Origin of the sequence: Bacillus sp. 3255 (assembly GCF_031456485.1) — a bacterium.
Taxonomy (GTDB): Bacteria; Bacillota; Bacilli; order Paenibacillales; family NBRC-103111; genus Paenibacillus_E.
On record NZ_JAVDUS010000003.1, the window covers coordinates 115,343 to 173,013 of the forward strand.

55 protein-coding genes and 4 pseudogenes (2 of these 59 running past the window's edge) are annotated in these 57,671 nt (G+C 44.8%); 49 read left to right on the forward strand and 10 right to left on the reverse strand.

The window, feature by feature from the left end:
- The 4 genes from J2X61_RS05340 to J2X61_RS05355 all read left to right on the forward strand — a co-directional run.
- A protein-coding gene (locus tag J2X61_RS05340) for an NPCBM/NEW2 domain-containing protein (protein ID WP_310186424.1) crosses the window boundary here: on the forward strand, window positions 1–1,194 show its 3' end. 2,811 nt of this gene lie to the left of the window's left edge; 1,194 of the gene's 4,005 nt are visible here — the last part of the coding sequence; its start codon lies beyond the left edge, outside the window; it ends in the stop codon at window positions 1,192–1,194.
- 139 nt (window positions 1,195–1,333) lie between these two features.
- Entirely contained in the window at window positions 1,334–1,936 is a 603-nt protein-coding gene (locus J2X61_RS05345; RefSeq protein ID WP_274469030.1) for a histidine phosphatase family protein, read from the forward strand.
- A 449-nt stretch (window positions 1,937–2,385) separates the two neighbouring features.
- Window positions 2,386–3,333: a helix-turn-helix transcriptional regulator gene (locus J2X61_RS05350; protein WP_310186425.1), complete on the forward strand. Its 948-nt coding sequence runs from the start codon at window positions 2,386–2,388 to the stop codon at window positions 3,331–3,333.
- 56 nt (window positions 3,334–3,389) lie between these two features.
- The gene (locus J2X61_RS05355) at window positions 3,390–3,872 is read left to right on the forward strand and encodes a GyrI-like domain-containing protein (protein WP_310186426.1); all 483 of its coding nucleotides are present in this window, start codon (window positions 3,390–3,392) and stop codon (window positions 3,870–3,872) included.
- An 84-nt stretch (window positions 3,873–3,956) separates the two neighbouring features.
- On the opposite strand, the gene J2X61_RS05360 is transcribed toward J2X61_RS05355, so the two are convergent.
- Complete coding sequence (locus J2X61_RS05360) at window positions 3,957–4,703, reverse strand: SDR family NAD(P)-dependent oxidoreductase (RefSeq protein ID WP_274469035.1); 747 nt, start codon at window positions 4,701–4,703, stop codon at window positions 3,957–3,959.
- 120 nt (window positions 4,704–4,823) lie between these two features.
- Between J2X61_RS05360 and J2X61_RS05365 the strand changes: the two genes are divergently transcribed.
- On the forward strand, window positions 4,824–5,714 hold the full coding sequence (locus J2X61_RS05365; protein ID WP_310186429.1) for a LysR family transcriptional regulator: 891 nt from the start codon (window positions 4,824–4,826) through the stop codon (window positions 5,712–5,714).
- Between the two features lie 168 nt (window positions 5,715–5,882).
- On the opposite strand, the gene J2X61_RS05370 is transcribed toward J2X61_RS05365, so the two are convergent.
- Entirely contained in the window at window positions 5,883–6,521 is a 639-nt protein-coding gene (locus tag J2X61_RS05370) for an HD domain-containing protein (protein WP_274469037.1), read from the reverse strand.
- A gap of 41 nt (window positions 6,522–6,562) precedes the next feature.
- On the reverse strand, window positions 6,563–7,210 hold the full coding sequence (locus J2X61_RS05375) for an FMN-dependent NADH-azoreductase (protein WP_274469039.1): 648 nt from the start codon (window positions 7,208–7,210) through the stop codon (window positions 6,563–6,565).
- A gap of 159 nt (window positions 7,211–7,369) precedes the next feature.
- On the opposite strand from J2X61_RS05375, the gene J2X61_RS05380 reads away from it, so the two are divergent.
- The 6 genes from J2X61_RS05380 to J2X61_RS05405 all read left to right on the forward strand — a co-directional run bounded on the left by J2X61_RS05380 (window position 7,370) and on the right by J2X61_RS05405 (window position 13,001).
- Window positions 7,370–7,882: an Rrf2 family transcriptional regulator gene (locus tag J2X61_RS05380; protein WP_274469040.1), complete on the forward strand. Its 513-nt coding sequence runs from the start codon at window positions 7,370–7,372 to the stop codon at window positions 7,880–7,882.
- Window positions 7,883–8,048: 166 nt separating this feature from the next.
- A complete protein-coding gene (locus J2X61_RS05385; protein ID WP_310186435.1) occupies window positions 8,049–8,861 on the forward strand; it encodes an MOSC domain-containing protein in 813 nt (270 codons plus the stop codon).
- Window positions 8,862–9,046: 185 nt separating this feature from the next.
- On the forward strand, window positions 9,047–10,513 hold the full coding sequence (locus J2X61_RS05390) for a spore germination protein (RefSeq protein ID WP_274469042.1): 1,467 nt from the start codon (window positions 9,047–9,049) through the stop codon (window positions 10,511–10,513).
- The gene (locus J2X61_RS05395) at window positions 10,497–11,657 is read left to right on the forward strand and encodes a Ger(x)C family spore germination protein (protein ID WP_310186437.1); all 1,161 of its coding nucleotides are present in this window, start codon (window positions 10,497–10,499) and stop codon (window positions 11,655–11,657) included. The genes J2X61_RS05390 and J2X61_RS05395 overlap by 17 nt, the downstream gene beginning before the upstream one ends.
- A gap of 1 nt (window position 11,658) precedes the next feature.
- Complete coding sequence (locus J2X61_RS05400) at window positions 11,659–11,904, forward strand: hypothetical protein (RefSeq protein WP_274469045.1); 246 nt, start codon at window positions 11,659–11,661, stop codon at window positions 11,902–11,904.
- Window positions 11,904–13,001 (forward strand): GerAB/ArcD/ProY family transporter, encoded by a 1,098-nt coding sequence (locus J2X61_RS05405; RefSeq protein ID WP_310186439.1) that lies wholly within the window; start codon window positions 11,904–11,906, stop codon window positions 12,999–13,001. Before J2X61_RS05400 ends, J2X61_RS05405 begins: the two co-directional genes overlap by 1 nt.
- A gap of 117 nt (window positions 13,002–13,118) precedes the next feature.
- On the opposite strand, the gene J2X61_RS05410 is transcribed toward J2X61_RS05405, so the two are convergent.
- Window positions 13,119–13,964 (reverse strand): MBL fold metallo-hydrolase, encoded by an 846-nt coding sequence (locus J2X61_RS05410; RefSeq protein WP_310186441.1) that lies wholly within the window; start codon window positions 13,962–13,964, stop codon window positions 13,119–13,121.
- 273 nt (window positions 13,965–14,237) lie between these two features.
- Between J2X61_RS05410 and J2X61_RS05415 the strand changes: the two genes are divergently transcribed.
- The gene (locus tag J2X61_RS05415; protein ID WP_274469048.1) at window positions 14,238–14,441 is read left to right on the forward strand and encodes a hypothetical protein; all 204 of its coding nucleotides are present in this window, start codon (window positions 14,238–14,240) and stop codon (window positions 14,439–14,441) included.
- Window positions 14,442–14,672: 231 nt separating this feature from the next.
- On the forward strand, window positions 14,673–15,095 hold the full coding sequence (locus J2X61_RS05420; protein WP_310186444.1) for a GreA/GreB family elongation factor: 423 nt from the start codon (window positions 14,673–14,675) through the stop codon (window positions 15,093–15,095).
- Window positions 15,096–15,201: 106 nt separating this feature from the next.
- Here the strand turns inward: J2X61_RS05420 and J2X61_RS05425 are convergent, their stop codons facing one another.
- From J2X61_RS05425 to J2X61_RS05435, 3 genes are all read right to left on the reverse strand, one after another.
- Complete coding sequence (locus J2X61_RS05425; RefSeq protein WP_310186446.1) at window positions 15,202–16,308, reverse strand: Ger(x)C family spore germination protein; 1,107 nt, start codon at window positions 16,306–16,308, stop codon at window positions 15,202–15,204.
- The gene (locus J2X61_RS05430) at window positions 16,305–17,324 is read right to left on the reverse strand and encodes a hypothetical protein (RefSeq protein ID WP_310186448.1); all 1,020 of its coding nucleotides are present in this window, start codon (window positions 17,322–17,324) and stop codon (window positions 16,305–16,307) included. The genes J2X61_RS05425 and J2X61_RS05430 overlap by 4 nt, the downstream gene beginning before the upstream one ends.
- A 71-nt stretch (window positions 17,325–17,395) precedes the next feature.
- A complete protein-coding gene (locus J2X61_RS05435) occupies window positions 17,396–18,748 on the reverse strand; it encodes a spore germination protein (RefSeq protein ID WP_310186449.1) in 1,353 nt (450 codons plus the stop codon).
- Between the two features lie 217 nt (window positions 18,749–18,965).
- Between J2X61_RS05435 and J2X61_RS05440 the strand changes: the two genes are divergently transcribed.
- The 22 genes and pseudogenes from J2X61_RS05440 to J2X61_RS05540 all read left to right on the forward strand — a co-directional run bounded on the left by J2X61_RS05440 (window position 18,966) and on the right by J2X61_RS05540 (window position 41,840).
- Window positions 18,966–20,306 (forward strand): response regulator, encoded by a 1,341-nt coding sequence (locus tag J2X61_RS05440; protein ID WP_310186451.1) that lies wholly within the window; start codon window positions 18,966–18,968, stop codon window positions 20,304–20,306.
- A complete protein-coding gene (locus J2X61_RS05445) occupies window positions 20,303–21,379 on the forward strand; it encodes a HEAT repeat domain-containing protein (RefSeq protein ID WP_310186455.1) in 1,077 nt (358 codons plus the stop codon). Before J2X61_RS05440 ends, J2X61_RS05445 begins: the two co-directional genes overlap by 4 nt.
- Complete coding sequence (locus tag J2X61_RS05450) at window positions 21,372–22,817, forward strand: glycosyltransferase family 2 protein (RefSeq protein ID WP_396135400.1); 1,446 nt, start codon at window positions 21,372–21,374, stop codon at window positions 22,815–22,817. The genes J2X61_RS05445 and J2X61_RS05450 overlap by 8 nt, the downstream gene beginning before the upstream one ends.
- A 14-nt stretch (window positions 22,818–22,831) precedes the next feature.
- Complete coding sequence (locus J2X61_RS05455) at window positions 22,832–26,173, forward strand: hypothetical protein (RefSeq protein ID WP_310186461.1); 3,342 nt, start codon at window positions 22,832–22,834, stop codon at window positions 26,171–26,173.
- A gap of 138 nt (window positions 26,174–26,311) precedes the next feature.
- Window positions 26,312–26,926 carry a PH domain-containing protein gene (locus tag J2X61_RS05460; protein ID WP_274469058.1) on the forward strand — a complete coding sequence of 205 codons (615 nt, stop codon included), beginning with the start codon at window positions 26,312–26,314 and terminating at the stop codon, window positions 26,924–26,926.
- A gap of 126 nt (window positions 26,927–27,052) precedes the next feature.
- Window positions 27,053–27,496 carry a hypothetical protein gene (locus tag J2X61_RS05465; protein WP_310186464.1) on the forward strand — a complete coding sequence of 148 codons (444 nt, stop codon included), beginning with the start codon at window positions 27,053–27,055 and terminating at the stop codon, window positions 27,494–27,496.
- A gap of 145 nt (window positions 27,497–27,641) precedes the next feature.
- Window positions 27,642–27,860 (forward strand): hypothetical protein, encoded by a 219-nt coding sequence (locus J2X61_RS05470; RefSeq protein WP_310186467.1) that lies wholly within the window; start codon window positions 27,642–27,644, stop codon window positions 27,858–27,860.
- A 178-nt stretch (window positions 27,861–28,038) separates the two neighbouring features.
- Entirely contained in the window at window positions 28,039–28,521 is a 483-nt protein-coding gene (locus tag J2X61_RS05475; RefSeq protein WP_310186470.1) for a DUF2975 domain-containing protein, read from the forward strand.
- 159 nt (window positions 28,522–28,680) lie between these two features.
- Window positions 28,681–29,376, forward strand: coding sequence for an aspartate/glutamate racemase family protein (locus J2X61_RS05480; protein WP_310186757.1), 696 nt, complete (start codon window positions 28,681–28,683; stop codon window positions 29,374–29,376).
- Between the two features lie 30 nt (window positions 29,377–29,406).
- The gene (locus J2X61_RS05485; RefSeq protein WP_310186472.1) at window positions 29,407–30,186 is read left to right on the forward strand and encodes an SDR family oxidoreductase; all 780 of its coding nucleotides are present in this window, start codon (window positions 29,407–29,409) and stop codon (window positions 30,184–30,186) included.
- An 85-nt stretch (window positions 30,187–30,271) separates the two neighbouring features.
- A complete protein-coding gene (locus J2X61_RS05490) occupies window positions 30,272–30,748 on the forward strand; it encodes a DinB family protein (protein ID WP_274469063.1) in 477 nt (158 codons plus the stop codon).
- 220 nt (window positions 30,749–30,968) lie between these two features.
- Window positions 30,969–31,118: a 50S ribosomal protein L33 gene (gene rpmG, locus J2X61_RS05495; RefSeq protein WP_274469064.1), complete on the forward strand. Its 150-nt coding sequence runs from the start codon at window positions 30,969–30,971 to the stop codon at window positions 31,116–31,118.
- Between the two features lie 61 nt (window positions 31,119–31,179).
- Complete coding sequence (locus J2X61_RS05500; protein ID WP_274469065.1) at window positions 31,180–31,653, forward strand: hypothetical protein; 474 nt, start codon at window positions 31,180–31,182, stop codon at window positions 31,651–31,653.
- Complete coding sequence (locus J2X61_RS05505; protein WP_274469066.1) at window positions 31,646–32,521, forward strand: AAA family ATPase; 876 nt, start codon at window positions 31,646–31,648, stop codon at window positions 32,519–32,521. The genes J2X61_RS05500 and J2X61_RS05505 overlap by 8 nt, the downstream gene beginning before the upstream one ends.
- 300 nt (window positions 32,522–32,821) lie before the next feature.
- A pseudogene (locus J2X61_RS36300) lies at window positions 32,822–33,001 on the forward strand (hypothetical protein); the annotation flags it as partial.
- Window positions 32,988–33,521 (forward strand): annotated as a pseudogene (locus tag J2X61_RS05510) (ABC transporter ATP-binding protein). The pseudogenes J2X61_RS36300 and J2X61_RS05510, both read left to right, overlap by 14 nt.
- Window positions 33,522–33,538: 17 nt before the next feature.
- Window positions 33,539–33,865, forward strand: a pseudogene (locus tag J2X61_RS05515) (MFS transporter); the annotation flags it as partial.
- A 72-nt stretch (window positions 33,866–33,937) separates the two neighbouring features.
- Window positions 33,938–34,081: a hypothetical protein gene (locus J2X61_RS05520; protein ID WP_310186477.1), complete on the forward strand. Its 144-nt coding sequence runs from the start codon at window positions 33,938–33,940 to the stop codon at window positions 34,079–34,081.
- A gap of 108 nt (window positions 34,082–34,189) precedes the next feature.
- Window positions 34,190–34,525 carry an HIT domain-containing protein gene (locus J2X61_RS05525; protein WP_310186479.1) on the forward strand — a complete coding sequence of 112 codons (336 nt, stop codon included), beginning with the start codon at window positions 34,190–34,192 and terminating at the stop codon, window positions 34,523–34,525.
- 220 nt (window positions 34,526–34,745) lie between these two features.
- Window positions 34,746–34,937, forward strand: coding sequence for an HAD hydrolase-like protein (locus J2X61_RS05530; RefSeq protein ID WP_310186482.1), 192 nt, complete (start codon window positions 34,746–34,748; stop codon window positions 34,935–34,937).
- A gap of 610 nt (window positions 34,938–35,547) precedes the next feature.
- Window positions 35,548–39,966: an OmpL47-type beta-barrel domain-containing protein gene (locus J2X61_RS05535; RefSeq protein ID WP_310186485.1), complete on the forward strand. Its 4,419-nt coding sequence runs from the start codon at window positions 35,548–35,550 to the stop codon at window positions 39,964–39,966.
- Window positions 39,967–40,223: 257 nt separating this feature from the next.
- Entirely contained in the window at window positions 40,224–41,840 is a 1,617-nt protein-coding gene (locus tag J2X61_RS05540; protein ID WP_310186488.1) for an extracellular solute-binding protein, read from the forward strand.
- A gap of 11 nt (window positions 41,841–41,851) precedes the next feature.
- Here J2X61_RS05540 and J2X61_RS05545 read toward each other — a convergent pair whose 3' ends face one another.
- Window positions 41,852–42,007, reverse strand: coding sequence for a hypothetical protein (locus tag J2X61_RS05545; protein ID WP_310186489.1), 156 nt, complete (start codon window positions 42,005–42,007; stop codon window positions 41,852–41,854).
- On the opposite strand from J2X61_RS05545, the gene J2X61_RS05550 reads away from it, so the two are divergent.
- From J2X61_RS05550 to J2X61_RS05575, 6 genes are all read left to right on the forward strand, one after another.
- Window positions 42,006–42,896, forward strand: a complete 891-nt coding sequence (locus J2X61_RS05550) for an ABC transporter permease (RefSeq protein WP_310186491.1) — start codon at window positions 42,006–42,008, stop codon at window positions 42,894–42,896. The genes J2X61_RS05545 and J2X61_RS05550 overlap by 2 nt on opposite strands.
- Before the next feature lie 72 nt (window positions 42,897–42,968).
- Entirely contained in the window at window positions 42,969–43,793 is an 825-nt protein-coding gene (locus J2X61_RS05555; protein WP_310186759.1) for a carbohydrate ABC transporter permease, read from the forward strand.
- A gap of 76 nt (window positions 43,794–43,869) precedes the next feature.
- Complete coding sequence (locus J2X61_RS05560) at window positions 43,870–46,176, forward strand: helix-turn-helix domain-containing protein (RefSeq protein ID WP_310186494.1); 2,307 nt, start codon at window positions 43,870–43,872, stop codon at window positions 46,174–46,176.
- Window positions 46,177–46,384: 208 nt separating this feature from the next.
- Window positions 46,385–47,890 (forward strand): spore germination protein, encoded by a 1,506-nt coding sequence (locus tag J2X61_RS05565; protein ID WP_310186495.1) that lies wholly within the window; start codon window positions 46,385–46,387, stop codon window positions 47,888–47,890.
- A gap of 42 nt (window positions 47,891–47,932) precedes the next feature.
- The gene (locus J2X61_RS05570) at window positions 47,933–49,105 is read left to right on the forward strand and encodes a Ger(x)C family spore germination protein (RefSeq protein WP_310186497.1); all 1,173 of its coding nucleotides are present in this window, start codon (window positions 47,933–47,935) and stop codon (window positions 49,103–49,105) included.
- Window positions 49,102–49,329: a hypothetical protein gene (locus J2X61_RS05575; RefSeq protein ID WP_310186498.1), complete on the forward strand. Its 228-nt coding sequence runs from the start codon at window positions 49,102–49,104 to the stop codon at window positions 49,327–49,329. The genes J2X61_RS05570 and J2X61_RS05575 overlap by 4 nt, the downstream gene beginning before the upstream one ends.
- On the opposite strand, the gene J2X61_RS05580 is transcribed toward J2X61_RS05575, so the two are convergent.
- Entirely contained in the window at window positions 49,321–50,418 is a 1,098-nt protein-coding gene (locus J2X61_RS05580) for a GerAB/ArcD/ProY family transporter (protein WP_310186499.1), read from the reverse strand. The two genes, J2X61_RS05575 and J2X61_RS05580, sit on opposite strands and share 9 nt — an antisense overlap.
- 213 nt (window positions 50,419–50,631) lie before the next feature.
- Here J2X61_RS05580 and J2X61_RS05585 point away from each other — a divergent pair, with 213 nt between their 5' ends.
- The 3 genes from J2X61_RS05585 to J2X61_RS05595 all read left to right on the forward strand — a co-directional run bounded on the left by J2X61_RS05585 (window position 50,632) and on the right by J2X61_RS05595 (window position 54,104).
- The gene (locus tag J2X61_RS05585) at window positions 50,632–51,288 is read left to right on the forward strand and encodes an HAD family hydrolase (protein ID WP_274469080.1); all 657 of its coding nucleotides are present in this window, start codon (window positions 50,632–50,634) and stop codon (window positions 51,286–51,288) included.
- Window positions 51,289–51,563: 275 nt separating this feature from the next.
- Window positions 51,564–52,436 (forward strand): sugar phosphate isomerase/epimerase family protein, encoded by an 873-nt coding sequence (locus J2X61_RS05590; protein WP_310186500.1) that lies wholly within the window; start codon window positions 51,564–51,566, stop codon window positions 52,434–52,436.
- A gap of 351 nt (window positions 52,437–52,787) precedes the next feature.
- Window positions 52,788–54,104 carry an MFS transporter gene (locus tag J2X61_RS05595; RefSeq protein ID WP_310186502.1) on the forward strand — a complete coding sequence of 439 codons (1,317 nt, stop codon included), beginning with the start codon at window positions 52,788–52,790 and terminating at the stop codon, window positions 54,102–54,104.
- Window positions 54,105–54,176: 72 nt separating this feature from the next.
- Here the strand turns inward: J2X61_RS05595 and J2X61_RS05600 are convergent, their stop codons facing one another.
- A complete protein-coding gene (locus J2X61_RS05600; RefSeq protein WP_274469083.1) occupies window positions 54,177–55,082 on the reverse strand; it encodes a LysR family transcriptional regulator in 906 nt (301 codons plus the stop codon).
- A gap of 178 nt (window positions 55,083–55,260) precedes the next feature.
- Here J2X61_RS05600 and J2X61_RS05605 point away from each other — a divergent pair.
- From J2X61_RS05605 to J2X61_RS05625, 5 genes and pseudogenes are all read left to right on the forward strand, one after another.
- Window positions 55,261–55,543, forward strand: a pseudogene (locus J2X61_RS05605) (thiamine pyrophosphate-dependent enzyme); the annotation flags it as partial.
- Window positions 55,540–56,325, forward strand: a complete 786-nt coding sequence (locus J2X61_RS05610) for a DUF7002 family protein (RefSeq protein ID WP_310186504.1) — start codon at window positions 55,540–55,542, stop codon at window positions 56,323–56,325. The pseudogene J2X61_RS05605 and the gene J2X61_RS05610, both read left to right, overlap by 4 nt.
- Window positions 56,326–56,389: 64 nt before the next feature.
- Entirely contained in the window at window positions 56,390–57,280 is an 891-nt protein-coding gene (locus tag J2X61_RS05615) for a hypothetical protein (RefSeq protein ID WP_310186505.1), read from the forward strand.
- Between the two features lie 28 nt (window positions 57,281–57,308).
- Complete coding sequence (locus J2X61_RS05620) at window positions 57,309–57,515, forward strand: hypothetical protein (RefSeq protein ID WP_274469086.1); 207 nt, start codon at window positions 57,309–57,311, stop codon at window positions 57,513–57,515.
- A gap of 110 nt (window positions 57,516–57,625) precedes the next feature.
- A protein-coding gene (locus J2X61_RS05625) for an SLAC1 anion channel family protein (protein ID WP_274469087.1) crosses the window boundary here: on the forward strand, window positions 57,626–57,671 show its beginning. It continues 938 nt past the right edge of the window; 46 of the gene's 984 nt are visible here — the first part of the coding sequence; the start codon lies at window positions 57,626–57,628; the stop codon falls past the right edge of the window.

Here is a 57,671-nt window from a genome sequence, read left to right on the forward strand (position 1 = left end):
ACGCTGGATGACAGCGAACCGAACCAACACTCCCTGTTGTATACGGGACCGTTTACGCTCCCTGTAAGCACGGCCAAATTGAAAGCCAAGCTTTATGCGAAAGGACAACCGGGCTCCAACACAGTATCGAAAACGCTATATACGCTGGAACATAACGCACCTGTGCCGCCTCTGCCTTCGGTTTACCTGGATGAACTGAATTGGGTAAGCGCGACATCCGGCTGGAACAATGTACCGAAGAAGAAGCTCTCGATTGACGGCAATCCATTGAGAGCAGGCGGTAAAACGTATGAGCGCGGTTTGGGGACACACGCCAATTCCGATATCGTATACACGATTCCTAGTGGGGCCAAAAGATTTGTCGCTATTGCCGCTGGGGATGACGAGGTGAAAGAAGAAGGCGGATATGCAAGCATGCTGTTCAGCGTGTATGTGGATGGGGAGCTTGCTGCCGCTTCGCCGCTCATCGGCAAAGGCATGCTGTGGAACTTCGACGTCCCGCTGCCGGAGGGAGCCAAGCAGATTCTTCTGTCGCTTAACGATGCGGGGGGTAAAAACTTCGACCACGGCGATTGGCTAAACGCCGGTTTCATGACAACAACTTGGACGGCCCGAGAATTGGCGGCGAGCATGAAGCAGATCGCGAATCCTTCGCCAAGCGACACCAGGCTTAAACTGCCAACCGTACCGACGGGATTCCGCATCGCGATTCAAAGTTCCAGCGACCCTAGCATCATTGCGCTGGACGGCACGATTTTAGCGCCTAAAGTGCAAACAACCGTACAAGTGGTTCTGGAGATTACCGACTTGTCGGACGGCAGTAAGGCGTCGACCGAGGCGATTCCCGTTCTCGTCCCGCAGGCAAGCGGATTAGCCCCATATACACTTACGACCACAGGCATTCTCAAGCGCCAAGGCGGCATCGAGGCCCAGGTGAGTGTGCAGCCGACGCCGGATGCGGTCAAAGGTCCGGATGAGCAGGTCATCGTCTTTCAACTGATGAAGGGCAACACGCCTGTAGGGATCGTTGCTGTGCAATCCGACAGAATCGAAACCTCCAAAGCTTTTACCGCTTACTTCAACATGGCGGACTTTGATTCCAGTCTGTACACGGTTAGAGCCATGGTGCTGGACCGCTTCAACAGTGATTTGACGTCTCCCGTCAGTTTGGCGGAGACGGTACAGTTACAATAGGCTGGGATAGTCCAGAGAAACCGTTCTTTCTGTTAAGGAAGAACGGTTTTTTGACCTCTTCAGATCTTGTGAATTTTCTTACATCTCGGTTCAGATTGAATGATAAGATAAAAGTAAAGCCATTTACTTAGGAGGTAGTATGCTAACATATATTTACTTTGTTCGGCACGGAATTGCACCCTTTTCGTTGGAGCTTGAATCGTCAGCAGGTGGAGCTAGTCTCAATGAGCAAGGAAAATTTGACTCAAAAAGAGTAGCTGATTTATTAAGAAACGAAGACATTGATTTAATCGTTTCTAGTTCATTTAACCGGGCGAAAGAGACTGTCATGCCATTAGCAGAGTTATTACAAAAAGAAATTATTCAATTTGATGAGCTTATTGAAAGACCGATCGCGAGTTTAAGCTATCCAGTACCTGAAGAAGAACTCTTATGCGGTATTGAAAAATCTTTTAGCGATATCGATTTTTGCATGCCGGAAGGGGAGACAACAAGACAAGCTCAAGAAAGATCTATACCCATAATAATGAATTTGTTGTCTGCCTATGAGGGCAAAAAAATCGTAATCGGTACACATGGAAACATAATGACGATTATTTTGAATTATTTCGATTCAAGTTACGGGTTTAATTTTTGGAAGCAGACCAGCAAACCGGATATATATAAACTTGAATTTGAAGATAGAAAATTAAAGCATGTGCGGCGATTATGGACCTTAACAAATCAAAGTTTAATGAATTAACTGGCCAAGATTCATATTACCGATAGCATTTGCTTACTTCATAAAATTTCGGACTAGATTTTCGACGACTACATCTCTCATATTATCGTTTTCCTCCTCCAATATGTGAATAAAATACTCTTCATTCGAGTTAGAAGCTCTGAAAATCATATTTTCTTTATCTGTTAGCATGACGTTATGGCCACAATCCCTGAGACATTTCTCATAATCATTCAAAGTTGGCTTTTGATGCTCCTCCAAGAAAATAACCCCTCTTAAAAGGGAACTTTTATCCTGGTGGATTACTTTAAAATGAACTGTGAATTCACTTTTCATAAGTCAAATCATCTCCCTGTTCGCACTTTTGATTGCTACTAAATTCATAATAAATAAGATGATTGCGGGAAGCTGTGATATTTATTACATTATGTAAGAGAAGAGCTTGGAGTCTAGTGAGGTGTGCAATCGTAATGAAAATTGACCGCTTGCTGGCAATAACGGTACTGCTGCTGAATCGCGGGCGTGTCAGTTCCAAAGAATTGGCTGACCGTTTTGAAGTTTCGACGAAGACGATTTATCGGGATATGGAGACCTTGAATCAATCGGGCATTCCGGTTGTGGCCCATCAGGGCATTTCCGGCGGATTTGAAATCATGGAACCTTACACCATGGCTCGGCAATTTTTGTCGCTCAGTGAAATTGAAGCGATTGTCGCGGCGGTAAAGGGGATGCATTCTGCCGTGGATGACCGTATGTTCGGCACTCTTCTGGATAAGGTAAAGGCGATGCTCAGTCGAGTAGATCGACTTCAAATGGAGCAGCAGGGAGCGGGAATTGTCTTCGATTTCAATCCGTGGGGGCAAGGACCTGTTGCGCGGGATAAAGTGAACAGCCTGAGACAGGCAATTGAGCATACAAGCGAGGTTAGCTTCAAGTACTTAAACATGAACGGTACAGAGAGTGAGAGAGTCGTCGAGCCTACTGCTTTAATTTTAAAAGGATACCTCTGGTATTTGCAGGCTTATTGCACGCTCCGAAATGAATTTCGCGTGTTTCGATTATCTCGCATACAGGAGCTGCGGGTGTTGGAGAAATCCTTCTTAAGAAAACAAGCCCCTTCGCTTGAGAACTACGCCTGGGAGTCGGATTGGTCGAATGCGAATCTGCAAGAGATGACATTTCGGTTCCATTCGAAGGTTCAGTACCGCGTTATGGATACCTTCGATCCGCAGCAAGTTACAAGAATGGAGGATGGGTCTTTACAGGTAAAAGGATCCTTCAACGAAGATGAATGGCTGTACGGCATGCTGTTGAGTTATGGTGAACATGTCACAGTAGAAGAACCGGTCGGTGTAGCCGAAGAAATGGTGAATCGGGCACGAAAAATTATGGAGTGTTATAAGAAACTGGACAGATAGGTGTCCACGTTCTCCCTGTATACTGATCATAAATACAAGAAGATGAGGGTGGAACTATGCATACATATATAACGAAGCAACCAGCAATAACCCTAACAGGTGTTCATGTTCGAACGACAAACGCGGAGGAAGCGGGTCCGAATCGGCGGCTGCCGCAGCTGTGGGAAACGTACTTTCAAAGCCAAATGACCTCGCAAATCCCGACAATCAATTCCCATCTGATCTATGCGCTCTATACGGATTATGAAAGTGATGCTGCAGGTGCGTACACCACTCTGATCGGGCACGAAGCAGCCGGCGAGAAATCGCAGGATGAGGACAAGTTCCACACCGTACAAGTACCGGCGGGCAAATATTTGGTATTTACAACAGAAAAGGGCCCTGTCTATGAAGTGGTAGCACAGGCGTGGGGCAACATTTGGGCCTATTTTCAGGAATCAGTGGAAGTAAGGGCATATACGGGGGATTACGAGCTGTATGACGCCAGAAATTTGGATCCCGCGCAGACACAGATTCAGATCTTTATAGCAATTAAGTAGGTAAAAAGGGCGCCTCATGCAGGCGCTTTTCTAATATTTATAACGCGAATTAGGTTCAGATAAATAAGAACAGGTTGCAGCCTCTTACAGAGATTGTCCGCTGTCTACGGTGATGATCTGACCAGTCATTGCATCCTGTTCCAAGGCAGCGCAGACCATGGAAGCAATATTTTCGGGTGTCGATATTCGCTGTAATAATAGGTTGGGAGCAAGCCGGTTCATTTGTTCTTCTCTTCCGGCCCACCATCTTGTCGCGACGGCTCCCGGGACGATGCAGTTGACCCTAATATCTGGAGCTAATGCTCTTGCTAACGATTTGGTTAGACCGTGAACGGCTGCTTTCGATACGGCATAAGGCAGCGAGGAGCCCAACCCTGTTTGTCCGGCGATGCTGCCAAGATTAACAATCGCACCTTGTTGATTTTTCTTCATGAAGGGCGCGACGGCTCGTGCGCAGTAAAACATCCCTTTTACATTCACAGCAAACAACGCATCCCAGCTTTCCTCCGTTACCAGCTCCAGATCCTCCATCGGAATGTGTTGGGTGATACTGGCATTATTCACGAGCAAATCCACCGTTCCGAATCCGAATTGCTGAACAATGGTTTCGATCATGCTCCGGACTTCCTTCTCTTGTGATACATCCGCTTGTACGGCGACTGCCCGCCCACCCTCATAGTTTATCCGTCGCACAGTTTCTTCTGCATCTGTCTGAGAGCGTGAATAATTTACGATCACGATGGCCCCCCGTTTAGCCAGTGCGAGACTGGTTGCTCTGCCAATCCCCGTACCGCCGCCGGTAATTAGGGTCACTTTGTTCTTTAATTCCATAATAATTCCACTCCCTTGGCTTCTTGATGGATTCATTGTAATAGATACAATGACGATTGTATAATTGAACTATTTGAATCATTCATTCAATTTTTTTGAATTGTCACAGGGGGATGGACCGTGGATCTTAAAACGTTAAAAACATTTCAACTGATCGTGAAATACGGAAGCTTTATACGCGCAGCACAAGAAATGAACTATGTGCAATCCACCGTTACGATGCAAATAAAAAAGCTCGAATCCGAATTGGGCGTACTGCTGATAGAGCGCGGCAAAGAGATTGGCCTGACGGAAGCCGGAAGGCTGTTCTACGAACAGAGCCTGCAAATCGTAAAAAGTATGGAGAACCTTCAGTCAAGCTTATCGGATTTGACATCCGGTGAAACAGGACATATACGCATAGGAGTGACAGAGCCGACTGCAAGTTACCGCTTGCCTGGTATCTTGGAGAAATTTATGTCTGCTTATCCGAATATCCGCATTTCCATAGAAATCTCGAACACCCCGGCCCTTACAGAGCGGATACTTAAAGGAGAAATCGATTTCTCGCTTTGTACAGCACCTAGCATCAGCTCCGAATTTTATTTTGAACCTTTATTTCAAGAAGAGTTCGTAGTCTTAATGCCCGAGAATCATCCGCTTTCGCAGAAGGATGTGCTAGAACCGGATGATTTTCGGGGGCATCGTTTACTTATTACATCATCGACTTGTCCATATCGCAGGAAGCTGGAGTTGGTTATGCAGGAAAAAGGAAATGTGACGCTCGATACCATGGAGATCGGGAGTATGACGGCTTTAAAATTTTACGTAGAGAAGGGGATAGGGATCGCACTTGTTCCTAAAATTACAGTGGAACCCGATAAGGGGACTCTTGTTAAGATGATTAGCGGAAGCTTGGTACATATGACTTTTGGGATCTTGTGCAAGGAATCCGCCTATCCGTTCCAATTGGCGAGTCAAAAGCTCTATCAATACATAAAGCGGGAATTAGTAACGCATTCCGAAGGCTAAGCATCCACGGCGAAAGCTGAAAAAGCTGCTCCGGCAGCCAACCGGAAACAGCATTTCGCATAGGTTTATTTCACCTGTCCACCAGAATGGGGGATGGGTTTGTTCACTTTCATTTTAAAATCCACCGATGTGTCGCCACCGAATTCGCACTCTTCTGCTCAAACCTCATTATTCTTCCCATCTGGAATGCAGAACATGGTTGCAGAAATTTGGACGCGTATAGCCCGGGAGAAGCACTTCGCAGATATCGGCGTTAATCGTGCCATACGTCGTTTCCGGTTTATGTTTGAAGCCTTCCAAGAAGGCATGCAGAATGTTGTGTTTAAATTGGTTGCGCGGGAACGCTTTGACAATTTGCTGGCGGGTTTCTTCGGAAATGAGGTCGAAATTTTTCCCCACGACATCGTATCCGACGCCAAAATTCATCAGCGCTGCTTCGGATTCTTTGTATTCGACGATTCCGATCGTTGTATGCAGGGCGACTGCATCCCACACCAGCCTAATCGATTCCTCCGGGACGCCGCGGCTTCGCAGAAAATCGCGAGCAGCATTGGCCCCGTCCACTTCGAAACGCTTGTCCGGACTGCGATATGCGGGCGTTAGGCCCAAATCGTGGAAAAGAGAACTGATATACAGCAATTCCGGATCATACTTTACTTGCTGCTTCTTGCCTTGGATCGACGCGAAAAGAAATACCCTGTTCGAATGGTTCCACAGGAGTTCGTCGCCATGTTCGCGCAATAGCTCGGCCGCTTCGACGGCCAACTTACTATCAGGTATCTTGATATCTGCGATAAATGTGGACATTGCTTACAGCCTCCTAATCTAGGTCGTATCTGGGTCGAATATTAGGCCATCACTTTCTTGGCTAGACGAGCTGCTGCTTCTTTGGCTTCATTGTTTGCTTTGTCCAACACGGCTGCTTTGTCCAGCACGGAAGTACCTTGAGCGCGAATGATTTGGTAATCCTCAACGCCAAGGAAGTTGAACATGGATTTGAGGTACTTGTGCGAGAATTCGTTGTCGGTGTACCAGTCGTTGTTCGTGTACACGGCACCGCTTCCTTGAATCACGAGCAGACTGCGGCCGTCAGTCAGCAGACCTACAGCGCCATTTTCCGTATATTTGAATGTTTCACGCGCAATCATGATGTTATCCATGTAGTCCTTCAGCCGGGAAGGAATGTTGAAGTTATGAAGTGGCATAATAATGACGTACTTTTTGGCTCTTTTGAATTGCTGCAGAATGGTGTTCATGCGGTCCGTAACGCGCCGCTCGTCCTCCGTCAGTTCGCCATTGGAAGCGAATTTACCCCAAGCGTTCAGAACGGTGCTGTTCACTTCCGGAATTTCTTCCGCGTATAAATCGATTTGTTCGATCGTTTCGTTCGGGTTCAGCTTGCGGTAATTCTCAATAAAATGTTTGCCAACTTCAAGGCTGATGGATGCAGGGGAATCTACAGTGGCATGCGCATTAATAACAAGTAATGTTTCCATATATCGTACCTCCAAAATGAGTTTTGAATATCCAATTGGCGACAAATGTTATCGTCGATATTCATTGGTTATAATATACGACTGTGAGCAAAGGAAGTCAAAGCCTTTTTTCTGGTAATCATCCTGAGGCTGTCACTAAGTTGGGAAATGGGGGTTCTTATGCAATATAGCGTCGGCGTTGAATATGCACTGCACTGTCTCGTGTACCTGATTCCGAACGAAACAACGATCGGCATTAAGGAGCTTGCGTTCTTTCAAGGTATTCCGGAGACCTATTTGTCCAAAATATTCACGAAGCTTGCTAAAGCCGGTATCATCACCTCGGTTCCTGGCGTTAAAGGTGGCTTCAAGCTTGCACGAAACCCTGATGAAATTTCCTTCTGGGATGTTGTCGAGGCTGTGGAGGGCAAGAAGCCGATCTTCCAATGCCAGAACATCAAAGATAACGGCTACCTGTACCGCAGGGATGACTGTTCGGCATGCACAGCGTCCACGAGTCCTTGCACGATCAACTTCGTCATGCTCGAAGCCGAAGAGACTATGCAGAATTATTTGCGAAGCAAAAAATTATCTTGGCTGGAGGATGAATTGGATCGCGTTCTCCCCGTGCAAACACGCAAAGATACAAGGGCCTTCTTCGCTAAGCGCGATTTCAAAAATACAATCGAATAGGAAACAGGCAACATTGATTAGGATTTTCTATCGTTTCAATTAAATATTCAATATTGATCTATTATTTTATTAAAAGTATGCTATTAAACAGGAAAACACTTGAAGCATAAGATGTTGATCGTAGGGAAAAATATGTAATGCGCTGTACTTAAAAAGGAGATGTTGTATGAGCTATCCCCGTGTGGTTTCACTTTGGAGATATCCCGTAAAATCGATGATGGGAGAAGAGTTAAATGCAACAGATATTACTGAAAAAGGAGTACTTGGTGATAGAAAGTATGCATTGATAGATACTTCAACAGGCAAACTTGCCAATGCGAAGAATCCCATCAAATGGCCGAATATGTTTGATTATCGTGCTGTATATACGGACCCGTTACAAGATCCAACAAAACTTCCTCCTGTTAGAATCACATTCCCTGATGGTAGTTGGGGAGTCACGACGGATGAAGATATAAGCGAGAGGCTCTCAGGAAAGCTGGGTCGTCCGGTTAAAGTGGCAGCAACTTCGGATCAAGCAGGTGATGTTCAGTTCGAGGGGTATATACCTGATATTGAGGGATTAAATAACAAAAAAACGATTTTCACCCGCAGTTCCCCGGAAGGAACTTTTTATGATATTGCAATGGTTCATCTAGTGACAACAGCCAGTATGAATAAAATGAGGGAACTAATTCCGGAAAGTCGTATTGAAGTCAGACGTTATCGATCGAATATCGTAATTGATGTGCCTAATGAATCAGGGTTTATCGAAAATGATTGGGTTGGTAAAACCGTTCGAATTGGGGATGAAGTGATAGTAGAGGTTACACAGCCTTGCGTTCGCTGTATCATGACAACTTTACCTCAAGGGGATTTACCCAATGATCCAGCTATCCTTCGAGCTTCCGTTAAGCATAATAATGGGGCAATGGGGGTATATGCGAAGGTCATTCGCACTGGACGTATTTATCGTGGAGATAAGATTATAGTCGAATAACAGAAAAGAGGACAAGAACATACATCCTTAAAGATTCGTGCGCTGCGCGAGATGATCTTAAGGGTGTAAGTTCTTGTCTTTTTTGTGCTACATCCTTTTCAAGTAAAGAGGTAGAATAATCTACCCTTTTAAAGCAAATACTTCCATCATTATATCGATATTCATCTACCTTCGGAGGTTAATCCATGAAAGTGAGGCCTAATACGATCGATACCTGTGTTCTCAATGCCTTGGATGGACTATATCGGAGGTTCGCGGACAACGATCTACTCATCGTACGGCATCTCAAAATGGAGGAAGGCCGTCCGGTCGCATCCCTTGCTTATTTAAGTGCCATTGTAGACGAACAATTCCTCAATGGCGAGCTCATCGGCACGTTAAGTGATGACCATCGGGGTACAGCGGAACACAAGGATGCCTCGTATATGGAATTGATGAACCGCTTGGGCAAGGCCAAGCAGCTTATGCGAATGGAGGATGTCGTGCAGTTTATTTCGGATGCCGGCATCGTTCTTTTCCTCGAAGGTCGATTCGAAGCCTATGGCATCACACTGCCAGGTTATGAGACGCGTGCCGTAGAAGAACCGAAATCGGAAGTTAACGTACGCGGGCCGCGGGAAGGATTCACCGAAGATCTTCAGACAAACCTGGGTATGGTGTATCGAAGGCTAAAGACGCCAGAACTGAAATCGGTGGCAATCAAGATCGGGCAGCAGAGTCAAACGAAAGTGACGATCCTGTATTTGAAGAACCAGGTCAACGAATCGGTCTTGGCGGAAGTTAAAAAAAGGCTGAATGCGGTTCGGATGAACGTTCTTATCGATAGCGCACAGTTGGAGGAATTGATTCAGGACAGCACGTACTCGCCATTTTCGCAAATTTTGAATACAGAGCGTCCCGATCGGGTCATCACAGCGTTGAATCGAGGCAAAACAGCGATTATGATCGACGGGACTCCGAATGCATTACTCGCTCCGTCTTCGTTCACCGATTTCCTTCACCCCAGCGAAGATTTATATGAGCGGTTTTATTTTGCCAATTTTTTGCGGATTCTTCGATTAATCACTTTGTTTATTTCTTTGTTTGGACCTTCTTTGTACATCGCCTTAACCACATTTCATTTGGAGATGATTCCTACACCTTTAATGCTCACTTTCCTTTCGACGAAAGCGGGAATTCCCTTTCCCACCTTTATCGAGGCCTTGATCATGGAGGTCGCATTTGAAGTTCTTCGGGAAGCCAGTCTGCGGCTGCCTCGTGTAGTCGGACAATCCGTTAGCATTGTCGGTGCCCTCATTATCGGGGAAACGGCCGTCGATGCAGGGATCGTCTCGCGGCCGATGGTGATCGTGGTGGCCATGACAGGCATCGCATCGTTTACGATACCTCAGTTCAGCACCGCTATTTCGCTCAGGATGCTGCGTTTCCCCCTTATGTTTCTCGCTGCATCTATGGGTGTGTTCGGTCTTGCTCTCGGGATGTTTACGATCACTTTGCATTTGTGCTCGCTGAGATCGTTCGGCAACCACTACTTTGTTTTATTTGACGGCAAAGGGTGGCGGAACGTACTTGAGAGCTACATCCTTTTTCCGATTCAACATCGGAAATTAAAATCTTGGGGAGAGGATCAGCAGAATGATGAAGCTCGCTAGATGGACTTTGTTGCTCGGCTTGATGATATCGCTCTCGGCGGGATGCTCGACAGACATTCGGGAAATCAGCGATGTCGCTTTGGTGATGATTACCGGCATCGATTATGATAAAGAACAAAACAAATATACCTTTACGGCTTACAGTATTTTACCTTCTACCACCAGTATGGAGAACTCAAGCAAACAGAATGAATGGGTGGCAAGCGCACAAGGAATCTCCATTATGGATGCAGCCCGTAATTTGCGAAGCCGTGCGGGTAAAACGTTAGATTGGCAGCATGACAAATTTTTCATCATCGGGGAAGAAGCCGCGACACACGCCTTATATGAAATTATCGATTATATGACCCGATCTCGCGAAATCCGAATATCCAGCTACATCATCGTCAGCGAAGGGAAAGCAGCCGATAAGCTGGCAGTGAGATCGGAGACGAACGATCTGATTGCGAACGATTTTCTAGGGAGAACGACCAACGAGCATTTATGGGGCAAGAGCATCTCCTTGATGGTGAAAGACGTTTCAAATTTGTTTTCGAATCCTTACCGGGGGTTCGTGACTGGCCGACTAAGTTTGGATAAGCCGGTTAACAGTTCGAAGGAAGTGCTTCTCCTCAGCGGCGGCTCCGTATTTAACAAGGGTAAGTTCGTTGACTGGCTGAAAGGGAAGGATACCATAGCGGTTTACCTGCTCTCTAAGAAAAGAGAATGGAGCAAGCTGGAATTCCCGGTAATGGTCCAATTCAACTCCACCAATGTGACGATCCTCATGCAGTTTCCGAAGAAAACATTGCAATTTCGCCAGACGGACGAAGGCATGACGCTGGAAATTGACGTAAGTTTAAAAGCGGCCCTAATGGATATGGATCACCCTCTACAGTTGAGTAGACCGGGAGCCTTGGAGCAATTGGAGAAAGCGGCAAGCGAAGAGGTAGAGCAAATGCTCGCAGGCAGCTTAAATCATTTTCAAAAGGAATTAAAAGTGGACGTACTCGGTTTCTCCGATTATATCCGACAGCATCATCCGAGGGAGTGGAGCCGCATGAAAGCCAATTGGGATGAGCTGTACCCGGCGATTCCCGTGCATATCCATGTAAATGTGCAATTCTCTAGAATCGGGATGAGTCAAGTATTGGAGGGAACTTGAGATGATTGCAACCCTCGTGTGCATCGCCAACTTGTGTTACGGGCTCGGGCAAACGATTCGGATGTGGAGAAGGAGGCAGAAAACCGAGGCGATTGTGCTTCTTTCTTTAACGCTGTTTATCATAGGCTACTTTTTGCCGGCCACCGCGGCTTACTGGCCTACTGTGCAAAAAGTGAACAGCCGTATATTTCAGCCTGTCTCTGATTATGTGCTCCATCTTTTGCAAATTCATGTAGGAGAATTATAATGGCCGCTAATGAGAAAATCAGCAACTTCCAGTTCGGATGTCTTTTCTTTACTTATTTATCGGGGTTCTCGACACTATTTTTGTATGGTGCGAAGACTTTGCAGCAGGATGTGTGGATTTCCAACTTGCTGGCTACTTTTGGGGCTGTTTTTATAGTTTGGCTGATGAAGTATGTGCAGACTCAGCATCCAGCCAAGAATATGACCGAAATATGCGAGCTCTTGCTTGGAAAATGGCTAGGAAAAGCGATTCTCTTCGTTATCCTCTTCAATATCGTCGGACTTGTGGTATTGACGCTTCGGGCGTTGACTTTGTTTTATACGACGGCAATCCTGCCGTACACGTCACCGGAATTGATTATGCTGATGCTGGTGTTAGTTACGTCGTATGCCGTATTTCTCGGGCTTGAAACGACCGTACGTACCGTACAAGTCATTTTGCCGCTGTTTCTTGTCTCAATCATCATCATTTGCTTGCTGATCCTTCGAAACGTAGATACGAATCCATTAATTCCCCAATTTCAAAGCCGCTTCACGGATATCGTCTACGGTACGATGCTTTCATATGCCTTTCCATTCGCAAAATCTTTCGGCCTCGTCTTTGTACTGTTCAGCAAAGTCGCCAATCTGAAGAAGATTATGTCCACCTGCTTCATAAGCTTAATGCTTTCCTGTGTTTATTTATTGATTTCAACTTATTTAGCGATCGGTGCATTAGGCATGAATCTGATGAAGTCGTCTACATTTCCGTTCTTTTCGACAATCCAACTCGTTCGGATCGGCGTTTACTTGGAGAGGATCGAGATCATCATCATCGGAATTTGGACGATATTTACCTTGTACGAGACCATAATAGCCCATTTTTGGTTCATTCAGGTCTTCAGCAGTTTGTTTCGCATACGGGATACGAAGCCATTCATTTTGCCGGCTGGACTGCTATTTTTCTCCGTGGCTTTGAACAGCTTTGCTCGTCCTACTGAACTGGGAATTTATAATACGGCGATTCTTCCCTTTTCGATGTTGTTTCCCACCTTGATCTTGCCGCTCATCCTTGTCATCTTAACTGTATTTAAAAAACAAAAAGGCGATTTGCTTTAGAAAAGCTTGAGAAATCAAGCTTTTCTGCGTAGGGAAATCCGTGTCATAGAAGAATGCCAAATGTACCTAGAACGGGCAGCTTGCTTCCAATATGTGTTAATATATAACCTTAAAAGTTTAACTTGTCAGAAACCACGTAATAGCTTTGGTAAATTCGTTAGGCAGCTCTTCCACTTGGAGGTATTGTTTCATCGCCTCGGTAATTCGCTTTTCATCGCCACCGAATGAATCGACATATCGGGCCAATTGTACATACCGACTAATATCCTCATGGAAATCGCTGGCGCTTACTGGACGTGCATGCGATTCGACGTAGGTCTGAGCCGAATAACCGAGAATGCGTTCCATTAGCTGCAAGAAGATGCCGCTGGAATAGCGGTAAGGTCCGCCATAGATTCTAGGTCCAAGGGCGTCCCCTAAGAATATGGTTTTGTCTTCTCTAACAAAGAGAAGGCAGGAATCCTCCGCATGGTCGCCGCCGATATGCTCCAGCTCACAAACGACGCCACCGAGATCAAGCGTTAACTTGCTGTCAAATAACAAATCAGGCTCCATAATGGTTATGTCCCGGTTGTCACTGTACTCCAGTTGGATGTGGCGGGCAGTAGTTTCATTGATCACTCCTAAATGAATGAGTTCGTTGAGGGACTCATCTGTCCATGAGAGACCGGAAAGCTGGCTCAACCGCGTGGCAGTTCTTCGATTTGCGATCGCAGGAATTTTCCATTCAGACATGCCAAACGTATGGTCCCAATGCCAATGTGTCAATACCATCATCTCGGGCAAAGGGATTTGGTTCTGCTGAAGCTTCGAACGAAATTGGGCGGCGTGAGCAGGGGAATTGCCTGCATCCAGCAGCAGCGTTCTTCTTTCCCCAACAATCGCTGCAAGTAGGGGGCGGTCTGTTTCATGTTCAGCATGCTGTATCCATATATGCTGATTTATACGTTCAATATGGGACATTGTACTACTCCTTCTGTAAGAAATCTCATAGTTGTACTATAGCACTTCCAGGGCTCGATTGGTGAATGACTTCGTGAGGGACAAGTTGGATTGACATCCTTACCCCATAATGATATGTTAAACGAAACAAGACATTCTTCCTTTTGGGGCAGAATGTCTTGTTGTACTTTTATGGTTTTTTTACATTAAATGTATTTAATCTGTTGGGGGGAGATCATTATGCGAATTATATGAAGCTTTTAACTTGTAATTAAAATTCAGGAGGTAAAATGGATGATTCAGGTGAAGGAATTTTTAGACACGGATTCGTCGCACGCAGAGATAAGAGCAAATCAATTTTTGGCTGGTTTAACAGATGAGCAAGTTATTAATGTTTGCTACGGGTCGACGATGAAGTCCGTTTTTAACGGAGCAGAAGTCCAGCGTAGTGCGATCCTCGTTGTTTACAAATCGGGAGAAACAAATCCTAATAAATAAAACGAGGTGTTCTGACAAGGTGGAAACCTTCTTTAAATGGCTCTCGGCCATTTCGGTGTTGTGTATTGCAGCAATCTTTCTTGGCTTATTGCTACAGAAAGTTTGACTGGCGCTTGAAGAATGTTTCGAACCGTCTTTGAAACATAGTTGTTTTATTAAAATCTTAGGAGGTTTTGAAAATGAGGCAAACGTATCGAAATTGGAATTTAATCATATGGGGTGGAATCTACGATGAACCGTAGTCAAACGTCTATTCACCGTAGCCGCCTTGCTAAACAGCTTGTTTATTTGGATGAACAAGTACCATTTTTACTTGATAATTATCCATCTCACCTAAAGATGAGGATGCGAGATAGCATCGCTCAATATGTGAAAAAAATGGTGACATTGCTTGAGCTTGATGATGCTAATCTTGCTAATTCATTAAGTGAAATTACCCTTATAGGGAGCAGCGTGAAGCTCTGCTATGTAGATGAAGGAACTCACGAAGTATTTCAAGTAGTTTTTCCAACAGAAATAGATCCGGATCAAAATATAATATCATTTTTTTCCCCGATCGGGAGTCAATTGTTATTGAGATCTAGAGGTGAAGCTTTCGTTCTACGTACGCCTGAGGCTGAGTACTCTGTTCAGATTATTGAGAGTTCCAATTAGTTCGATTAAGCCAAGAAAATAGTTATTTTCTCATAATAAAAGGACGGCCGTAAGGCTGTCCTTTTTATATATTCCTACGCAGAGCTTCATCAGGAAACTCGCTCATTTATTTTATGACACCTGAACCCAGTATTTTCAGTTGAACATTCACGTTCATGGGGATGGAGGGATAGAGGGCAGTCCATTGCTCCCAATCCTGATCAGAGATATGGCCCATGGCCCTATATCGCAGACCGAATCCAATCGGATCCAAACCATTTTTTTGCATGAGCTGGAGAACCTTTTCTACACGTTCTTTGACTTCCAGTCCGGCAACTTTTTGCAAGCTGCTCCAATCTTCCGTGTAGATAGGACGTCTGGATTCTTCCACCATGCCGTTCAACGTTAAATTCATCTGGATGGCTGGAGTTCCAGCCGAAACACCCGATATGGCATACTTAACTTTTAATTGGTTTACCGCGATATTAAACGAATTATTTTCCTGGATGGTGTGTATATCAATGTTGCTAAAGCCTCTAACCAATTCATTGACTATCCTGGTATGATCCGGTGACAGAAAGACTTTGGCTTTTTGTTTGTCTAACAAAGCAATATGATTGATGTTGTAACTTTGATTTATCGGTTGAATGACAGGAAGATAACCATCTTTCCCCCTCTCCGTCATCCTTCTGTGCAGATCAGATAAATTTTCCGTCATCAAATATGACGAATCTGTACCTTCATTATCAAAACTTAAGAATAGGGAATTGCCAGGCAATCTCTCGGAGATGACCTTAATGCTCAGAACTTCTTTGGCACTTGGATCGCCAATCGCCACGGAAGCGATTTTCTGGATGTCTCTCCGACGCAAGAACCAATCCAGCGGCGTTTGGATATCCTGAGTAGCGAGGGATTTGCCGAAAATAATGACTTTAGCGTGACCGAAATCCAGCTCCTTGTCCACTTTGGACTTCAGTAGACGAACTGCTTCGGTAATTGTACCTGCATCCTGTGATATCATTTGAAAATTATTGGTCTCGCCTGGCTCGATCCGTGGGGAGGCAATCCCGAGCTTAAGCGTTACACGATAAGGCTTCTCGGGATTATCCGAGAGATCGACACCGATGCCCAGAACGAAAAAGCGCTTATCCAAATCTTTAAATCCGCAACTGCTTGTTATCATCAATACGATGAAAAGAGCAACAAGCAGCGCGTTTGAGCCTAAGCGCTTCATCGACTTCGCCTCTTTCCTAACCCGTATACCAGGATAACGAGCAGAATTTCACTTGGTAATCGAAGCTGGAACCAGTCTGACGCTACCTCGATATATTGTTTCTCATTGAAGAAGTAGGCAGAGAGTTCGCTTAAGAACAAAAAGATAAGGACGATTCCCTTGGGCACCCAAGGTTTACGCCATAGTGATAACGATGAGGATGTGGTTGGAAGAATTGATTTGATTAATTCCGCACTAACATGCCAAGTCATCGTAATAAAAAGCAGCGCGATGCAAAAATACAGCAGCAAGAAGATAAATAAAACGCGTTCTACAAATCCAAACTCAACTCTCATAGAATCGACGGTACTTGCCCAAGTATAGTTATAGTCATCGACACCGATTGTGCCATGATATCCGATCGGTACGACAAAGGTCGTAAGTATGACCAAAGCGCCAATAACGGGGATGGTCCACGTATATTTCAACTTATTATCGGCTTGGATGCAGCGGTTAAAGATGGCCCAGTTGACATATCCGGTAAAGATGTAAGTCACCGCTGCAAAGGAATTCCACGAGGGCAGCCCCAACGAATAATGACTCATTACTCGAACGGCACCCCAATCCATGTTCGTATTGGTCAATGCTTTGAATAAAATAAACCCGATTAGCGGGAGATTGACAATGAGGATGATCTCTAGGATATAAAGGACTGTCTGTGAGTTGTTATTTGCCGCCAACGCGCACGCGAGCCCCACAAAGCCAATTAAGATAAATAGATTTAAGTCAGGATTCACAAATCTTTGAACGATTCGGCAGTAGGATACCAGAACCATACCTCCTGCTGAGAACCACATAAAACCCAGGTAGAGTAACAAGATCATGTTGATGCTCTTCGGCAGATGCAATTTAAAAATTTCCGGTAAGCCCATCCGGTGGAAACGCATCATCGATTTCGTAAAGAAAGAGGCAAGAATTGGCCCAATGACGATACTAAGCAGCGCTGCCGGGATAGCACCGGTGAACCGCTCGTTCATAAGGATGCGGGGAATGAAAAGGATCGTATTGGTGAGCATACATAAGATAACCGGGTAATAGTAGTACCGGTTCACATGGGATCACCTTCTTTGATGGAATAGCTTGCTTTTTTCTCGCGCATATAGATTTTCAAATAGGGCTCGCCAAAGCTGCGCAGACTAGCAAGATAATTGACTAATAGAAACATGCCTACTACGATGCCTACAACCCCGAACAATGCAGCAAATACGATGAGTACGAACTTGACAAATCTCATGGCAAAGCTCATAGCGTTAATCGGAATCACGAAGTTTGAGATCGCTACAGCTGATGTAATAATGATCATGATGCTGCTCACAAGCCCAGCTTGCTGCGCGGCTTGCCCCAAGATGAGGCCGCCGACTGTGGTCGCAGTTGAGCCGATGTATTTAGGTAACCTTAAACTGGCTTCAATTAAAGCTTCAATCATAAAGAGCATGATAAAAACTTCAATATAAGACGGATAGGGAACAGCTGCCCTGCTTCCTGCTATAGATAACGTTAGCTGTACCCGCAATATTTCAGGATTATAAGAGACAATAGCTACGTAGAAAGCCGGCAGCGTAACGGTAATGAGCAGCGAAATATAGCGCAATATAACGAGAGACTTCGTAATCCAAAAGGACTGATATAAGTCGTCCATCGCCGACATAAAGTCGAAAAAAACGCATGGAACAGCAAGAGCATAAGCGGTACCTTCCATCAGGATCACGATTTTCCCTTGTGCCAAATTCAAGACGGTCCTGTCCGGCCGCTCCGTAATCATCATTTTGGGAAACAAAGAAATCCGGGAATCGTTCAGCAGTCTTTCCAACTGTCCGGAAGCTTGCACGAGGTCCACGTCGATAGCTAGTAATTTACTTCGAACCTGCTCAAGCAGCTCCGGCTTCGTGTGGGTAGCATCGTACATCAGGATGATTTCTGTTTTACTCCAATGCCCGACCGTAAGGGCCTCACTAGATAAGCTTGCTCGTTTGTATCGGGAGCGTATCAACGCCATATTCGTATGCAAATCCTCCGAGAACGATTTCGAAGGCCCAAGGATCGTGTTTTCTGTCTTGTTCTCGCCTGGCTGATCATTTAATGAACGTTTTGCCGAAATGCTATAGATCTTGTCATAATAGATGATACAAGTATGACCGAGGAGCAAACGCTTTCGAATATCCTCCGTGTCCGCAACGACTTCAGCTCCAAAGGAAAACAGCTGTGCTTCAAAGTAGTCAAACGCATGACTGTTGTTGAACGGAACGGAAACATATTTGTTAATCACGTTGATATCCACAAGGGTTGATAAGTAAAGGATGTCGATTTCAAATGAAAGGTTTCTCAAATGAAGCGTTCGTAAATCAACAAGTGCTGGAAACATGAGTTTGACTCGTTCTACAATTAAGTTGGTTGTCGACATTGGGCATATTTCTCCGATTTATGTATGAACATGATATACAGTCTATCCATTTTGGATTTGACTAAACAGAATTCGCAGAGTGGGGGGCGGAAAATGTAATTTTCTGGATAAATGGAATTTTTATTATGTCCATTTTGTGGTTGTTCAGTTTTTGTATAGAGGATTATGTTATAATTTCTCGGAACCTGTCGAATTCAGTTAAAGGTATATATCTACCTTGAAAATAACAATTTTTTGTAAAGATATGAAGGTGAACAATGGAATGAACGAACTGTTAACGAGAAATCGACCGCTTCTATGTTCGGTAAGTGATGTCCAGATGACAGAATTTATTCAAATGCATCTAGGCATCGATTGCTGTATGCAACCCTTTGAACCAGATCCGGTATCTGAGTTGATTCCTCAGTTTGACAGAATGAATCCAGATTGTGCGGTTGTTCTCCTGAACGAAGCAACAAAGGACAATTTGACTGAGTGGATCGATCTAAGACAATATTGCGATACGAGACACATTCCCTTCGTTATCCTTATGGACAAAGATGACAAAGAACTTAAATGTGCGTTGTTAGCCGATGCGGTATTGTTCCAGCCGGTAGATGTAAAGGAGCTTCAATTGGTTATAAAGAAACTGCTGGAGAGAAGACAGCGGATTCTTGATCAAATTCTCATCGATCCTTTAACAGGAGCGTTCAATTATCGATATTTGCAGCGTGAAGTTCAAACACAGCTCAATGATATGAAACGGTCTCATGAGACATTTTCGATGGTATATCTAGAGGTTGATCCTAAGCCGTCGATAGATGCCAAGTGCAGGCATGCTTTGACCAAAGGGCTTGTGGATTTTATTCAGGGCAGCATACGACCGACGGATTGCATAGGGCATCATGCTGTAGAAGGATTTGTAATGATTCTGCCTAAAACTGTAAAATCTGACGCCTTGAAATTGATGCATCGGCTGACCGCGTTGTTTTCCAAAGTACCTATCGATACGCCGCGGGGGACGCTTTATGGTTCCTTCTCGGCGAAAGTACGGGAATTTGTTGATTCTAATAGGTCGGCGGACGAGTGCTTGAAGATGATGCCGTTCTCGAATGAGACGGACCCTACTGAGCGCTCGGGATTGGTGTTGGATGGCACGATGAACGATAATGAAACCAAGACCCGCAAGCTGATGCTGGCTATTATCGACGATGACCGATTGATCCGCGAGATGTTAAAGCATCAGTTCTCGGATATCGGAGAAAGCCTATATGACGTCGAAATTAAGGAGTTTGCCGATGGAGAGCAATTTTTCAACGATCCATGGCATCGGCAAAATGAACGCTATATCGTAATTATCGATCGGATTATGCCTAAGATGGATGGACTGGAAGTCCTGCATAAAATTCGTACCGGGTATGACAGACGCAGATATGTATGCATCATGCTCAGCAGCAAAGGGTCGGAAACCGATATCGCCATGGCGATCCAAAGGGGCGCCAACGATTATATGGTTAAGCCTTTCAGCTTGAAGGAGCTTCGCGTGAGAATTAAGCGGCTTGTAGGTGGTTTGCGATGACGCAAGTTTTAGTTTTTCTATTAACCGTCATCTCGCTTGGATTACTTCTGACGATCTACTTGTATTTGCTTTGCCGGAAATGGTTGAATCAGCGGCGCAGGAATAAAAAAGAACGCTGGTTAAAGGTCCAGTCCCATGATATAGACATATATTTATTTACCGGATATGGAGCCGAATCCTTCGTTCCCGAGAAGGAGTATCAATATGAAGCTTTGGAAGACACGTTTAGTGATTTCCTAAGTAACGTTAAGTTCGAGAAGGACTTCGGACCGATCAATGCTTATGTGGAACGATATTTTGCGCCATGGTATCGCAAGCGGCTTCGCTCTCGGTCCTGGAGTGTCCGAATGAATACATTATATTTCATCAACCGTTTCAACATGGATACGATGCAGAATGACTTGGTTCGCCATTTATCCAGTAAACAATGTTCTGCGGAAGAAAAATTGGAAATTTTACTTATACTCGCGGATTTCGAATACAAAGCTCTCCTGGAGCTTATGAAAGATGTAAAGGAGCTTCCGACCTTTTCGCTGAACGAGCTGTGGAGCCGGCTTGTATCTCAGGATAACGTGGATACGTATGTGGATGGCTTCTTTGAATATGACGGTTCGTGGCAGGGGGCTTTTCTCGAGGCTGTTCGGGACAAGCATTTGCGTTCGGAGAAGCTGCAGCAGCTGCTCGAGCAATTAATTGAATCGGAGCAACGCGAGCTTCGAGTCAAGGCGTTAAAGACGATTGGTTCCCTTGGTTATATGTCTTCCGTCGATACGTTCATACAGTGGTTGGAAAGTAATGAAGCCAAGGGGATATGGGATCATCCGCAGGCGACTGGGGAGAAGCTGATGGCAGCGCGGTTAATGGGAAGCATCCGGCATGATCGGTTCATTCCCTATCTGAAAAAGTTGATCGGGGATAAAGCGTATGGCGTTCGGGCGGAGGCAGCCAGAGCACTGCGGCAGTACCGACAGGGTAAGAGTATGCTGACCAAGCTGGCGTACAACCATCCCGATGCGTTTGCCCGTTCCATTGCCCAAGAATGGATAGAAAGGAGTCCTGATTATTATGAATGAGCTGACGGATTTATTCCGAATTCCGCTCCTACTCCTCAACAAAGCCATCTTCATCTATTTCATCGCTATTTGCTGCTTTTATTTGTTATTGTTCCTTCTATCGTACAACCGTTTGGGAAAACAGAGAGGGCTTCATAAAGTCGAACCTTACAAAAGAATGAAGAATTCTTCATTTACCCCGCCATTATCTATCATTGTGCCTGCCTATAACGAAGAAATGGGGGTGATCGGTACGATTTTGTCACTGATCACCGGCAGCGGAAGGCTGGATTACCCGCAATTTGAAGTGATCGTTGTGAATGACGGCTCGAAGGATCGAACGCTGCAAAAAGTGATCGAGCGGTTTCAGATGGTACCGGTCAAAAACAAAGTGCACCAAAAACGAAATGGCATAGAAACCAAATCGATTCGAGAAGTGTATCACTCCGAAATTTATCCGTTTTTGATTCTGATTGATAAAGAAAATGGCGGAAAGGCCGATGCATTAAATGCCGGCATCAATATGTCCAAATACCCTTACTTCGCTTCCATTGACGGGGATACCGTCCTCGATCCGGATTCGTTCCTCAAAATCATGATGCCGATTGTGGAGCACGCCGATGATGAAATATTAGCTACCGGCGGGAATGTTTTAATTGCGAATGGGAATACCGTCGTGAAAGGACAGGTCCAGGAAACGAAGCTTTCCCGCAATCCTTTGGTCATGATGCAGTGCATTGAATATATGAGGGCTTTTTTGATGGGACGCATCGGTTTAAGCCGGAATAATTTGCTGCTCGTCATCTCAGGTGCTTTCGGTGTTTTTAAAACGCAGCGGGTCATTCAAGCAGGGGGCTATAAGGCAGATACGGTCGGTGAAGATATGGAATTGGTCGTACGGCTTCATAGGATGAATATAGAGCAAAAGTGGGGAGCCAGAATCGAATATGTAGCCGATCCAATCTGTTACACGGAGGCACCTGAGTCGATGAAATATTTGTACAGACAGCGTACACGCTGGCACAGGGGTTTATTCGAAAGCTTGTGGACCCATCGTCGGATGATGTTCAACAAGAAGTATGGCCTTATCGGGTTTATTGCCATGCCCTTTTATTTTTTTGTTGAGTTTCTTGGTCCGCTGGTCGAATTTTTCGGTTATGTAACATTAATTGCCGATCTGATCATGGATCGGGTGTTCATTCAATACGCGCTGATGCTCTTCGCATTAATGGTTGTGTACGGATCGTTCTTATCCATGGGCGCGGTGCTGCTCGAGGAGTGGCGGCTCGGGAAATATCAGAAGATCTCCGAGCTGAACTGGCTGCTCTTGTATGCTCTTTCGGAGGCTTTCTGGTACCGGCCGCTGCTTACGGTATGGCGTGTACGAGCAACGTTTGCCGTGCTTTTCGGAAGAACGCAGGGCTGGGGCGAGATGCAGCGTAAAGGGGTTTCAGCTTAGAAGGGGGTACAACGATGAAGCGGTCCTGGACTCAGTGGGTGGTGGTGTTGTTCATTATCATCGCGGCGGCAGCCACCCCAATGGCGGCTTGGAAATGGAAGTCAAGCCAAGTCCTGAATGTGGCTATTCTAGATAAAACAGTTCCCGACACAACGTACCGGGAGCATAAGGGTCTAATGTGGCTTCTCAATTATTTCAAATATGTCCAAAATGATCGAACGGCTTATTCCATCGCGAACGATTATTTCGGCTACGTTCCTGGTGCGGAGGGTTCCAATGCCGTTCGCGACCTGAAGCTGTCCGAAGACTACGATCTGGTCTATATTGCAGATACGTATGGCGTGTACAAAGATGATATGACGCAAATGGCGATGCGCGGTAACCGATCGGATAAAATTTATGGTGGACTGCAGCTCTCCGATATCGAGCAAATCAAGAATGCGATCTATAAAGGAACCTCTCTGATCGCCGAATTTAACACGTTCGGGAGTCCGACCGACAATGCGGCCAAACAAGCGCTGTATGAAATCATGGGAGTCCGCTGGTCGGGCTGGATCGGCCGTTATTTTCCCGATTTGGCAGGCGGAGGGGAGCTTCCGGATTGGGCAAAGAGCAATTATGAGAAGCAAACCGGGCAAAAATGGACCTTCCAAGGCCCAGGCTTCCTCTTCGTTAAGGATGATGACCAGGTAGCTGTGCTGGAGGAAGGGAAAGAATCCGGAAAGCGGGGCAATGTATTCTCTTTGACGGAGAAGGGGAAAGCCTTTGTCGGCAAGACGGTTGAAACCCGGTACAATTACTGGTTCGATGTCATCGAGGCAGAGGACAAGGAAGGCATTCTGGCGAATTACGACCTTGACTTGACTGAGGCCGGCGAGAAGAAGCTGAAGACGCTAGGCATCCCTTCAACATTCCCGGCCGTCGTCAAAAATGATACGGGTACGTATACCTCCTATTATTTGGCGGGGGATTATGCCGATCATCTCGAAGCCCCTGATTTTTACCAGTACCAATGGCTGGATCAGCTGTTTGCCGCCTTCGCTTGGGATTCCGGTAAAAATCAGCAGAGCTTTTACTGGAAGGCTTATCGGCCGCTTCTGAAGCGGATATTGGAGGAAACGGCGCAGAAGAAGCAGCAGCCGACAGTCATTCCAGCTAATACTCATGCCGTTACGACGGATGGTATCACGATTCCGGCCAAAGTAGGCAGCCAATATTTGCAGTTGTATCAGAACGACAGCTGGAGCGACATGCTCGTCAAAGGCGTCAACATCGGTATGGGGAAGCCTGGAAAATATCCGGGAGAAGCCTCGATTACGAAGGCGGAATATTTGCGATGGTTCAAGTACATAGGAGCTATGAATGCCAATGTCATTCGTACGTACACCTTGCACCCTCCGGCTTTCTATGAGGCGCTTCTCGAATATAACAACAAAGCTTCCAAACCGCTTTATTTATTACATGGCGTATGGATTAATGAAGAGAAGCTTCTCTCATCGAAAGACGTCTATACCAAAGAGCTTTGGACGGAGTATGTTGAAGAGATGCAGCGGACCGTCGATGTGATTCACGGCCATGCCGATTTGCCGGCCAATCCGGGGCATGCTTCGGGGACCTACAGGGCCGATATCTCGAAGTACGTACTGGGTTGGGTACTAGGTATTGAGTGGGATCCGAAGATCGTTGTCGAAACGAACCAGAAGCACCAAGGGATGCCGGATTTCAATGGGCGCTACTTCCGAACAGAGCAGGCTTCTCCCTTCGAAGCATGGTTGGCCTCGACGATGGATGAAATCTCCGTATACGAGTCGGATCACTATCATTGGCAGCGGCCGACCAGCTTTACGAATTGGCCTACTACCGATATGATCGAGCATCCATCCGAACCGCTGATGGAAGAAGATATGGTTTCGGTCAATCCGAACGTCATTTGGACGAAACCGACATTTCAGGCTGGCTATTTCGCATCGTATCATGTGTACCCTTATTACCCGGACTTTATGAATTATGAGACGAAGTATACCGATTATGTTGATTTCCGCGGGGAAAAGAACAGCTACGCGGGCTACCTGCACGATCTGAAGCAGATGCACCGCATGCCTGTGCTCGTTGCCGAATTCGGGGTTCCTGCCTCACGTGGAATGACACACCGCAATGTGCGGGGATGGAACCAGGGTGCTCATAACGAACAGGAGCAAGGCGCTATCGATGGCCGGATGTTCGAGGAAATCACGAAAGAGGGCATGGCCGGAGGCCTAGTCTTTACTTGGCAGGACGAATGGTTTAAGCGGACATGGAATACGATGGATTTGGATAATCCGGATCGCAGGCCGTTCTGGTCAAATGTCCAAACTAGCGAGCAATATTTCGGATTGATGGCCTTTGAGCCAGGAGAACCGCAACAGGGATTGTATGTGGATGGCGATATTAACGATTGGACGAAGGAGAAGCTTACTCCTGTGCCTATGAAGGGTGCCGCCGCCCAAGCCTTGGACGGTGACGATCCGCAAAGGGAAATCAAGCAAATGTTCGTATCCAGCGATGCGCGCAACGTGTACTTCCGAATTGATTTCGGACAAAACGGCGGGCCCTTGGACTGGTCAAAGACAGGGGCTTCGATATTGCTTGATACGATTCCGAACCAAGGCCAGCATCGGATTCCGGGCGGAAGCGGCCTGACGACGGATGCCGGAATCGACTTCATCATTGATCTGAAAGGGCCGAAGCAATCGCGTATTTGGGTCGACAGCTATTACGATTCTACGTATTATCAGTACGGCGGTGTGCTGAAGATGATGCCGTGGCTGGATTATGCCAATCAAAAGGACAATAGCATCTTCCACAAAATGACGCTTGTGTTGAACAAAGAGATGGAAGTTCCGAATGTTCGCGGTTTAACGTTGCAGCTGCCGCTTGAAACCTATGAAACCGGGCTATTGCGCTACGGGAACGGGAATCCGGACAGTCCAAGCTTTGATTCGCTTGCCGATGTGGCTTACGATGACAAGGCGCATGTCGTCGAGGTGAGGATTCCGTGGCAGCTGTTGAATGTGAAGGATCCGAGTACCCGAGAAATGATGGGTGATCTGTGGCAGAAGGGGCTTCAAGCAACGGAGCAAATGCCGGGCATTAAGATCGCGGCGGTTACGTACAAGCCCGATTCGCAGCCTAACGGAGACGCTCCAGGAAGCCAGCACATTTCGTACTCAATGCCAGCTTTGAACGGTAATGTGCTTCAATCCGCAGACATGTTCAACTATCAATGGGATAAATGGGAGACACTGGATTATCATGAGCGACTCAAAAAGTCCTATTATATGATTCAGGATTTGTATCAAAAGATAACAATGCCATAGGAAACAAGCCGGCACCGGGTCTCGACCGGTGTCGGCTTGTTTCTATTCATTTAAATCCATTATCTTAATTCATACTTTTGAAGAAAAAGTTGCCGTGCTATACTGAAATTATGAGTCGAATAGGAGAGGATGATTTCATTGTTTAAGAAGCTTGCGGCAGATGCTTTAGGGTTAAGTGATATCGGTAAGGTAATCAGTCCGACTGATTTTGACAAAGTAGATTCTGATGATTATGTCATGCATGAAGACGGGGAGAAAATTTTCTTCATCATCAAATCGAAGAAGGACGAATACTGCTTCACCAACCTTGCCCTAATTCACCTAGATGGGGATAGTGCTATTAGCAGTAAGCGTATGCTCAAGCGTTACAGTTACCATACAAATGCAATTGCCAATGTGTATCTGGAAACTGCAGGAACGATCGATCTGGACGTTGAGATCAAATTTGTTATTGGTAACGTAAACTTCTCAATTGATGTGGACAAGAAGCAAATTGAGCAGATCAAAGACTTGTACAAAGCATTAATTAATATCTCCGAGACGGTAGCACATAACGATGAACTGTTCGAATATGCGAAGCAAAGCATAGGGATTGCTAAGGAAGCGACAGGTCGCCTCACAACACAAACTACATCCCCAGCCGCCCAATTCGATGCTATCAATGAATCCACCTACAATTGGTTGAAGGGGAAGCACTCCGAGTTAAAGATTAAGGATTTCGGGTACATCTTCGAACGGTATATTAACAACTAACACACTGAATTTCATATTTATAAACATATTGGAGAAGAGACCAGTCAAATCATGGATTGGTCTTTTCTTTCATTAAGCGGGCTTCCGTAAAATCAAGTTGTTAGCGTTTAGATGGAGGGAGAGCATATGGGCGAGAATGAAAATGCGGGAATTCTTTTATTAACAAATGCGATATTAAAAGATACTAAACTTTCACTTAAAGCCAAGGGACTTTATTTCAATATGATTTTCTTAATCGAAGAACAGGATTTGACCATAAGCATGATTAAGAAAATGAATCAAGTCGATAGTGAACGTTCAATTAAGATGTGCCTCACCGAGCTTGAAAATGGCGGTTATATTATCCGAAAAACGCTTCAAGATGGAGAGGCTAGTTGGGATCTTAATCGTTCAATGAATAAAAAAAGCAAAAAAGAAGTAACAGTGAACCCAGTAAACGAAACTATTAAAAATCAAACGACTAAGCCTGTAAGGAAAAAGGTGCAACCAAAGAAAAATTCAACACGGAAAGCAGCCAAAAAAACCGGACTGAATCGTGCTATAAGCAGTTTTTTAAGAGAATTCTTTTAATCCATATCGAGAAGTTTCTAAATGGAATTGTCTGGGGATTCACCGAGTGCTCTGAGCACTTTTACACGGTAAAAGGCCCATACATAAAATGGATTCTTACAGGGCATTTTAATTCAATTCCAATACGAAGGAGTTGAATTAACCGGTGCCCCAACCTAGAGACAACGATGGGAAATTAGGTAGTAAAGTTGAAGTGGATTCGGATGCGAACGAAGATCGTAATCGAGAGGAGCAACTAGATGACTCCTTTGAAGCTTGGTATGAAAATATCGGTGATCAGGTTAAGCAAAAGCTAGATCTTACGAATGTGCCGCAAGACAATGTATTTGATTCGGCCGTCGATTTGGATGAGGATCCTTCCTAGGATCAGATGCATACGCATTGTTAGTAAGAGCATTTCTTCGTCATGAGAAATGCTTTTTTTTGTTTTTGGGATTATTTCCTTAACAATAATAAATTAATCATAAACAATACAAATTTATTGTTAAACGATAAATGTTGTGTTAAAGTCATTTTATAAATTACTTAGCGAGGTGCTCTTAATGAAACGGGGAACAACTTACTTTTTGAAGATGTCAGTTATTCTAATTGGAATCCCAATTCTTGCTTTGTGCATATTTATAGTTCCTAAAATCGGGAATTTTGCTGGAGAATTATATCCAAGTATTGCTTATTTGAAATCTCTCGTATTAATCGATATGTACGCGGCAGCCATACCATTTTACTTTGCGCTGTATCAAGCTTTTAAACTTGTAAGTTATATTGATAAGAACCAAGCGTTCTCGGAATTGTCCGTAAAGGCTTTGAAGAATATAAAATACTGCGCCATCACAATCAGTACCTTGTACTTGCTAGGGATGCCGCTCTACTATCTCATGGCGAGGAGAGTGGACCCTCCAATTATCACAGTCACCGGATGGGTCATTATTGTCGCTTCTATGGTGATCGCTATTTTTGCTGCTGTTCTCCAAAGACTTTTACAGGAAGTTATAAATATAAAATCAGAAAATGATTTAACGATCTGAGGGAATCGAATCTATTCTTCACCTTTATTCATCTCCTTCAGTTAAATCATGGGCTACTTAGTCCCAATATATGGTATGATGATATCAAGGGTTTGTACAGCCATTCATACTACGAACGCTGTTATTATTTATTAAATATTTAATCTGAGGTGTTTAGCTATAAAAACAATTGGCCTAATTGGCGGAATGAGTTGGGAGTCATCCTTGCTTTATTACCGAATCATCAATCAACGTGTGAAAGAGATATTAGGCGGACATCATTCCGCAAAAAGTCTTATGTATTCGGTGGATTTCCACGAGATCAAGACTCTTCAACATGAAGAGAAATGGGATGAAGCCACAAAAATCATGATTGATTCAGCACAGAAGCTTGAATCTGGTGGTTCAGATTTCATTGTCATATGCACGAATACGATGCACATAATGGCAAATGAAGTAGAAGAAGCGGTCTCAATACCAGTACTACATATAGCTGATGCAACGGGATTGGAGATTGTTAAATCTGGAATTAAAACAATCGCTTTGCTCGGAACCTCATTTACGATGGAACAAGAGTTTTACAAGGGTAGACTTCATAATAAATTCGGACTTCAAGTTATCATTCCTGATGAAGCATCCAGGAAGATTGTACATAATGTCATTTATCAGGAGCTTTGTCTCGGAATAATAAATGAACATTCGAAACAGTCTTTTATAGAGATAATTAATAAATTAGTCCAAGATGGGGCGGAAGCCGTCATCCTTGGCTGCACAGAGATCACCTTATTAATCTCTCAACTGGATTGCAAGGTGCCTATATTCGATACAACGAAAATCCATGCTGAATATGCCGTGGATTATGCTCTGAAAGATTAACTAAATAGCACAGGGTGTGAATAAAAAGTCATGAATAATACCGGCAAATTAACAGGTCGAATCGCGCTTGTTACGGGCGCAGGTCGTAGAGCAGGAATCGGGGCAGCCGTGTGCAAAGAGTTGGCCAGTCAAGGTGCGGATATATTTTTTACACATTGGGATAACTATGATCAGCAAATGCCTTGGGGCAGTAATGCTGCAGAATCAGAAACGCTTCAGGAGGAAATTCGCTCCGTCGGCGTCCGCTGCGAACACCTTAAATTGGACCTATCCTTACCTGAGAACACTGTAGAGTTAATGAATTGTGTCAATCAGAGGTTAGGGGAGCCTTCCATTCTTGTAAACAATGCTTGCTACTCGGTAAATGATGATCTAACTACGATTACATCGGAGTCCTTAGATGCTCACTATGCAATTAATGTTAGGGCGGTAGTTTTACTTAGTGTTGAATTCACCAAACGATACAGACAACAGACCGGTGGCCGGATTATTAATATGACATCAGGTCAATCCCTTGGTCCCATGGCCGGTGAAATCTCTTATGCCGCGACGAAAGGAGCTGTTGATTCCTTTACACGCACGTTTGCTGCAGAGGCTGGACCTAAAGGAATTACAGTAAATGCAGTGAATCCTGGCCCGACTGACACCGGTTGGATGACCGCGGAACTTCGGAATCAGCTTTCAACTCATTTTATAGCCGGTAGAGTCGGTTTGCCCAAAGATGCTGCTCGTCTGGTTGCATTCTTAGCCTCCGATGAATCAGAGTGGATAACTGGCCAAGTGCTCCATTCAACCGGGGGATTCAATTAACGGAGATTCGGCTGCCCGTTGTACATTGAGTAACGGGAGTTTAGTTGCAGTCTGCGGGTTACATTAAAACAGGAGGGGGATTGAAGTGGAGGAACTAATTAAGGAGTATGCCTTAGGATACACAATGCTTCGGGAAGCTATCGAAGGATTGTCAGAGGAGGAGTTCCGCTTCAAGCCTGCTCCGGACAAATGGAGTATTCATCAAATCCTCATTCATGTGACAGATTCAGAGATTTCGTCCACATCTAGACTAAAAAAAGTTTTGGCGGAAGATGAACCGACTCTGATTTCATTTGATCAAGACGCATGGGCGAATAACTTGGGGTATGAATTATTAGACCGTGAGCAGTATCTACTTCTGTTCAAATTGCTGCGTTCCAGTATGCAGACAATTCTAGATAATCTAACTACTGAACAAAGCGAGCGAGTGGGAGTGTATGCCGACCATGGACGGTTCACATTTAAGCAATTAATGGTATACCGCATCGAACATGTCCGCAACCACCTTGCTCAAATTGAAAGGGTAAAGAAGGCATACCGCGATAAGCAAGTAACCAATTAAGCTGACCAACATTTGCTCCTCCTGGAAATAGACAATCGTTGCAGCGAAAGATGAAATAGGAGCCCTCATCTGAGGGCTATTTGAATTGGCTATGCAAATTATTTGATTTTGTTGACACAAAGAAAGGGAAAGGTTATATTACTTCATGTAAATCGTAATAATTACTATTTATTCAATGGATCTACCAAGACGTGAGTTGCTTACAAGGGAGGTGATTACTTTGCGAGTTGTCATTACATTAGCCTGCACAGAAACCGGAGATCGGAACTACACAACGACGAAGAATAAGAAAAACAACCCTGAGCGGTTGGAGTTCAAGAAATATTGCCCCCGCCTCAAGCGGGTGACGCTTCACCGTGAAACCAGATAAAACACAGCCCCCTGGGTATAAGCGCAGGGGGCCAATTCAACAAAGAGGCAGGTAGATAGGTATGCGCGCTTCTGTTCCTGATCCTAAAGAAATCACAATTAGCCAACATACCAAAACACGGTGGCACCGCCGCGGGGAGGAATTGTTGCAATGGATGGCACGGGATAAAAATTGTAAGAGGCCAAAACGTATCGCTGCATTCGAAAATTCGTATGTGGACGAAGAATTGGTCCACGCTTTGACTCTTCTAAACCGGAAGGGAATTGTCACGGAATACTCTTGTGCTGGAGTGAGTCCTCTTGATGAACCGGAAGATCATTCTTTGTATGCGTATATGACCTTACATGGCAGCGATCGTTCTCTTGCCTTTATCCAAGCTGCCATGAAGCGAATGAAACACCGCATTCTGGTCTCCTTTGAACCCGAAAGAAACCGATATGATCTGTCCTCTTTCTATATCGGCCATAACCGCACGTTCTGCCGGCTGATCCAGGCGTGTGCGGAAGATTTTCCGTTTGCAGGAGTCAGTGAATGAATCTAAACCCAACAGCGTGAAGCGAGGCGATAACGGTTTGACTACAAAAAAGAATATTCGGCTGCCAAAATCGAAAGGAATTGAGACAGCCTCCGTATACACTTCTGAAGCATGTAAAGAAAAGATAAAACATTTTGTGCTTCCTGACAACAATCGGCAGATCATAGAAGAATTTATTGCTATTCAAGGGATGAAGCCGAAGTTTGAAGAAGCCGAGGTCCCATTGCCCAATAAAGTCGTCATGTTTGGAACGCCAGGTACAGGCAAGACGCTCACAGCCTACTACCTGGCTCACCGTTTGGATCTCCCACTCATCATCGTTCGGCTGGATGCCATTATCCATAGCCATCTTGGAGAAACAGGTTCCAACATTCGCAAAATTTTTGAATATGCCAAACTGGCTAATTGCGTTCTCTTCTTTGATGAGTTCGATGCCCTTGCACGTGCAAGGGATTCCATTGATGAAGTGAAGGAAATGGCGAGAGTCGTCAATACCTTGCTGCAATGTCTGGATGAGTTTAACGGGGACAGCATCTTCCTTGCCGCTACAAACCTGCAGGAAGAATTAGATTATGCGATTTGGCGAAGGTTTGATACCCGAATGACATATGAACCGCCAAAAGCAAAGGAGTTACATCTCTTTTTGGCAAAGCTGCTTGGCGATTCAGCTGAGAATCTCGAATTGATCGAAACCTCCATACCTCTCCTCCAAGGTTCCAGTTATGCTGAGATTGAACAAATTATTCTAAAAGCGAAGCGAACGACGCTCATTCAGGATTGCAAGATGAGTTATGATACGATTGTAAATGCCTATAATGCTTATAATCCGGCATACATGAAGAAGCAGCTTAAGTTCGCGGTTGAATAAATTAACCGAGCATCGTTTGTATTTATCGGGACATCGTAAAGCGATGATTGAACTGCTTCTGCGATCTGCTTCCTGTGTGTTAACGAATTTTATAATCGTAATAATTACCGCTAAGGTGGAGGTGAATAACTATTTATCAGCAGACTTTCATTCTCACTTATATAAGTCAGGGGGGCTCAGCCCATTGTAAAATCAGTTCCCATTCACAGAAGTGGAGAAATCGTAAGTTCTTACATACATACGAACGGAAATTTATCGAAGTGATGAAACTACACATAATCACAAATCACAGAAGTAACTGAGATTATCATTGCTGACGAGCCGACTACAGCGCTTGATGCCATCTCTCAATATGAAGTCGTCCAGATTTTTACAGACGCTCAGCATCCATATACCCAACATCTGGTATCCTCCCGATTAGCGCTGAGCTCCCCGTTCAAAAAGATCATGGAGGAGAGGAGATTGCTTGCTAGTCGTTGACGGGTTTGAGAAATCTTATCGCAAGAACGGATTGTTTTCCAAAGAAAAGCTGCAGATCCTGAAGGATGTCCGTTTTACCTGTGGGTATGGCGAATGTCTGGGAATTATCGGGGAAAGTGGAAGCGGCAAATCGACGCTAGGGCGGCTGATAGCCGGAGTGGGGCTGAACCCTTCCTATCGTCATAAATTCCCGCATGAGCTATCGGGGGGAGAGGCACAGTGCGTGTGCATCGCCCGGGCTATCGCAACGGAACCCCAATGTATCGTGCTGGATGAAGCCATCAGCTCTCTCGACGTATCGGTCCAGGCGTAAGTGCTCGATCTGCTGCAAGATTTAAAGGCGGCATACGGCATGAGCTATATTTTTATCACGCATGACATTCAGGCTGCCGCCTATCTTTGTGACAGGGTGATCTTTTTCAGGAATGGGCAAGTGGAAGAAATCGTTCCTGTCGAACAGCTAAAACATGTTCAGTCCGAATACGCAAGGCAATTACTGCAAATGCAAATCACGTTGTAAGGTTGGAGGAAGAAATTTTGATCGGAGCGTTGTCCTGGCCTTTTCTGCGTTTATATTTGCTCGCTCTTCTCTTCTTCAGCGCCAATTCCATCCTGAATGTCATTATCCCTTTACGCGGGGGATCGCTTGGAGCCAGCAACACAACGATTGGGTTGGTCATGGAGGCGTATATGTGTACGGCTATGATATTTCGCCCATGGGCAGGCGAGATCATCAAACGGCATGGTCCGATAAAAATATTACGCATAATCCTGGTTATGAACGAATGTGCGCTGCTCTTGTATCCGTTTAGCGGCTTGGGCGGCTTTCTGGTCGCGCGCATCCTGCAAGGAAGTTCAACGGCCTTATAAACGACATATTTAAGTTTTGTTTTGCCGCAGACGAGCCGCAATGTGCTCCTTGGTTTATTCATTGCTATGGCTGATTTAGGATTGTCTTTAGGTGGAGTTATCATGGGGCCGATTGCGGATGTTACTTCTTATTCATTTATGTATATGGTTTGTGCCGCGATGGGAGCGGCGATGATCGTTTTTTCCTATGATCGGCGAAACTGCAGATAATTGTCGGGCCTCATTACGCTAATGGCAGGATCCTTCAATGCACTACGATAAATCTCGTCCCTAAGATAGGGTTCTTATGCTAAAATTAGAGAAACAAGATAGGGAGGGATGGTATTGTCTGAGGATTTTTATTGTGACGAGGTTTTAAGTGGTCGTACTTCCGTAAATAAAGTATTTGAGACGGATAACGTTCTTGCCTATCATCATACTCGCCCTTTTTATCCCGTTCACATTGTTGCGATTCCCAAGAAGCACATCTCGTCACTGCTGACATTAGAAAAACACGACAATGAACTCTTCATTGAGCTGATGGACGTTGTTAAAAAAGTGGCATCACAAGTACAGTCCGAATATGGGGCATGTAGAGTATTGACGAATTTAGGAAAGTACCAAGACTCCAAACATTTACATTTTCATATCTTCCACGGCGAACCATTAGGCTAAACAAAGTCTGGGTGACGGGACAATCGGCGGTACAGGACATTTTATTCATCCTAATGATTTTTCTCTATACCAGGGAGCTCTAGAAGCAATAAATGATCTGAAAGCAGCTGGTCTCAAGGTATTTGCATTTACAAATCAACACCGGATTTCCCGGGGGCAGGCAAGTTTTGATGATTTTCGAAATCAATTCACAGAAAGGCTTGATTTGAAGTAATGTGCTGTGATAGGGGATGTCGGCGATACGGATATGTTAGCCGCAAATGCTGTTGGGGCAATGAAAATATTGGTTAAAACTGGCTGGGGAGAAGGATCCCTTCAGGACTATCGATTCAAATGGAAAGAAACCGAACCAGAGTATATAGCAGAGAATATTAATGATGCGGTGAAATGGATTTTGAAATATCATTCGTGAATAACGTAGGACGAATAATCAGGGAGCAGCTCGCCTCACGGCAGGCTGCTCCCTGATTTCGTTAACATACAAGGACTTCGTAATTTCTATTAGCCGGAAAAGACAATTCGAAGCAAGTCTTGAATCATAAGGCGAAGCTCATCCGAGCTCTTGGCGACAGTCTTATAACCGCGCAATCAGGGGGGCCGTTCGTGGGCCATCGATCCTGTCATGGCTGCACAGCTATGGAGCATTAGTGAAGATCTACTTCACCTTCCTCATGGAACAATTCCGGAGAAATCATAAATGATCGCAGTGTGCCGCGGCAGCTTCTGCGGTAGAAAGCCAAAGATAGCCGGCGACACCAACATAAATGTCTACAGATCCCCGTCATTCGGGGATTTTTTATTTCAAAGCATTTAAGGAAATGAGGGCATGCCTCGATTGTAGTTCATAAATGTATGATTTGTTCACTTCATGAAATCAGAAATATTCAGTATTTTATTGAATGTAGACTATGCTTGCGAGCACTTAGTCCCCTAGAATATAACCTGTGATGAAGGCGCTGCACAAAATTTGAAGAGATGGAGGACGCTGCTCTTACTACTCAATTCAGCAAAGGAGAGGGAAAATGGTACATAAAAAGTACAAGCTAATAGCATGCTTATTGCTGTCGACATTGTTAGTATCTCTTTGTCCATTCACATCCGTTTCAGCAGCCTCCGCGGCAACTGCGATTTATCTCCAAGATGATTTTGCGGATGGGGATTATACGGCTAATCCCGTTTGGACACCAACCTCCGGAACGTGGAAAGTCAGCCCTGATCCAGCGGATGCCAGTAATAAGGCATTGAATCAGACGGACACCGGTGAAGGGATCATAACCGCAGGAGATTCTACGTGGGCGGATTCAACCGTTACGATGCGTTTCAACACAGGAGCAGGCGGGGCTTTTCCAGGTATTCTGGCACGATTTCAGGACAATAGAAATTTTTATTATTTTCAAATGCAAACAACAAGTACTCTGGTTCTTTCCAAAAGGGTCAACGGTACGGACACGGTGATGAAAAGTCAAAGTTATGCACTAAGCAAAAATGCATGGTATACGTTAAAAATGGCAGTGGTCGGCAATTCCATTAGATGCTATATCGTGAATAATGGAATAGATAAGCTTATTTTTACCGAAACAGATTCGACCTTCACGAATGGCAAAATAGGAATTCGAAATAAATGGCAGTCCGTTTATGTAGATGATGTTAAGGTAACAGACGCGCCGCCAGTCAATACTTCGGTCATTCAATCCGACTCCCAGACGAATTCCTCAATCTCATTAGGCTGGGCTCCGGTTGAAGGAGCAACAAGCTATAATATTTACCGCTCAACGACATCAGGCAGTGGTTATACGTTTGTTGCCAACAGCCCGATTAACAGCTATATAGATTCGGGGCTGCTCTTTGATACAGCCTATTATTATAGAATCGCCTATTTATATGGAGGGTTGACGGAATCTCAATGGTCGTCTGAACGAAGTGTAAGGACGACCCCCGCGCCGCCTTCGGCTCCTACAGGGCAGACGGCTGCTGCCGTGAACTCGTCAAAAATCAATTTGAGCTGGACAGCAGCTGCTAAAGCAACCGGCTATAGGGTATATCGTTCATCAGCCGGTGAGAATACGTTCACCATTGTGTATGATGGAGCTGCGTTAAGCTACTCGGACACAGGACTAACACCAAACACAACCTATCATTATCAGATAACAGCTTACAATGCGATCGGGGAATCAGCAGCCGCTTCTGCACAGGCTGTTACCTATCGGTATGATGCTCCAGGCAGCTTTGCAGCTGCTTCAATTTCGGATACATCCGTGAAATTAACTTGGGACAACGTGCAGGGGACGTCAGTAACCTATCTGATTAGCAGGTCCTCAAGCGCTGCCGGTACCTATAATCAGGTTTACAGCGGCACGGATATGGAATTTACAGATACGGGATTAACACAAGGTACAGGTTATTTTTATAAAATCAATGCGGTTATCGACGGGGTTCCTTCATCTTCCTCCGAGCCTCTAGGTGTAGGCACTGTGAGAACAGCAATTACGCCTGGAACGGTATGGGCAAGCACGAATGGCAATCCGATTGATGCACATGGACCAGGGTTCATGTATGATCAAAAAACCAAAAAATACTACTGGTATGGCGAATATCATATCGGTGCGTGGCCTTCGGCGGGGGTGAGAGTCTACTCTTCCACGGATCTTTACAATTGGACTGACGAAGGTATGGCCTTAACGATGGTGAAATCCATGAGCGATTTTACAGACGATCCGTTCATCTCTAAACTTTATGCCGGCCGGACCGATACGTTAAATATCTGGGCTGATATCCGAACAGGCCGAATCATTGAAAGACCAAAAGTGATTTATAATGATAAAACAAAGAAATATGTCATGTGGGCTCATATTGACGGAGATAAAGACCCTTATAATAACAACGCCAACTATGGAAAAGCGCAAGCGGGTTATGCGATTAGTGATTCGCCTACGGGTCCGTTCATCTACCAGAAGAGCTACCGTATGGATCAGGCTCCACCGGGTCAGATCGATTATCAGCCTGGCAACCCAGGCATGGCACGCGATATGAATTTGTTTAAAGATGACGACGGTACGGCCTATCTCATCTATTCCAGCGAAGAGAATCTGACTATCTACATTTCCAAGCTGTTGGATGATTATTCGGATGTTGTGGGTTGGCACAAGGACGGCAATGTCGATGCGAATGGTCGACCTGTTCGTGATACAAGCTATAAGGCAGTTTACGGCCAAGACTATGTTAGAGTTTTCCCAGGTTCGCAGCGTGAGGCTCCAGCCATATTCAAATATAACGGAAAATACTATATGTTAACCTCCGGTGCGACAGGGTGGTCTTCGAACGAAAATAAATTCAGCGTTGCCGATCAAATGTTTGGGCCATGGTCAGCTCCGGTCAATCCATTTGTCAGAACATCATCATCGGATCCGGATCCTATGACAGCTTTTAAATCTCAAACAGCATCTGTTATTCCTGTTGACCCAGCGAAAGGGAAATTTATCTACGTGGGGGATGATTGGAATGGCGGACAATTTACGACGAACGGTGGGGCCAAATATGTATGGCTGCCGATCGAATTTGGTCAAGGTACGGATATTTCCATTCGCTGGCACAGCAGTTGGTCTACTGCATTATTAGACAGTATGGGGAAAATGGACACAAACCTTCAACTGCCTGAGGCTGTAGCAACCGGAACCGTATTGGATTTACCCAGCCAAATTGAAGTTATTCCAAGTGGCGCGGCAGCAGCAACGGCAACTTCTGTTACTTGGTCAGTGAACTCGCTGCCAATAACGGCGAATACATTTGCGCTTCCGGGTGTTTATACACTACAGGCCACACTTCCGCAGTTTAACAATAAAATGTTGCGTTTTAACATTTACGCAGTTCCTGATAAGACCATCTATGCTGTTAACAGCGGCGGTTATGCAACAAGTGATTACAGCCTAATGACATCCTACCTGCAGGACACACTTGTGAATCATAATGTTGTTGAACAAGCGTATAATTCGGCTGATTCAGTGCCTTGGGGTTATGTAGGAACGAATTCTAATTCTGCAGGCTCGGCCAGTGGCGATATGTTTTCAACACTCCGCTATTTGAATGGCGGCAATGTAAGCAACTCTCCGGCAGGTACGGACCTGACTTACAAGTTTACGGTTAAGAATGGGACCTACACCGTGTATACGGGCTTTAATGATATTTGGAATAATACAACTAGAAAAGCGGACTTATATATAAATGGGATTAAAAAGAATGCGATCACGTTTATATCCAATACGGTCTATGGCCATACGGTTAATGTAACGGACGGTACGCTCACCGTAACCGTGAGAAATACGGCGTCGCAGGATCCATTGATCAACTGGATGATGATTGTTGACGATTCCCAGACTCATAATCCCTTGAGGGGGCTTAAGGTAGATTCGACAACTTCCAATTCTGCCGCACTCTCCTGGCAAAAAGCTTTAGGAGCTACGTCCTATACGCTCTACAGATCAAGTCGCCCAGATGGAACTTATTCGCCTATATATCAAGGGAAATTAACATCCTTCACGGACAGCGGGATTGATCCTTCCGTTACCTACTACTACAAGGTCAGCCATACAAGCTTATCTGCAGAATCATCCATGTCTGATTCCGTTTCGCTATTATTGGATCAAACGAAGCCGGTTACCGAGCTTGTCGTGGCAGGAACCTCTCATAATGGATGGAACAACAGTGATATCGTAACACTACACGCATCGGATGATATGTCCGGCGTAGAGAAGACCCAGTACAAACTCAGTGAGAGTGAAGAATGGACGGATTATGACGGACCGTTTGCGCTGCCCAATGACGGAACCTATACCATACAGTATCGTTCCGCAGATAAGGCGGGAAATGTGGAGGACGCCAAGCTGCAGACTGTAAAGGTTGATACAACGCTACCTGACATAAAATTTGTCATCAATGGGAAGGAATTAATCGAGGGGGACTCCTTCGACGACAATCTGCCTTTAACCATTCAGGTATCTGATCAACTATCAGGTGTAGCTTCCGCCAGCATCAGCGTCAGTGATGCTGTATATGCGATAGATCTGGCTAAAGGAACAAGCATCGTCGTCGATTTCACAGGGAAGGTTAACAGCTATTCGGCAGCTATCGTGATTGAAGATTTTGCTGGCAATAAGCTTCAAAAGAATTTCCAATTCAATGTGACAACCAGCATAAAGGCTATGAATGATTTGTTGAGTCGCTATCAACCGCTCCTTAACAATGCATTAACATCTCAACTGAGCAATGCTCTTAGTCAAGCGCAGCATCAACTGACTAAGAATCGGCGGGATCAGGCTGCAAAGCATATGCAGGACTTCGTGAAACATCTTAACAATCCATCTTTAGGAATAAATGTAGACAGTAGCGTTAAGGTTATTCTCCAAGCAGATGCAAATGCATTGATCGAACTATGGTCAACGCAATAAGATTACAGAAAAGTCGCCTGTGTCGGGCGGCTTTTCTGTTATTTTGAGATTATCGTAATTTCGGTTAGCCCATCTTAAAAAATGATTAGCGTAAAAAATAAGGAAGGATTACCTAGTTAAAAGTTACATATTTCCAACTGACAGGATACATGTAATAGTAAGAACAGCAAGATTGAGCGATGAACTCTGATATCAGCAGATTCATCTTTGTCAGCCTTTCGCTATTGTGCATTCCATTTCAAGGAGGTAACAGAGGTATGATCGAGGTCACGAGAAAAAGATGGTTTTCGATAGGGACTGCGGGTATATTGTCCCTCGCTGTTCTCGCCGGTTGCAGCACCACTTCCACCACGACAGAGAAAACGTCTACCGATCAGCAAAAAGCTGCAGAGCCGCCAAGTTTGCAAACGCTTTCTTATTGGGTACCTTTAGCAAGTAACGTTGCGGCAACGCTCAAGAGCTTTGGCGACATGACGGTTTACCAGGAATTACAGAAAAAAACCGGGGTCACTGTTACGTTCCAACATCCGCCGGTAGGACAAGAGAAAGATCAGTTCAATTTGATGATTACAGGCAACAAGCTGCCGGATGTGATTGAATATGGCTGGACGGGCTATCCCGGCGGTCCGGAGAAAGCCATCAAGGACGGTAAGATTATTAAGCTTAACGATATAATTGCCAAAAACGCACCGAATTTGAAGAAGATTTTGGACACCAATCCGGAATGGAAGAAGATGATCGTAACCGACGATGGCAGTATCTACGGCTTTCCTTTCCTGCGCGGCGATGATTACTTGCTCGTCAGTAACGGGATCGCTTTACGCAAAGACTGGCTGGATAAGCTGAACCTGAAGATGCCGGAAACACTGGATGACTGGCATAACGTGCTGACGGCGATCAAGAAGACGGACTTGAACGGCAATGGCAAGGCGGACGAGATCCCGCTGCTGATTAGCAAAGGGGATATGACCGGCTCAATTCCGTTCCTGGGCTCGTTCGGAGTCAATTACGAGTTCTACCAGGTGAACGGCAAAGTGAGTTACGGTCCGACTCAACCGGAGTATAAACAGTTTCTGACTTTGATGAATCAATGGTACAAGGAAGGGCTCTTGGATCCTGATTTCGCTGTGACGGACAACAAGGTGAAGGACGCCAAAATAACGGGCAACCAGCTGTTCGCAACCACTATGAGCACAGGCTCCGGGATCGGTAACTATACGACGCTCGTAGGCAACAAAATTCCGGGCTTCAAGCTCGTTGCCTCGCCTTTCCCTGTTGTCAAAGCCGGGGATAAAAGGATGTGGAACGCCAAGACATACAACTACTCCGGCGGGATTGCAGCAGCGATCACCACCTCGAACACGAATCCGGAAGGGACGGCCAAATGGCTTGATTTCGCCTACAGCGAAGAAGGCAAAATGCTGTTCAATTTTGGAGTGGAGGACGTCTCCTATAAGAATGTCAATGGCTATCCGACCTATACGGATTCCATCATGAAGCCTAAGGACACGTCCGTCGCATTCGCGATGGCTCGTCATGTACGCGCCAACTTCAACGGACCGTTCGTGCAAGACAAACGGTACATGGAGCAGTACGCTGCACTGCCTGAACAGAAGGACTCCATCAAGATTTGGTCCGATGCCACGAATGAAAGAAGGATGCCTCAGGTTACGCCGACGGCGAGCGAGAGCAGCAAGTTCGCTTCGGCCATGAATGACATCAACACATATAAGGACGAGATGTTCAACAAATTTATTATGGGGGCGGAGCCGCTTGATAATTTTGACAAATATGTCAAGACGATTGAAGGGATGGGACTCCAAGAGGCCATTAAAATTCAACAGGCTGCTTTAGAACGTTATAATAAACGCTAGCTTTGAGCGGATCAGTGAAAGGTGCTTATCAGGGAGATGACCCGTTCATCTCTCTCTGACCATTTCATAGCGAAGAAGGAGGCATCGCGCTTGGAGACAATCAACACCGCCGCAAGCAGGGCCAGGAAGAAGGCTGCTTCTAGAAGGAGCTTATGGATAACTATCATGAGCGACCTAAGACGCAACAAGCTTTTATATTTGATGGTACTTCCGGTCATCGCCTATTATGTGATTTTTGATTACGGGCCCATGTACGGTCTTCAAATCGCATTCAAGGACTTCAGTCCTGGTGCCGGCATTTGGGGCAGTCCATGGGTCGGATTTGATCATTTTATTGAATTTTTTCAAAGCTATTATTTTTGGAGAATCATCCGCAACACCTTGCTCATCAATGTGTACGAGTTAATTTTCGGTTTTCCCGCCCCGATCATTCTTGCTTTGTTATTGAATGAATTGCGGAAGCAGGCGTTCAAACGAATTGTCCAAACGATCACCTATTTGCCTCATTTTATATCGGTTGTCGTGATTGTCGGCATGTTGGTCGATTTTTTGGCGAGAGACGGTGTTGTGAACCAATTGCTGTCCTTGCTGAATGTGACATCCAAGTCCTATTTATCCGAGCCGGAATGGTTTCGTTTTATTTATATTTCATCCGGCATATGGCAGCAGGTCGGATGGGGTTCCATTATTTATTTGGCCGCATTGTCGGCTATCGATCCATCGCTGTATGAAGCTGCCAAAGTGGACGGAGCGAGCAGGTGGAAACAAGTCATCCACATCAGCATTCCAGGCATTATGCCGACGATCATTATTTTGTTCATATTGAAGATGGGTTCGATGATGTCCGTCGGCAGCGAAAAAATATTGCTTATGTACAATCCGTTGACCTACGATACAGCTGACGTTATTTCGACCTTCGTCTACCGGAAAGGGATATTGGAAGCAAGCTACAGCTATACGACTGCCGTAGGACTATTTAACGCCGTTATTGCTTTTACCCTTCTGATTATTTCCAACAACTTAAGCAAGCGGGTAAGCGAGACCAAATTGTGGTGACCAAGGGGGAGAAGCAGGGTGGAAAAGCTATCTGTCGGTGAAAAATCGTTTCATGTGGTGAACGTAACTTTGATGACCATTCTTTGCTTTTTGACACTGTATCCATTCGTGTATGTCGCTTTCTCGTCCTTAAGCGATCCAGGCATGCTCGCGCAGCATCGCGGCCTCCTGTGGAAGCCGTACGGCATAAGTCTGGTCGCATACAAAGCCGTTTTTTCCAACCCGAGCATTTTGAGCGGCTATCGCAACACACTTTTTTACGTCGTTGTCGGAACGTGTTTTAATATGGTGATGACTGCGATTGGGGCGTACTTTCTTTCCAGAAGAAACGTCTTTTTCAAAAATGCGATTATGTTTATGATCGTCGTCACGATGTTCTTCCAAGGCGGTCTTGTTCCCAACTATCTTCTTGTCAGCAATTTAGGGTTGGTTGACACCGTGTGGGCGATGATTATTCCTGGAGCCATAAACACATGGAATTTGATCATTATGCGAACCTCGTTCCAAGCCGTGCCGGTCAGTCTGGAAGAATCCGCGAAAATGGACGGGGCCAGCGAATGGACGATCATGTGGCGGATTATTATTCCTTTGTCGATTCCGGTCATGGCCGTTATGGTGCTTTTTTATGCCGTAGGGCACTGGAATGCATGGTTCAATGCTTTGATTTATTTGCGCAACCGCGACCTGTTCCCGCTGCAGCTCATCCTGCGCGAGATCCTGATTACGAACAGCACGGATAGTTTAACGACGAATGCTGCGGGCGTAGATAAAATGCCGATAGGCGAAACGATCAAGTTTGCCACGATTATCGTTGCAACACTGCCTATACTTGTTCTGTATCCGTTCTTGCAAAAATATTTTGTTAAAGGAGTCCTGATCGGAGCACTGAAAGAATAGTTAAGAAAAGAAGGAAAATTGGAAGTTATTTCGAATAAAATATAACTATCTAAGACAATCAGAAGAGGTGACTCGTATGCGGATAATCAAACGGATTAATGGCAGCGCTTTCATCACCCTTTTGTTGTCTTATTTAGCTGTTTTCTTGTTCCCGCTGGTCCTGGGCTCGCTGCTTTACACGAAGACCAGCAACATTATGGTGGATAATGCCAACCATGCGAATCTTGCGATGCTCGATCAGTTCCGCCAAGTGATGGACAGCAAGGTTAACGATATCGAGCAAATGTCTCAGCAAATCGCTTTGAATTCAAAGCTGCAGTGGCTGCTGAATAACGCGGATACGGCAGAAATGTCTGACGCCTATAAATTTGTGGAGTTTGTATCGGATCATATGTCCCGCTATCAGAATGTAAGTAATTTCATAAACGATTATTATATCTATTTCGAAACGAACGACACGGTGCTGCTGCCGACAGCCAAGACAACGGCGGACACAGTGTTTAACCGGTTCTACCGCCCGGTCGGTTCCAGCTTTCATACATGGAGAAGCGGGCTAATAGATAGTCCTCATTACCAGGACTTTATTCCCGTTACGTATGAGACGTCTAGCGGCAAGATGGATACCATCACCTACGTGCAGACGCTGCCTCTCGGGGAATTGAGAGACATTCGCGGAGCGCTCGTTATTTTGCTGGATATGAATAAAATTCGCAGTATGCTGAGTGCAATCGAATCCGCCTACCAAAGCTCTGTGTTCATCCTAGATCGCCATGACCGGATCATTGTCGGGAAGGATAATGAGTCGTTTCCTTGGGGTCAATTCCAGCGCGAAGTCCAGGACGGGGTGCCATACGAATATAAGGATCATGGTGTCGATAAAATGCTTTTACGCACGGTATCCGCGAGCAGCGGATGGAAGTATATGCTGATCATGCCTAAGGATATCTACCTTGAAAAGGTCAATACATTGAAAAATTGGATGATCACCCTGCTTCTGATCTGCCTGATCGGAGGAGGATTGGCCATCGGATTCTGGCTGCACCGGAATTACACCCCGCTGCGGGATGTCATTCGCGTGCTGCAGAAGGAGAGGCCGGGGCGGACGACACCGCTGGCCAATGAATACGAATTTATTCGGGAAACGATTCGAATGACGATCGATGAAGAGCGGGAACTGCGGCACATACTGTCCCAGCAAACGCCTGTCATTCAAGCAAGCTTCCTCTCGCGCTTCGTACGAGGGCAAGTAGACGTTTCCCGAATGACAGAAGAATCGCTCCGGTTTATGAACATACGCTTCATCTCGGAATATTTTGCTGTCATCTTAATTGATATCGCCGATTTCAGCCGTTTCAGCACCGATCAATCGGAACGGCAGTGGGCGCTGACGCGGTTTATTATTTCCAACATTGCCAATGATCTGATTCATGAGCGCGCTTGGGGGTACTCGGTAGATTTGGATCAGAACCGTATCGCGCTGCTTATCAATTTTTATGATGGAAGGCATGATGCATTGCAGGAGCTGGACGACATCGCTGACAAACTCATGCAGGTCATGGAAATGAAGTTCAAAACCTATATGACGATTGCGATCGGGGATATGCGCGAAGGCATGCACGGGATCGGCGAATCCTACTTCGAAGCGCTTAGCGCTCTGGATTACAAAATCTACAAGGGCCATAGCGCGATCATTCGTTACCAAGATATTGCCGAAACGGACCGGCATTATTATTATCCGATTGAAACGGAAATGCAATTGATCAATTTTACCAAGAGCGGGGATGTAGAGAATGTCGATAAATTAATCGGCAATTTGTTCCAGGCTCATTTTGACCAGCGGCGAATCACGCCTGAATTAGGAAGAAGTCTGTTCAATAATATGGTGAGCACCATATGGAAAATAATTAATCCGATGGATCCGTATTACTGCGATGTGTTCGGCGAAGGTTTCGATCCGATCAAAGAGCTGTCCGCATGTTCAACCTTCGAGGAGATGAAAGTCCAAATTCGCGGGTGGTTCCTCACGCTCTGCCGCTACTTGAACGAGAGCCGAAACCGCAATAGCCCGCTGCTGTCTGAGCGAATTATTAAATATATCGAGCAGCATTACGACGACGAAATGATAGGCTTGACGATGATCGCCGAGCAATTTCAATTAACACCGCCGTATTTGTCAGCACTTTTCAAGAAACAGACAGGAATGAATTTGACGGATTACTTGACAAGAGTCCGCATTGAGGAAGCCAAGAAGCTGATGAAGGACAAGAAGCTGACCTTTACACAAATTGCGAATAAAATCGGTTACTCCAGCGATATTGGGTTTATTCGTGTATTTAAAAAATACGAAGGAGTGACTCCTGGTAAATACCGCGAATCCTTGTAGCCATTTCAGCAATTCAGCTGCTGCGCACATATGGATTCTTGATTACGTTGAAAACACATCGTCCCCTACATGGCGGTGTGTTTTTTTGATTTCGAAATGTTGCGCCGCGGGAATGGGCTAGTTTGTGAATGCCCCATGCGCTATCCGCATATTTAAGACGGAAAAAGGAAAAATATAGCTATTGTTCAGTTCGGGGGGCTAGGAAGTGATGAAGTTTCGAAAAAAGATGCGGCGGGCGCCTGAATTCGACAGCATTCCCGAAGGTCTGGAGCCGCAGGAAGAAGAGAATCTCAGCTTAACTTCAGATCTATCGCAGAATGAGCAGGTATTCGGCAGTATTTTCCACGGGAACACGGACATCATTTACCGCCACATTCGCAAAGATGGGGAAGTCCGCTGGCTTGTCATTTATTTTTCTTCGCTAGTCGATGAAAAGGCAATGAACGATCATATTATCGCTCCCTTAGTCGCTGCTTCGACACAAAAAGAAGAAGGTACTTCCCAATCGGATGAAATGTGGGATGAGAACCTGATCTCAATTGGGAAGACGATGACTTCTCGCCAAGTATCCGAGATCATTCGGTATCTTCTAAATGGTCATGCGGCGATCTTCGCAAAAGGCACTCATACGGCGCTGGTCGCCCAGATCAGCGGGATTGCAAAGCGAAGCTTGGAGGAATCGTCGTCGGAGCCTGTGATTCGAGGACCCAAGGACGGCTTCATTGAGAACATTTACACGAATATCGGCCTGATCCGGAATCGGCTGAAAACCTCGCGGCTGAAAATGGAATCCATGATCATTGGGGAGCTTACGCAAACCAATGTCGTTATCACTTATATAACGGGGCTAGCGTCCGAAGAGATGATTGATTCCGTTATATCTAAATTGGCACAATCTCAAACGGACGGCATCCTGGAATCAGGCTATATCGAGGAGTTCATTGAGGAGTACTCGTTCTCTCCATTTCCGCAAGTGAATACGACGGAGCGTCCTGATGTCGTAGTGGCCGCCTTGCTGGATGGGAAAATCGCCATATTGGTCGATACGACGCCATTTGTGTTAATTGTTCCGATGACATTTTGGGGCGGCATGCAGGCCAGTGAGGATTTCTATAATCGGAAGCCCATCGCCACATTTGTCCGATGGATTCGGTTTTTTTTCATAACGATTGCCATTTTTGCTCCCCCGTTATATGTAGCCATTACGACCTATCATCAAGAGATGATTCCGACTAACCTCGTGCTCAGCATTGCCTCCTCCAGAGAAGACGTACCGTTTCCAGCTTTAATTGAGGCTTTGTTTACGGAAATTGTGTTCGAGGCGTTAAGAGAGGCGGGTATTCGCCTTCCTAAGCAACTCGGCTCCGCGATTAGTATTATCGGGGCTTTGGTCATCGGTCAAGCGGCTGTTGAAGCTGGCATTATATCTGCTCCGGTTGTCATTATCGTGTCCATCACAGGCATAGCCGCGTTTACGATTCCACGGTACAGCTTTGCAAACGGAATTCGATTGTTGCGGTTTCCCATGTTAATTTTAGCCGGGACTCTGGGGCTTTATGGCATTGTGCTTGGCTTTGTTGGCATTGTGATACACGTCATGTCACTTCGCTCCTTTGGTGTTCCTTACTTTTCGCCAATTTTCCCTTTTACCTGGAAGAGCTTGAAGCGGCTTGTGATGCGTCAGCCGAAAATCAAGAAACCGAGACCCAATTAAATGGTCATTCGAGCTTATTGAAGAAAGGAATCCCATCTGGCTATGAAACCATTCCTGCTTATCGTATTGCTTTTCACGCTTTTGATGACTAGCGGGTGTTGGGACCGCAAGGAAATTAATGACATAGCCTTTATTTCAGGAGCAGCCGGTGACTTGACGGAAGAGGGGGAGTTTATCGTTTCCTTTCAGATTGCACTTCCCGGTGCTTCGAATAAGGGAAAGGGCGACGGCAAGCAGGAAAAGTTTTTTGTGGTCTCCGCTTCCGGGAAAAATGCGACAGAAATTTTACAAAAGCTGCAGAAGAAAAGCTCTCGAATGCTGTTTACAGCGCATCGCAGCGTTATTTTCATTGGGGAGCGCTTAGCTAAATATGGCGTTAAAGACATTCTTGATATTTTCAGCCATGATCCTAAGAATCGATTGAGAACTTATATTATGGTCGTAAAAGGAGGAGAAGGGCGTGAAATTCTACAGACGCAATACCCATTTGAACAAATTCCAATTGAAGCGATAAAAGAAATGGAAGGCATGGGGAGTGAAACTGCCGTAACGCTTCGCGATTTTTTCATTTCTGCCTCCAGTGAAGGGATCAATCCGGTTATGGGTGTCATTGCAAAGGAGAAGCTACCGAAAGAATCGAACGCGAATAAATCCAATAAATTAAAGCTTGCTGGAACGGCAATTTTTAAAGACTTTAAAGAGGTCGGTATCCTCGACGAAAAACAAACCGAGGGATTAAACTGGATTAGAAGCAAGCTGAAGTTTTGCAGGATTACAGCCAATCTGCCGGGGGGGCAAGGCGATGTAGGGGTACTGCTTACCCATGCCAAGCGGAAAATTACCTCGGAAGTTCATGGGGATAAAGTGAAATTTCATATTGAGCTGCAGGGGATGGGAAGTCTCATCGAAAATAATTCGGTTTTGGATATACGGAAGCGAGAACATATTAAGCTCGTTCAAGAGGCTTTCGAGAAAACCGTGAAGGAATTCGTCATGGACGCTGTGACCAAAATTCAAACGCAATATCAAACGGACAGCTTTGGGTTCGGACAGATCGTTCGTCGAAATCATCCCAAGGATTGGAAGAGGTTTAAGTCAAATTGGGATAGCAAATTCCAAGAGGTGGAGGTAGCCATCGATGTGAAGATAACGATTAGTGATTCAGGCATGGCAGGACCCCAGTTGTTATTGAAAGAAGAGGAGATTATCAAATGATCGTTCAAATTGTCTTGTTTTGGTTAGGTGTGCTATTGTGGGCATTTCGTTGCGTACGAGACTTGTTAGCAGCGCACAAAAAAAGAGAAGCTTGGATTTACAGCGGTTTATTAGGCGTATGCCTGCTCATTGGGACATTGCTATTAGCGCAAGTGAAAATACCAAGCTTGATCGTTCCGTTCAATGTCGTGTTCGAACCACTGGGGAAGCTGATTCTAGAATGATGAGCTCTTTGCGCTTCTTTTTATCGTATCGATCAGGAGTAAGAGCAAGGGAATAAGGCTTTGAGATACAAGCCCCCCAATCGGGTAGCTTAAGGATAAGTACTCATACAAGCCTGTGACATCTTTGAAAATCCAAACCGAGCCGATGACGGATAAAAGCGCAAGGGGATACACGAATTCCCGATAGCTTTGAATTCCGAATAGATGGCTGAGACTTTGGCTTAAAATAAACAGAGATAGGGCTATTTTAACAAAAGTCCCCATCACCCACATCGCGACGGCAACCGCCTCCAAACGCTCAAAAGAGCCCTCAATTGCTGCATACTGAATCACGCTTAGAAACGAATAGTTTAATCTGCTCGTTAACGGACCCAGTACCATAATGGTCAAAATGACAATGCCAAAAACCAGCAAAAAGACCCCGAGGAGCGCGAACAAAGAAGCTTTTGCCGCTTTTTTGGGTTGATTCAAATAGGGAAGCAGCCAGCCCAAAATAAAAAGCTGATTCATAAAGGAGGCTGCAGGTGTTATTGCCGCGCGCAATATGGGGACTATGCCGTCACCTAGAATTGGTTGCAATTGACCAGGGTCGGCTTCTTTGATCGACAGAAGTAACAGCGGGAACAAAAATACGAGCATCAGCATGGTGAGAAATTCATTGCTTCTTGCGATAACTTCAATGCCAGCGATTACGGCCAGTGCAGCAAGCAGGATGATTGTGAAATTCGCGACAATTGGCGGGCTATTGGGTAATAGAAGCGTACTAATAAAAAAAGTGTGCTGTTTGGTGATAGCTGAAATTGACATATACCAAAAATAAAGATAATACAGCCCCAAGCCTTTTCCGAGCCATTTTCCCAAAATCAGCGAACTGTATTCAATAATCGTTAAGCCCGGATAGCGTTTCGCCAGCGTAATCATTACCCAAATACATATAAGGCCTGTAATTGTAGAAGGTAAAACGGATAGCCAAGCATCTTGCATAGCAAAGTTGACCATTATTCTCGGAATCGTTAAGATGATGGTCGACATGATGAATGTAAATTGTAACAAGCCAAGTTGTGACCCCGATATCTTTTCTGGTTGCACCTGCCCACGGTCTCCTTACCCCTTCAGTTACTCCAAGTGTTGACGTATCCATGCTCCCTTATACGCATTTAGACTATTCTTACCCCGCAGTAACGATGGCGGAACTCGATGTGGTATAATTATCAAGATAATGTAAAATTAATACAATCGTCATTATACTATTTGAAAGTTAAACCCAAAGAGGGAGAATTTAGGGGAGAAAGGAGTTTTGTCATGACCACGGAGCTAATCTTATTTGACTTTGATGGTACTTTAGCAGATACATTACCTTTGTCTTTTGCCGCGTTTAAAAGAGTTTTCAAAAAGCATGATGGGCAAGATGTAACCAATGATAAGCTCATATCAATGTTCGGCCCAACGGAAGATGAAATTATTGCAAAGAACTTCCAAAATAAAGAGGTCGTTCAAAATGCGATAGATGAATATTATGATTTATATGGTCAGGGACACTCTGAGATTAACGATCTTCATTCAATTATTGTATTATTAGATCTGCTTAAAGAGAATAACAAACAAATAGCAGTGATTACTGGAAAGAGCCGGAAAGCATTTGATATCTCATCAGAAGCACTCAAAATATCGAAATATTTTGATTATGTTGTAACGGGTGATGATGTGGAAAGAGCTAAGCCTGATCCAGAAGGCGTTTATAAAGCTATACAATTTTTTGGATCGCAAGCAGAGAAAGTGGTATTTCTAGGTGATAGTCATGCAGATATTATGGCGGGGAAATCTGCCGGGGTTCGGACTTATGCCGTTCAATGGTTATCTACATATCAAACCACCGCATTTGACATACAACCGGATGCTATTTTCACTAATACGGCAGATTTTATTGCGCTTTTAAAAAATGAAGGCTCATTACGTTAATATAGCCAGCGTGAGCTAAATCACGTAGGAAAAGGACCGTCGGTCGTAGTGAAATCTACATTCAATGGTCCTTCTTTTCATCTCGTCACTTGCAAGACTTGATTGTCAGAGAGCGGGCCGCGTAAATCGTGGCCTATTTGTTGTATGGGAATCGTGCAGTCAAAAACTTGTTGACACTGAAAGCGCAAGTGTATTACTTTAAAATAAGCAATAATGAGCAATATTTATATTTAATTAAACATTATAACGCAAATTGTCGGAAAGGATGAGTCACGATGAGGCTTTCGACGTCCACTAATTTTTTCGCGTATCGTTTGAATGGGGAATATACGCCTTTTGCAGAGGCACTTAGAAGGTGTAAGGCCGCAGGCTTCCAAGTGCTGGACATCAATTTTTGTGCCGCACTTAACGGCGCCTCGGACCTGGCGCAGGATAACTGGCGCGAATTGATCGAACAACTGCGCGCTGAGGCGGATAAGCTCGGCGTGGTATTTACGCAGTCACACCCTGTATTTTTGATGGGGCATGTCGGCAGACACTCCTCGGAGACGCTGGAAATCTATCGCGAGATGATGCGGCGTTCTATAGAAGCCAGCTCGATCCTTGGTGTCAAGTGGGCCGTACTTCATCCCATTCCGGGCAAGCCCGAAGCCGATTTCGATGAAGCAACCATCATCCGTGAAAATCTGGCGTTTCACGGCCCAGCGCTCGAACTGGCGAAGAAATGCGGCGTCGGCATCGCGTTTGAAAACATGATCGAGCGTTCGACAAGACGTTTCTCAAGCCGCGCAGCCGAACTTGTCAGTCTGATTGACAGGATTAACGATCCGGGCGTGGGGGCTTGCTGGGATTTCGGCCACTCTAATTTTATTACGAAGGATCAGCGGGATGAGCTCCGCCTGCTCGGCAAACGGCTGAAGGCGACCCACGTCAACGACAACTATGGCAAAGAAGATGAGCATATGCTTCCATTCCACGGCAGCGTGGAGTGGCATACGTTGTTGCCGGTGTTGGCCGAAATTGGGTATGAGGGAGATTTCACATTTGAAACGCACAACGAGTTTACAAGACTGCCCGAACACTTGAAGGATATTGTCGCCAAAACGGCATATGGAATCGGTATGTACTGTACATCTCTGATCAAATAGTACGGCGGTACGACTCGGATATTTGATACATAAAAGTACATCGTCTTTTAAAGAGATGGTGTACTTTTTGGTTAGCCGGGAACGGGATAAAGTTCTTGTCCTAGGGCACCAGCTACATTTAACGATGGGTCTATGACATCTTAAATCAATTTTTCTGCATCTTAGGTGAAAAACGCCATCGATCATTAAAACCTTGATATAATAAATTCGTCTAGATCAGTCAATACAATTAAATCATTGTCGGGGAGGGCACTAAACAACATTATTCGCTAAGGGACTAGGCATTACTAATTCTAGATAATTTGTAAGCGCTATCAAATGTGAGGCGACCAACACGTAGGAGGGTTAATCATGACTCAATCCAATGAACGTGCCAATACAAGAAGAATCACAGGCAATATCCTTAAAGGTTCAATCGGAAACTTGATCGAGTGGTACGATTGGTATGTTTATGCAGCATTCGCCGTATATTTCTCATCGCAGTTTTTCCCCAAGGGAAGCCCGACAAGTCAACTGTTGAATACAGCAGCGATATTTGCGGTCGGCTTCCTAATGCGCCCGATAGGGAGCCTGCTGCTTGGTCGTTATGCAGATCGCCATGGCCGTCGAGCCGCGTTAACGCTTTCTATTTCGATTATGGCCGGTGGTTCTCTAATCATTGCAATCACGCCTAGCTTTGGCACCATTGGGGTGCTAGCTCCCATTATCTTGGTGCTTGCGCGCCTGCTCCAAGGATTGTCACTGGGTGGAGAATATGGAACGTCTGCAACCTATTTGTCGGAGATGGCCAGCAGCGGACGGCGCGGATTTTACTCGAGTTTCCAATACGTCACACTCATTGCCGGACAGTTAGTCGCACTTGGAGTTCAGATCATCCTTCAGCAGATCCTTAGCGAACCTGACATGAAATCTTGGGGCTGGCGGATTCCTTTTGTCATTGGAGCAATGGGGGCATTGGCCGTATTATGGCTGCGCCGCACAATGGACGAGTCAGAGCAGTTCTCCAAAATGAGTCTCAAAAGTCGGGGGAGCGCAGGGACTGTTCGTGCTCTAATGAAACACCCTAAGGCCGTGTTGACAGTGATTGGACTCACGCTTGGCGGAACGGTTGCCTTTTATTCTTACACGACGTACTTACAAAAGTTCATGGTGAATACTGTAGGACTAGACAAAGAGGTCGTCAGTTGGATCAACTTTATCGCGTTGCTGGTATTTGTCATCCTTCAACCTTTCGCTGGCATGCTATCTGACCGGATCGGCAGACGCCCGTTATTAATTAGTTTCGGCATCCTGGGAACTTTATTAACGGTCCCGCTGTTCCTGCTCATGGAACATGCGAAGAGTCCTGTAACTGCTTTGCTGCTGATGATTGTGGGTCTCCTTATTGTTACCGGTTACACCTCAATCAATGCAATCGTGAAAGCTGAACTCTTTCCAACCGAAATCCGTGCTCTCGGCGTGGGGTTTCCTTACGGACTCACCGTCGCGGTTTTTGGCGGGACCGCGGAGTTTATTGCACTGTGGTTCAAGACGAATGGAGTCGAATCGCTCTTTTATTATTATGTAGCAGCCTGCATTGCCATAAGCTTCTTTGTCTATTGGCGAATGGGGGAATCCTCCAAACATTCCAAGATAGAAGCGGAACTCGACACGAAAGATAAAAAATGAGTACATGAAAACAACCAACCTTGGCTGGGAGATGCCGACGTTGGTTGTTTTATTTGTATTCCAAGAACAATTTCATTCGATATCGGCTGGCATTGAGTAATTCTCCAATACGAATGATTTGAACATTTGGGAGGGAAAGTTTAGATCCCTGTCTTTATTTACAATCATGCCATGGGTGGAGAAAACCCTTGAGCTTAAAGGCAGCATTCTGAAATCCCCATCATTTAATTCTTTTTCCGCCGCTACTTTTGGAATTAAAGCAAAGCCTATGCCGCATTTAACAGCTTTTTTAATCATTTCGATACTTGGATATTGAATAGCACTACTAGCTTCTACGCCAGCTTCCACTAAGACTTTGACAGCATGAGTGTAATACAAACAACTGTTACCAAAGCTAAGAACAGATTCACCGTTTAGCACTTTTAGACCATCCACTTCAACATTTCTCGTCAACTCATCTGAGGCGATAAATATTAACTCTTCCTGCAGCATGGGGTAAAAGTAAAGGTCATCCCGTTGAGGATTCCGCGGAACAAATCCAAAATCAACGACGTGCTGCAAAACATCGTCAATAACATCCTGATGATAACCAGTTTCTAACTTAAACTTAACCTTGGGATAATCATGCTGAAACTGTTCGACAAGCGAAAACATTCTCGTGACAAAAAAAGATTCATGCATGCTAAGGTGAATAGTTCCTTTTAGTTGATTCGATTCATCCATAGCTTTTTCTAATGAAAGCCCTAAATGTACAAACTGATGGGCAAATTTAGCAAGTTTGAGGCCGGCTTCAGTTGGTTTTACACCTTTTGATAGACGGTGAAAAAGTTTTTGGCCGCATGCTCGTTCCAATAATTGAATATGGTTTGTAACGGTCGATTGAACATATCCTAACTTTTCTGACGCTCGGTTAAAGCTCTTTTCCTCCATTACAGCAATAAATGTCTTGAAAAATCTTCCTTCTAACAACTCGATCATGATGCTGGCACTCCTTAGTTATCGAATTTCGGAATAGCGGCTATTGAATCATTCCATAACATGAATAGCTAACTTCATGATAACATAACCAACATAGCAATCAAGAAACTTCAATTTAGATCTCTTTATAGTTAGAAGAAGTTTTAGTTTATGGGAAAACGGGGGGGGGAAACAATGAATGATACGGCAATGGCAAGAAATCATTTACGATCATCGTTTTAGTCATATGGAACTCTCAGGCAGTCCAGATTTCGTTAAGCTGGCAGAAGCCTAGCCTATGGAATTGTAGGACTTAGGGCAACTAATAAAATAGAGGCCCGTAAGGTGTGGAATAAAGCTTTGGAAATAGAGGAGCCTGTAGTTATCGATTTTGTTATCAGCCAGCAAGAGAATGTTTATCCAATGCAATGGTTATGCCAGGTTCCACGATAGATGAAATGCTTATGGGGGAAGAAAGATGAAACGTCAGACGCTTTCTATTCTTGTCAACAACCATCATGAACCGCGGAGAGATATGAACGATTCAATTATCAAAAAAATAACAAACAGTTCAAAGAGGAAATCATTATTTCATTTTACTAGAGCCCGAAACTTGGCATCAATTGGACATGTCAATGCTTTGTATTCATGTTATCGGGTTGATCCTGCATTATCAAATGAAAGACGATTATGGAGTCGAGAAGTGGATTTTTATGGAAATATTTTTATTGCAAATGCTCATTTACGTATTAGCGATCAAGTTATGGATCCCAAAATCACTCAATTAGAATTTTATAATTATCTAGATCAGCATGTATTTTTCTGGCCAACGTATAGAGATTGTCGGAAAATGCTAGACATTTATTCAAGAAGAGAACCCGATGAAGATTTTGCGATTCTTCAATTGGAAGCTCATCCGTTGCTTTGTGACTTCTACGACAGGGTCGTATTGTCAAAGTACGACTCTGGAAGCTCGCCTCGATTCCCCGTACATTGCTCTTATAAAAAAAGTTTAGACATGTTTTTGGCAATAGACCAGTTTCAGCTTGTACAGAAAAATGATGTGCCTACAAAACCTTCCGAGATACGCGAGGTACTTGTGCGAGAGAAAGTAACAAATCTGTCCAGCTATTTAGGGGCTGTTTATTGCAATGATATGGAGAAGGTTCCCGAAAAATGGAGACCTTATGCAAAATTAATTCGGGATTTTGAGAATGATGTGACCAAGTATAAAAACGATTCGTCAACGGAAAATAATAGTTAGAAACTTCATACATGACCCGTCATAAAAAATGATGGGACTGTTCTTAATAAGGAGAGCAATCGTCATGATTTGGCATAATATAAAATCCAAAAGCTTTCTATCAGCTTACGTTTTAGTTGTTTTGATGCTTGTAGTTGCTGTTGTTACAGATCAAAAGGATATTCTTTTTCCTGAAATCGCAGGTATGGCAATGGGTGTTATGGTATTTCCAGTTCCGCATTGGATAAAGAAGCCGGTCCACCTGTGGCTTTCCCCAACGTTAGCTGCTTTCATGGGAACTTCATTGAATGCTTTATCACTTACGCCTCTGCTGAAAATTTGGTTAGGTTTTGTGATTATTGTCATTCTGATGCATATATTTCGGGTTAATTTTGGACCTACGATCCCTGCAGGATTGCTTCCGATTTTTCTAGGTCTTCATGATTATGTTTTCGCTATCACAACTGCTATCTTTACGTTTGTCATCATGTTGGCGGCTTTCAAAGCAAGAAATCCTGAAAAGTTGTCAAATGGTCCTGCGACTTTTCGAAAGAAAATAGATACGGTTATCATCAGTATGGTTTTATGTCTTTGGATTTGGCTTGCCTTTGCGACGGGAATAGAAGTGTTAGTGGTTCCACCCGTTTTTGCTCTCATTTTCGAGATCTTCCATTCTGAAAAGTTTACATGGAAATTGATTCCAGCCCGGTTGGCGGTATTGACGATAACAGCTATTCTTTCAGTCGGTGTCTATCACATGTTGGATGAATCGATTATATGGGTTGGGATAATTAATGTTTTGATTACTCTGTTGCTATGTAATTTATTTAAAGCTCCGGTCCCTGTAGCATTTGGTGTCTCGTTGATGCCTCTTATTTACCCAGCATGGGGGAGTTGGTGGTTTCCTCTTGGGGTCCTGATCACAACAGGAGTTTTGATGTGTATTTCTGCAGCATACCGTCAATTTAGGAACTAAAACTTGATATAAAGGGAAGGTAGAAATCATGAAAAAACTTCAATACGACAACGAGTTAGACAATGCGATTTTTTTTAGCAACTATGTAGCGGTCTTGAAGGATGGAAGAATGGTTGGGGGAGGCATGATCGAAGCATATAACGAAACCGAGGTTAAAGTAGGAGATAGACAGTACTCACGCAAAAAATCAACCTTTGTTGAGGCACCGGCTCCGGAAGCTTATATTCTTTTTTGATGTTCAATAAATAAGCCACAAGTGCTGCTGACTAAAATCAGTAAATTGGCGGCACTTGTGAATTTCTTGGATATATTAAAAATACTTAATATTGAAGGTAGTGACCATTCATGCAGACCATAACGATCGTACAGAAACAAAAAAATATCGGTTCTA

Coding starts and splice junctions, on each gene's coding strand:
- J2X61_RS05415 (WP_274469048.1), top strand. CDS start 14,238: ATGATTCAGGTGAAGGAATTTTTAGACACGGATTCGTCGCACGCAGAG.
- J2X61_RS05550 (WP_310186491.1), top strand. CDS start 42,006: ATGAGCGACCTAAGACGCAACAAGCTTTTATATTTGATGGTACTTCCG.
- J2X61_RS05420 (WP_310186444.1), top strand. CDS start 14,673: ATGAACCGTAGTCAAACGTCTATTCACCGTAGCCGCCTTGCTAAACAG.
- J2X61_RS05600 (WP_274469083.1), bottom strand. CDS start 55,082: ATGATCGAGTTGTTAGAAGGAAGATTTTTCAAGACATTTATTGCTGTA.
- J2X61_RS05570 (WP_310186497.1), top strand. CDS start 47,933: ATGAAACCATTCCTGCTTATCGTATTGCTTTTCACGCTTTTGATGACT.
- J2X61_RS05500 (WP_274469065.1), top strand. CDS start 31,180: ATGCGCGCTTCTGTTCCTGATCCTAAAGAAATCACAATTAGCCAACAT.
- J2X61_RS05375 (WP_274469039.1), bottom strand. CDS start 7,210: ATGGAAACATTACTTGTTATTAATGCGCATGCCACTGTAGATTCCCCT.
- J2X61_RS05535 (WP_310186485.1), top strand. CDS start 35,548: ATGGTACATAAAAAGTACAAGCTAATAGCATGCTTATTGCTGTCGACA.
- J2X61_RS05385 (WP_310186435.1), top strand. CDS start 8,049: ATGAGCTATCCCCGTGTGGTTTCACTTTGGAGATATCCCGTAAAATCG.
- J2X61_RS05360 (WP_274469035.1), bottom strand. CDS start 4,703: ATGGAATTAAAGAACAAAGTGACCCTAATTACCGGCGGCGGTACGGGG.
- J2X61_RS05425 (WP_310186446.1), bottom strand. CDS start 16,308: ATGAAGCGCTTAGGCTCAAACGCGCTGCTTGTTGCTCTTTTCATCGTA.
- J2X61_RS05565 (WP_310186495.1), top strand. CDS start 46,385: ATGAAGTTTCGAAAAAAGATGCGGCGGGCGCCTGAATTCGACAGCATT.
- J2X61_RS05380 (WP_274469040.1), top strand. CDS start 7,370: ATGCAATATAGCGTCGGCGTTGAATATGCACTGCACTGTCTCGTGTAC.
- J2X61_RS05585 (WP_274469080.1), top strand. CDS start 50,632: ATGACCACGGAGCTAATCTTATTTGACTTTGATGGTACTTTAGCAGAT.
- J2X61_RS05350 (WP_310186425.1), top strand. CDS start 2,386: ATGAAAATTGACCGCTTGCTGGCAATAACGGTACTGCTGCTGAATCGC.
- J2X61_RS05395 (WP_310186437.1), top strand. CDS start 10,497: ATGATGAAGCTCGCTAGATGGACTTTGTTGCTCGGCTTGATGATATCG.
- J2X61_RS05525 (WP_310186479.1), top strand. CDS start 34,190: ATGGTATTGTCTGAGGATTTTTATTGTGACGAGGTTTTAAGTGGTCGT.
- J2X61_RS05555 (WP_310186759.1), top strand. CDS start 42,969: ATGACCATTCTTTGCTTTTTGACACTGTATCCATTCGTGTATGTCGCT.
- J2X61_RS05540 (WP_310186488.1), top strand. CDS start 40,224: ATGATCGAGGTCACGAGAAAAAGATGGTTTTCGATAGGGACTGCGGGT.
- J2X61_RS05465 (WP_310186464.1), top strand. CDS start 27,053: ATGGGCGAGAATGAAAATGCGGGAATTCTTTTATTAACAAATGCGATA.
- J2X61_RS05575 (WP_310186498.1), top strand. CDS start 49,102: ATGATCGTTCAAATTGTCTTGTTTTGGTTAGGTGTGCTATTGTGGGCA.
- J2X61_RS05370 (WP_274469037.1), bottom strand. CDS start 6,521: ATGTCCACATTTATCGCAGATATCAAGATACCTGATAGTAAGTTGGCC.
- J2X61_RS05435 (WP_310186449.1), bottom strand. CDS start 18,748: ATGTCGACAACCAACTTAATTGTAGAACGAGTCAAACTCATGTTTCCA.
- J2X61_RS05345 (WP_274469030.1), top strand. CDS start 1,334: ATGCTAACATATATTTACTTTGTTCGGCACGGAATTGCACCCTTTTCG.
- J2X61_RS05405 (WP_310186439.1), top strand. CDS start 11,904: ATGGCCGCTAATGAGAAAATCAGCAACTTCCAGTTCGGATGTCTTTTC.
- J2X61_RS05400 (WP_274469045.1), top strand. CDS start 11,659: ATGATTGCAACCCTCGTGTGCATCGCCAACTTGTGTTACGGGCTCGGG.
- J2X61_RS05485 (WP_310186472.1), top strand. CDS start 29,407: ATGAATAATACCGGCAAATTAACAGGTCGAATCGCGCTTGTTACGGGC.
- J2X61_RS05615 (WP_310186505.1), top strand. CDS start 56,390: ATGATTTGGCATAATATAAAATCCAAAAGCTTTCTATCAGCTTACGTT.
- J2X61_RS05455 (WP_310186461.1), top strand. CDS start 22,832: ATGAAGCGGTCCTGGACTCAGTGGGTGGTGGTGTTGTTCATTATCATC.
- J2X61_RS05560 (WP_310186494.1), top strand. CDS start 43,870: ATGCGGATAATCAAACGGATTAATGGCAGCGCTTTCATCACCCTTTTG.
- J2X61_RS05520 (WP_310186477.1), top strand. CDS start 33,938: ATGGCTGATTTAGGATTGTCTTTAGGTGGAGTTATCATGGGGCCGATT.
- J2X61_RS05475 (WP_310186470.1), top strand. CDS start 28,039: ATGAAACGGGGAACAACTTACTTTTTGAAGATGTCAGTTATTCTAATT.
- J2X61_RS05355 (WP_310186426.1), top strand. CDS start 3,390: ATGCATACATATATAACGAAGCAACCAGCAATAACCCTAACAGGTGTT.
- J2X61_RS05620 (WP_274469086.1), top strand. CDS start 57,309: ATGAAAAAACTTCAATACGACAACGAGTTAGACAATGCGATTTTTTTT.
- J2X61_RS05450 (WP_396135400.1), top strand. CDS start 21,372: ATGAATGAGCTGACGGATTTATTCCGAATTCCGCTCCTACTCCTCAAC.
- J2X61_RS05545 (WP_310186489.1), bottom strand. CDS start 42,007: ATGATAGTTATCCATAAGCTCCTTCTAGAAGCAGCCTTCTTCCTGGCC.
- J2X61_RS05390 (WP_274469042.1), top strand. CDS start 9,047: ATGAAAGTGAGGCCTAATACGATCGATACCTGTGTTCTCAATGCCTTG.
- J2X61_RS05430 (WP_310186448.1), bottom strand. CDS start 17,324: ATGAACGAGCGGTTCACCGGTGCTATCCCGGCAGCGCTGCTTAGTATC.
- J2X61_RS05590 (WP_310186500.1), top strand. CDS start 51,564: ATGAGGCTTTCGACGTCCACTAATTTTTTCGCGTATCGTTTGAATGGG.
- J2X61_RS05610 (WP_310186504.1), top strand. CDS start 55,540: ATGAAACGTCAGACGCTTTCTATTCTTGTCAACAACCATCATGAACCG.
- J2X61_RS05445 (WP_310186455.1), top strand. CDS start 20,303: ATGACGCAAGTTTTAGTTTTTCTATTAACCGTCATCTCGCTTGGATTA.
- J2X61_RS05595 (WP_310186502.1), top strand. CDS start 52,788: ATGACTCAATCCAATGAACGTGCCAATACAAGAAGAATCACAGGCAAT.
- J2X61_RS05410 (WP_310186441.1), bottom strand. CDS start 13,964: ATGTCCCATATTGAACGTATAAATCAGCATATATGGATACAGCATGCT.